44 protein-coding genes and 1 tRNA gene are annotated in these 57,671 nt (G+C 66.9%); 17 read left to right on the top strand and 28 right to left on the bottom strand.

What is annotated here, in order from left to right; genetic code table 11:
• Positions 1–37: 37 nt before the first annotated feature.
• The 12 genes from AC5P66_RS05635 to AC5P66_RS05580 all read right to left on the bottom strand — a co-directional run bounded on the left by AC5P66_RS05635 (position 38) and on the right by AC5P66_RS05580 (position 13,660).
• Entirely contained in the window at positions 38–1,357 is a 1,320-nt protein-coding gene (locus AC5P66_RS05635) for a dicarboxylate/amino acid:cation symporter (RefSeq protein WP_005418900.1), read from the bottom strand.
• Between the two features lie 57 nt (positions 1,358–1,414).
• Positions 1,415–3,130, bottom strand: a complete 1,716-nt coding sequence (locus AC5P66_RS05630) for a BatD family protein (RefSeq protein ID WP_049411361.1) — start codon at positions 3,128–3,130, stop codon at positions 1,415–1,417.
• The gene (locus tag AC5P66_RS05625) at positions 3,127–4,965 is read right to left on the bottom strand and encodes a tetratricopeptide repeat protein (RefSeq protein WP_099494632.1); all 1,839 of its coding nucleotides are present in this window, start codon (positions 4,963–4,965) and stop codon (positions 3,127–3,129) included. The genes AC5P66_RS05630 and AC5P66_RS05625 overlap by 4 nt, the downstream gene beginning before the upstream one ends.
• Positions 4,962–5,966 carry a vWA domain-containing protein gene (locus tag AC5P66_RS05620; RefSeq protein WP_049438325.1) on the bottom strand — a complete coding sequence of 335 codons (1,005 nt, stop codon included), beginning with the start codon at positions 5,964–5,966 and terminating at the stop codon, positions 4,962–4,964. Before AC5P66_RS05620 ends, AC5P66_RS05625 begins: the two co-directional genes overlap by 4 nt.
• Positions 5,963–6,412 (bottom strand): DUF4381 family protein, encoded by a 450-nt coding sequence (locus AC5P66_RS05615; RefSeq protein WP_049411369.1) that lies wholly within the window; start codon positions 6,410–6,412, stop codon positions 5,963–5,965. The genes AC5P66_RS05620 and AC5P66_RS05615 overlap by 4 nt, the downstream gene beginning before the upstream one ends.
• On the bottom strand, positions 6,409–7,338 hold the full coding sequence (locus AC5P66_RS05610; protein ID WP_049411372.1) for a DUF58 domain-containing protein: 930 nt from the start codon (positions 7,336–7,338) through the stop codon (positions 6,409–6,411). The genes AC5P66_RS05615 and AC5P66_RS05610 overlap by 4 nt, the downstream gene beginning before the upstream one ends.
• 8 nt (positions 7,339–7,346) lie before the next feature.
• Positions 7,347–8,372 (bottom strand): AAA family ATPase, encoded by a 1,026-nt coding sequence (locus tag AC5P66_RS05605; protein WP_049411374.1) that lies wholly within the window; start codon positions 8,370–8,372, stop codon positions 7,347–7,349.
• A gap of 173 nt (positions 8,373–8,545) precedes the next feature.
• A complete protein-coding gene (locus AC5P66_RS05600) occupies positions 8,546–10,516 on the bottom strand; it encodes a type IV pilus secretin PilQ (protein ID WP_495216122.1) in 1,971 nt (656 codons plus the stop codon).
• Between the two features lie 21 nt (positions 10,517–10,537).
• On the bottom strand, positions 10,538–11,071 hold the full coding sequence (locus AC5P66_RS05595) for a pilus assembly protein PilP (protein ID WP_005418914.1): 534 nt from the start codon (positions 11,069–11,071) through the stop codon (positions 10,538–10,540).
• Entirely contained in the window at positions 11,071–11,727 is a 657-nt protein-coding gene (locus AC5P66_RS05590; protein ID WP_049411380.1) for a type IV pilus inner membrane component PilO, read from the bottom strand. Before AC5P66_RS05590 ends, AC5P66_RS05595 begins: the two co-directional genes overlap by 1 nt.
• A complete protein-coding gene (locus AC5P66_RS05585) occupies positions 11,724–12,602 on the bottom strand; it encodes a PilN domain-containing protein (RefSeq protein ID WP_049411383.1) in 879 nt (292 codons plus the stop codon). The genes AC5P66_RS05590 and AC5P66_RS05585 overlap by 4 nt, the downstream gene beginning before the upstream one ends.
• Positions 12,602–13,660 (bottom strand): pilus assembly protein PilM, encoded by a 1,059-nt coding sequence (locus tag AC5P66_RS05580; RefSeq protein ID WP_014038321.1) that lies wholly within the window; start codon positions 13,658–13,660, stop codon positions 12,602–12,604. Before AC5P66_RS05580 ends, AC5P66_RS05585 begins: the two co-directional genes overlap by 1 nt.
• 219 nt (positions 13,661–13,879) lie before the next feature.
• Here AC5P66_RS05580 and AC5P66_RS05575 point away from each other — a divergent pair, with 219 nt between their 5' ends.
• Together AC5P66_RS05575 and AC5P66_RS05570 are read left to right on the top strand one after the other, a co-directional pair.
• Positions 13,880–16,303, top strand: a complete 2,424-nt coding sequence (locus AC5P66_RS05575; protein ID WP_099494630.1) for a penicillin-binding protein 1A — start codon at positions 13,880–13,882, stop codon at positions 16,301–16,303.
• Between the two features lie 210 nt (positions 16,304–16,513).
• A complete protein-coding gene (locus AC5P66_RS05570; protein ID WP_049411389.1) occupies positions 16,514–17,158 on the top strand; it encodes a hypothetical protein in 645 nt (214 codons plus the stop codon).
• A 115-nt stretch (positions 17,159–17,273) separates the two neighbouring features.
• On the opposite strand, the gene AC5P66_RS05565 is transcribed toward AC5P66_RS05570, so the two are convergent.
• The 15 genes from AC5P66_RS05565 to gmk all read right to left on the bottom strand — a co-directional run bounded on the left by AC5P66_RS05565 (position 17,274) and on the right by gmk (position 37,995).
• Positions 17,274–18,020, bottom strand: coding sequence for a hypothetical protein (locus AC5P66_RS05565; RefSeq protein ID WP_049411390.1), 747 nt, complete (start codon positions 18,018–18,020; stop codon positions 17,274–17,276).
• Between the two features lie 69 nt (positions 18,021–18,089).
• A complete protein-coding gene (locus AC5P66_RS05560; RefSeq protein WP_495216121.1) occupies positions 18,090–22,616 on the bottom strand; it encodes an ESPR-type extended signal peptide-containing protein in 4,527 nt (1,508 codons plus the stop codon).
• A gap of 62 nt (positions 22,617–22,678) precedes the next feature.
• A complete protein-coding gene (locus AC5P66_RS05555; protein WP_495216120.1) occupies positions 22,679–23,386 on the bottom strand; it encodes a pilus assembly protein in 708 nt (235 codons plus the stop codon).
• A gap of 18 nt (positions 23,387–23,404) precedes the next feature.
• A complete protein-coding gene (locus AC5P66_RS05550; RefSeq protein ID WP_495216119.1) occupies positions 23,405–24,550 on the bottom strand; it encodes a CblD like pilus biogenesis initiator family protein in 1,146 nt (381 codons plus the stop codon).
• Positions 24,547–27,273, bottom strand: a complete 2,727-nt coding sequence (locus tag AC5P66_RS05545) for a TcfC E-set like domain-containing protein (RefSeq protein WP_495216118.1) — start codon at positions 27,271–27,273, stop codon at positions 24,547–24,549. Before AC5P66_RS05545 ends, AC5P66_RS05550 begins: the two co-directional genes overlap by 4 nt.
• A gap of 60 nt (positions 27,274–27,333) precedes the next feature.
• Positions 27,334–27,831, bottom strand: a complete 498-nt coding sequence (locus tag AC5P66_RS05540; protein WP_049411407.1) for a CS1 type fimbrial major subunit — start codon at positions 27,829–27,831, stop codon at positions 27,334–27,336.
• Between the two features lie 280 nt (positions 27,832–28,111).
• Positions 28,112–28,474 (bottom strand): NirD/YgiW/YdeI family stress tolerance protein, encoded by a 363-nt coding sequence (locus AC5P66_RS05535; protein WP_061480589.1) that lies wholly within the window; start codon positions 28,472–28,474, stop codon positions 28,112–28,114.
• 316 nt (positions 28,475–28,790) lie between these two features.
• Positions 28,791–30,068, bottom strand: a complete 1,278-nt coding sequence (locus tag AC5P66_RS05530; protein WP_014038331.1) for a citrate synthase — start codon at positions 30,066–30,068, stop codon at positions 28,791–28,793.
• Between the two features lie 296 nt (positions 30,069–30,364).
• The gene (locus tag AC5P66_RS05525) at positions 30,365–30,607 is read right to left on the bottom strand and encodes a type B 50S ribosomal protein L31 (protein WP_005410871.1); all 243 of its coding nucleotides are present in this window, start codon (positions 30,605–30,607) and stop codon (positions 30,365–30,367) included.
• Positions 30,608–30,695: 88 nt separating this feature from the next.
• On the bottom strand, positions 30,696–31,634 hold the full coding sequence (locus AC5P66_RS05520) for a nucleoside hydrolase (RefSeq protein WP_495216117.1): 939 nt from the start codon (positions 31,632–31,634) through the stop codon (positions 30,696–30,698).
• Between the two features lie 330 nt (positions 31,635–31,964).
• The gene (gene recG / locus AC5P66_RS05515) at positions 31,965–34,076 is read right to left on the bottom strand and encodes an ATP-dependent DNA helicase RecG (RefSeq protein ID WP_049412762.1); all 2,112 of its coding nucleotides are present in this window, start codon (positions 34,074–34,076) and stop codon (positions 31,965–31,967) included.
• 7 nt (positions 34,077–34,083) lie between these two features.
• Positions 34,084–34,470: a RidA family protein gene (locus tag AC5P66_RS05510; protein WP_099494622.1), complete on the bottom strand. Its 387-nt coding sequence runs from the start codon at positions 34,468–34,470 to the stop codon at positions 34,084–34,086.
• A 181-nt stretch (positions 34,471–34,651) separates the two neighbouring features.
• Positions 34,652–36,814, bottom strand: coding sequence for a RelA/SpoT family protein (locus AC5P66_RS05505; RefSeq protein WP_049412764.1), 2,163 nt, complete (start codon positions 36,812–36,814; stop codon positions 34,652–34,654).
• A 105-nt stretch (positions 36,815–36,919) separates the two neighbouring features.
• A complete protein-coding gene (rpoZ, locus tag AC5P66_RS05500) occupies positions 36,920–37,219 on the bottom strand; it encodes a DNA-directed RNA polymerase subunit omega (RefSeq protein ID WP_005410877.1) in 300 nt (99 codons plus the stop codon).
• Positions 37,220–37,329: 110 nt separating this feature from the next.
• Entirely contained in the window at positions 37,330–37,995 is a 666-nt protein-coding gene (gene gmk, locus AC5P66_RS05495) for a guanylate kinase (RefSeq protein WP_049412766.1), read from the bottom strand.
• A 291-nt stretch (positions 37,996–38,286) separates the two neighbouring features.
• Between gmk and fdnG the strand changes: the two genes are divergently transcribed.
• The 8 genes from fdnG (at position 38,287) to selD (ending at position 48,891) form a co-directional block, all read left to right on the top strand.
• Entirely contained in the window at positions 38,287–41,355 is a 3,069-nt protein-coding gene (gene fdnG, locus AC5P66_RS05490) for a formate dehydrogenase-N subunit alpha (protein ID WP_143566350.1), read from the top strand.
• A 10-nt stretch (positions 41,356–41,365) separates the two neighbouring features.
• Positions 41,366–42,283 (top strand): formate dehydrogenase subunit beta, encoded by a 918-nt coding sequence (gene fdxH / locus AC5P66_RS05485; RefSeq protein ID WP_049412770.1) that lies wholly within the window; start codon positions 41,366–41,368, stop codon positions 42,281–42,283.
• Complete coding sequence (locus AC5P66_RS05480; protein ID WP_099494621.1) at positions 42,280–42,927, top strand: formate dehydrogenase subunit gamma; 648 nt, start codon at positions 42,280–42,282, stop codon at positions 42,925–42,927. Before fdxH ends, AC5P66_RS05480 begins: the two co-directional genes overlap by 4 nt.
• A 398-nt stretch (positions 42,928–43,325) precedes the next feature.
• Positions 43,326–44,309, top strand: a complete 984-nt coding sequence (fdhE, locus tag AC5P66_RS05475; RefSeq protein ID WP_099494620.1) for a formate dehydrogenase accessory protein FdhE — start codon at positions 43,326–43,328, stop codon at positions 44,307–44,309.
• 3 nt (positions 44,310–44,312) lie between these two features.
• On the top strand, positions 44,313–45,737 hold the full coding sequence (gene selA, locus AC5P66_RS05470; RefSeq protein ID WP_099494619.1) for an L-seryl-tRNA(Sec) selenium transferase: 1,425 nt from the start codon (positions 44,313–44,315) through the stop codon (positions 45,735–45,737).
• The gene (gene selB / locus AC5P66_RS05465) at positions 45,734–47,665 is read left to right on the top strand and encodes a selenocysteine-specific translation elongation factor (RefSeq protein ID WP_495216116.1); all 1,932 of its coding nucleotides are present in this window, start codon (positions 45,734–45,736) and stop codon (positions 47,663–47,665) included. Before selA ends, selB begins: the two co-directional genes overlap by 4 nt.
• A 24-nt stretch (positions 47,666–47,689) precedes the next feature.
• Positions 47,690–47,785 (top strand) — tRNA-Sec (locus AC5P66_RS05460).
• 26 nt (positions 47,786–47,811) lie between these two features.
• Positions 47,812–48,891: a selenide, water dikinase SelD gene (selD, locus tag AC5P66_RS05455; protein WP_099494618.1), complete on the top strand. Its 1,080-nt coding sequence runs from the start codon at positions 47,812–47,814 to the stop codon at positions 48,889–48,891.
• Positions 48,892–48,948: 57 nt separating this feature from the next.
• Here the strand turns inward: selD and AC5P66_RS05450 are convergent, their stop codons facing one another.
• Positions 48,949–49,809 (bottom strand): YicC/YloC family endoribonuclease, encoded by an 861-nt coding sequence (locus tag AC5P66_RS05450; RefSeq protein ID WP_099494617.1) that lies wholly within the window; start codon positions 49,807–49,809, stop codon positions 48,949–48,951.
• A 124-nt stretch (positions 49,810–49,933) separates the two neighbouring features.
• On the opposite strand from AC5P66_RS05450, the gene rph reads away from it, so the two are divergent.
• The 7 genes from rph to pepQ all read left to right on the top strand — a co-directional run bounded on the left by rph (position 49,934) and on the right by pepQ (position 57,180).
• A complete protein-coding gene (rph, locus tag AC5P66_RS05445; protein ID WP_014648280.1) occupies positions 49,934–50,659 on the top strand; it encodes a ribonuclease PH in 726 nt (241 codons plus the stop codon).
• Positions 50,656–51,045, top strand: coding sequence for a VOC family protein (locus AC5P66_RS05440; RefSeq protein WP_032956062.1), 390 nt, complete (start codon positions 50,656–50,658; stop codon positions 51,043–51,045). Before rph ends, AC5P66_RS05440 begins: the two co-directional genes overlap by 4 nt.
• Entirely contained in the window at positions 51,042–51,638 is a 597-nt protein-coding gene (gene rdgB, locus AC5P66_RS05435) for an RdgB/HAM1 family non-canonical purine NTP pyrophosphatase (RefSeq protein ID WP_005410891.1), read from the top strand. Before AC5P66_RS05440 ends, rdgB begins: the two co-directional genes overlap by 4 nt.
• A 56-nt stretch (positions 51,639–51,694) precedes the next feature.
• Positions 51,695–52,921: a radical SAM family heme chaperone HemW gene (gene hemW / locus AC5P66_RS05430; protein ID WP_241896268.1), complete on the top strand. Its 1,227-nt coding sequence runs from the start codon at positions 51,695–51,697 to the stop codon at positions 52,919–52,921.
• Between the two features lie 201 nt (positions 52,922–53,122).
• Positions 53,123–55,402, top strand: a complete 2,280-nt coding sequence (locus tag AC5P66_RS05425; RefSeq protein ID WP_049416814.1) for a DUF1631 family protein — start codon at positions 53,123–53,125, stop codon at positions 55,400–55,402.
• The gene (locus AC5P66_RS05420; protein ID WP_005418979.1) at positions 55,399–55,773 is read left to right on the top strand and encodes a PilZ domain-containing protein; all 375 of its coding nucleotides are present in this window, start codon (positions 55,399–55,401) and stop codon (positions 55,771–55,773) included. The genes AC5P66_RS05425 and AC5P66_RS05420 overlap by 4 nt, the downstream gene beginning before the upstream one ends.
• A 75-nt stretch (positions 55,774–55,848) precedes the next feature.
• Positions 55,849–57,180: a Xaa-Pro dipeptidase gene (pepQ, locus tag AC5P66_RS05415; protein WP_099494616.1), complete on the top strand. Its 1,332-nt coding sequence runs from the start codon at positions 55,849–55,851 to the stop codon at positions 57,178–57,180.
• Positions 57,181–57,671: the final 491 nt, after the last annotated feature.

Here is a 57,671-nt window from a genome sequence, read left to right as displayed (position 1 = left end):
ATGCGTCGGAATAGTATCCATGGCATTCAGGGCGCGTTCAATCGAGGGGCGTGCCCAGCGCCGGTCCGTCATGGGACTCGCCCTTGGCCACCAACGTGGTCAGGGCCAGGTCGCCGGTCACGTTCAGTGCGGTGCGGCACATGTCCAGGAAGTGGTTCACGCCCAGGATCAGGCCGATGCCCAGCGGGTTCACACCGACCATCGCGCAGATCATCGCCACCACCGGCAGCGAGCCCGACGGCACGCCCGCCGTGCCGATGCCGCCGAGGATGCAGACCGCCATCACCATGATCTGCTGGCCAATGCTCAGGTCCACGCCAAAGAACTGGGCCAGGAAGATCACCGTCACGCCCTCGAACAGTGCGGTGCCGTTCTGGTTGGCGGTGGCGCCCACGGTCAGCACGAAGCGCGACACGCGCTGCGGCAGGCCCATCTGGTCCGCCACGCGCAGCGCGGTCGGCAGGGTCGCGTTGCTGGAGGCGGTGGAGAACGCCATCACCGTCGCTTCCTGGGTATCGCGGAAGAACGACAGCGGCGAGCGGCCGGACAGCCATACGGCAGTACCGTAGGTCACCACCATGTGCAGGCCGAGTGCCAGCACCACCACGCCCACGTACGCGCCAAGGCGGATGATCAGCTCGAAGCCGAACAGCGCGGCCAGGTTGAACATGAAGCAGGCCACTGCGTACGGGGCCAGCCGGATGACCAGGTTGATCAGGGTCATCGAGATTTCGAACACGCCTTCGATGGCGCGGCGCAACGGGGCGACCTTCTCATTGTCGGTCAGCACCATGCCGATGCCGAACATCAGCGCGAAGAACATCAGCGACAGGATCGCGCCGTTGTCCGACGCGGCCTGCAGCACATTGCTCGGCACGATCGACAGCAGCATGTCCATGCCCTTCGGCGTGCCATGGATGCCAGCGACGATTTCCTTGCTGCGCTCGGCGTTCTCCGACAGCATCATCGCGGCGACCTGCGGATCCACGCCGGCGCCCGGCTTGAGCAGGTTGACCAGCACCAGGCCGATGCCCACGGCAATGCCGGACAGCAGCACGGTATAGGCCAGGGTCTTCCAGCCGATGCGGCCCAGGGCGCGGATGTCGCCCATCTCCGACACGCCCATGATCAGCGCCGAGAAGATCAGCGGCACGATCAGCATGAAGATCAGGTTGAGGAACAGGCCCGACGCCGGGGTGGTGACGTAGTCCATGACCCACTTGGCACCGGCCTGCAGACCATCGACGCTGCCGCCCAGGGCGTGCACGATCAGTCCCAGGACCAGGCCGATCGCAAAGCCGATGCCCATCTTCCAATGCAGGGGCAACTTCTTCTTGTCGGCAGCAGCTGCTGTCATACGCGGGTTTCCTCGAAAAATGAATGCACTCTAACAAAGCGCGCAAGCGGCGCCGGTTCAGGTTCGCCGTGGCGGATAAAGCGGCGCCAGGCCAGTTTCTGCGGCACCCGTAGCCGCCGACCAGTGCGGTCCGTCACGGAAGACCTCACGCAGGCGCGTGCGCAACGGGGCCAGTTCGCCCTGCCCGCCCCAGCGCGCCTGCTGCAGGTCCAGCAACACCTGGCGTTGGGCCGGGTCATCCAGCCGGGCGATCACCTGCTCGATGCGCTCCACGCCCGCCATCGCACACAGACGCGCCTCCACCTGATCGAAACCCTCACCATCCAGCGCGCGGCGCAGTTCGGCCAAGCCGGCACGCCCGCTCACCACGGTCGTCACAGAGGGCTTGCCGGCTGCAGGCGCCGCCGCACGCGGGCGTCGGCCTCGCTGCCAGCCCCACAACAGGGTCAACAGCCACAGCAGTGCCAGGCCGATGGCCGCCGCCATCCATGGCCACGGTCGCTCGGACAGGCCGCTGGCGCGTGGATCGGTCGCGGCGATACGCGCATCCTGTCCATCACTGCCGGGCAGCGCGGCAGCGGTGTCGATCGGTGGCAGCGCTGCCGGCGAGGCAGTGGCGGCGCCGGTACCGGCCGCAACGGCCAGCGTCAGGTCCGGCAGCTTGGCTTCCTGTGCCTTGCCGTTGCGCACATCCCACCAGGGCAGGCGTGGTCCCGGCACCACCAGCGAACCCGGCTGGCGCGGCACGATCGAATAGCGGCGGGTGATCTTCAGGCGTGGCGTGCTGCCGTTGAAGGTCTCTTCGTACTGTGCCGGTTCGGCGAACACCTGCGCGGCGTTACCGACATCGGGGACCGGCAGGTCGGTGAACTGTGCTCGGGTTGCGCCTTCGGCAACCGCTTCGACCACCACGTTGGCTGCCTCGCCGGTACGGGCACGGGTGGGCGCGCTGGTGTAGCGCAGCTGCAGGCTCTGCAGGGGCAACCACGGCTGCGGCGCCTGTGCCGGCTGTGCCTGCACCTGCAACGTGCGGTCTGCGCCGGTGGCATTCATGCGGCCGTCGCCGCCGCCGAAGAAGTCATCGAAGAAGCCACCGGCGCTGCGGCCACTGAAACGTGCACCGGACAGCCGCAACGCGCCGCTGCGCTCGGGGATCAGCAGGAAACGCCGTTCGACCACGTTGTAGCGGCGCCCGTTGACCTGGCGCACATCGGTGCGATCGTCGCCCACGCGCTGCAACGACGCGCCCGCCGGGGTGTCCAGCACCAGTTCGCCAGAGGCCAGCTGCGAGGCGAAATACAAGCGCACCACCACGCCCACGCTCTGCTGCACATACGGCGTATCGTCATCGACGACGGTTTCGATGAAGGCCATCGCATTGCTGTCCGGCCCGGCCACGGCGGCCGCATCGACCTGCAGCGTCAGCGGCGCGGTTCGCACACTGCCCACCTGCAGGCCCGGTACCACCAGCGCACCACTACGTCGCGGCGTCAGCGCCACCCCATACAGGTTGCGCTGCTGCATGCTGCCATTGCTCCATTCCACCTGGCGGCTGCTGGTCTGGCCGCTCAGGTCGAAGTCGGTGCGCAATGGCGTGAAGTCGGGAGCGCCCTGATCGCTCTCGACATTGAGGGTGACCGTATCACCCATCGCGATGCGGTCGCGATCCAGCCAGGCGCGCGGCTGCGCCCAGGCCAGCAGCGGCAGCCACAGCAACAGTGCCGCCAGTACCGGCAGTGACCAGCGCCCGTGCATGTTGATCGCCCGCGTCATCGCCCTTCCCTCTTCCTGCGTTCGTTTTCCAGCTGGAACTTGGCCCGCAGCAACGCGCCCGGATCATCCGGCACACGCCGCATCCACGCCTCCACCGCCTGTTGCTCCTCGCGCTCGCGCGGCGTGCGGCCCTCACCACCCGGTACGGGTCTGCCGTCCTTGCCGGCCTCGCCCTCGCGTGCCTGCTGCATCGCCTGCTGCATGCGCTGGCGTTGCTGTTCGTCGGCCTGCGCCTGCGCCTTGGCATCCTCTACCTGCGGTGGTGCCTGCTGGCCATCGCGGCCGCGCTCGCCGGGCTGCGGGCTCGACGGGTTCTTGTCGTCACCCGCCCTGGGCTGCCCCTGCTGGCCCAACTGCGGCTGGCCCTGGCCGGGATTCTGCTGGCCCTGCTGCGGCTTCTGGCCCTGCGGGTTCTGCTGGCCCGGGGAATCGTTCTGCTGCTTCTGCTGCCCGTTCTGCGGTGGCTTCTGCTGATCCTGGCCTTTGCCACCCGACTGCCTGCGCTTGCGTGCGGCATCGACCACGGCACGGTTGGCGACCGCATCGGCCATGCCGGGATGCAACGCCAGCGCGCGGTCGTAGGCGGCGATCGCTTCGTCATAGTTGCCTTCGCGTGCCAGCGTGTTGCCCAGGTTGTACCAACCGGCATCGTTGTCGATGCCTTCGAACTGTTTGCGTGCAGTGGCGAAGTCGCCGTTGCGATAAGCCTGGACCCCCTCAGCCAGGCGCTGATGCTGCACCTGGTCGCCACGCTTCCACAGCGTGCCCTGCGCGGCCGGCGAAGCGTGCGTCGCAGGCACCTGCGCCTGTGCGTCATTCATCCACGGCATCATGCCGACCGCAAGCACCGCTGCCAGCACCGCACGACGACGGAAGGCCAGCAATGCCAGCAGCATCACCGGCGGCAGCAACCAGAAGCCTTCGTCACGCCACTGCTTGCCTTCGCCCGGCCGCTGCGCCGCCGTGCCTTCGCGCGCGTCGAGTACACCGAGCGCACGCAGATCGCTGTCATCGGCGGAGATGCGTGCATAGCGGCCGCCTCCGGCAGTGGCGACTGCGCGCAGGCTGCTCTCGTCCAGGGCGGCCTGGCGGATCTGTCCGCTGCCATCGCGGTAGGCCGCACCGGCAGGCGTGCCCAGGCCCAGCACCGACACCTGCAGGCCCAGGCTGTGCGCCTGCGCTGCCGCCAGTGCAGCTTCACCATCCGCCTGGTCGCTGACCAGCAGGATCTGCCCCTGCAGCGCACCGATCTGCCGCATCAGCCGTGTTGCCCAGTCGATGCCGCGGTCGGCACGCTGGCCATCGCGTGGCATCACGTCCGGCGACAGCGCATCCAGATACAGCGCAACATTGCTGCCGTCATCAGTCAGCGGCGCCACCGTGTAGGCATCATCGGCATACACCACCAGGCCCACCTGCCCGCCCTGGCGGGCGCGCAGCAGCTCGCCCACTTTCGCGCGCGCCTGCAGCAGGCGCGACGGTGGCAGATCGGTTGCACTGATCCGGCTGGACAGGTCCAGTACCACCAGCAGCGGTGCGCTGGCCTGGAACATCGGCTGCGCCTGCTGCCGCCAGCTCGGCCCGGCCATCGCCAGCGATGCCAGTGTCCAGCCCAGCAGCAGCGCCCATGGCAGGCGCACGCGACGCTCCGCACCCGCGGCCAGCAGATGTGGCAACAGGTGTGCGTCCACCGCCTGCCGCCACGCATCACTGCGTCGCTGCCGGTACAGCGACAGCGCGAGGATGAGGGGAAGCGCCAGCAGCGCCCACAACCACTCCGGTCGCAGGAAGTGCAATGCGCTCCAATCGGGGAGATTCGAAGCAAACGCGATCATCGGCGACGCTCCGGCCACAGCCAGGCCAGCACGCCCAGCAGCAACGCCAGCCCCAACGGCCAGGCATAGCGTTCTTCGCGCGGACGCAGGCTCGGCCCCTTCGCGGCGACCGGCTCCAGGCGATCGAGCTCGGCGTAGATCCCGGCCAGCTGCGCGGTGTCACGCGCGCGGAAGAACTGGCCACCGGTCATGCTGGCGATCTTCTTCAGGGTGGCCTCATCGACCGGATCCTGGTCGGTGGAAATCGGGATACCAAACAAGCGCATGCTGCCATCGCCGCCAAATGCGACCGTGTGGATGCGCACGCCCTCGGCGCGCGCCACTTCCGCGGCGCGCAGCGGCTCCAGCACACCGGCATTGCTGACACCATCGGTCAGCAGGATCAGCACGCGCTGTCCCTCCGGCTGGCTGCGCAGGCGCTTGACCGCCAGGCCGATGGCATCACCGATGGCGGTCTCGCGCCCGGCCAGGCCGACCACACTGTCGCGCAGCTGGTCGCGCACGCTGGCCAGATCCGCAGTCAGCGGCGTGAGGGTGTAGGCGCGGTCGCCGAAGATCAGCAGGCCGACGCGGTCACCCGCACGACGATCAAGGAAGTCGGCAAGCACGGCCTTGGCTGCGGTCAGGCGATCGACCGCCTGGCCGCCCAGCACCATGTCGCCCTCGCCCATGCTGCCGGACACGTCCATCGCCAGCATCATCTGCCGCCCCTGCTGCGGAGGCGTGATGGCTTCGCCCAGCTGCTGCGGTCGCGCCAGCGCGATGCACAGTGCACACCACCCCAGCCAAAGCAACAGCGTGCGCAGCCACGACACGTCGACGCGGCCACCACCGGACAGCGCTTCCAGCTCGGCGGCAGCGTAGGGGACGCGTAGTGCAGCACCCGGCGCTGCACGGCGCTTCCACCAGCGCATCAGCAGCGGCATCGGGAGGACCAGCAGGGCCAGCGGCCACGCCAGTTGCAGGTCCGGCCATGGCCAGTAACTTGCCAGCAGGTTCATCGGCGGCGCTCCAGCAGCATCGCTAGGTAGCGTTCGCGGGCCCAGCTGCGTACGGCCGCCACGTCGCGGTTGTCGACGCGCGGGCGATAGGCGCCTTCGGCCAACAGGCTGCGGTGGTCATCGGCCAACGTGCGCTGCGGGTCGAGGCGTTGCCACCAGGCGTCATCACGCAGCGATTCGCTGCCCGGCCGTGCATGGCGTGCGGCACGGCGCAGCAGTCCGGCGATGGCCGCCAGCTCAGCCGCAGCGTCGGGAGCGGTTGCCAGTTCCTGATCGAACAGCTGCAACCAGCGCTGGCGACGGCGGCGACGCCGCCACATCAGTACGGCGATCACCAGCAGCACCAGCACGACCGCCGCGCCGATCATCAGGTAACCGGGGGCCGGCGGCCACCAGGAAGGTGCCGGTGGCAACTGCACATCGCGCAGCGGCAGCGCGGCGCTCACGCCGGTACCTCGGTCGGTGACGGCGCCAGCCAGGCGTCGCTGGGCGCATCGGTGGAAAGCACCTGTACGTCGACACGGCGTGCGCCGAGCTGGCGCCGCAGCTCCTGCAGCGGCTCGACGAAGTGTGCCTGCCAGTGCGCCTGCACGTCGCTGCGGCGCAGGTCGAGGCCGATGCGCTGCTGTGCGGTCTGGAACTGCAGCGCCGCCGAGGGGGGCTGCAGTTCCAGCGGATCGACCAGCAGCACCAGGCTGAGGTCGTGATGCTGGGCCAGCGCGCTCCAGCGCGCGGGCGGAATGCGGATGGCCTGCTGCGGATCGGCCAGCACCAGCATGCGCGCGCCTGGGCGCAGCACGCGGCCGGCATGATCCAGCGCGCGCTCCAGGCCCAGATCATCGGCCGGCGGCTGTGCGTACCAGCGGGTCAGCGCGTCGAGCACGCGCAGCACGCCGCGTGGCCCACCCGCGGGGGCGATCGGCGCTTCGCGGTCGCTGCCACGCAGCGCGCCCACGCGGTCGCCACGGCGCTGCGCTGACCACGCGGCAACAGCACCGGCGCGCGCGGCCTGCACCGATTTGAAGCGCACGCGGGTACCGAAGTACAGCGCCGGCGACGTATCGGCCACGATCAGGCTGATCCGCTCGCGCTCGGCCTGGAACAACTTGGTATGGGCGCGGCCAGTGCGCGCGGTCACGCGCCAATCGATGTGGCGCGCGTCGTCGCCGGCGACATAGTCGCGCGACTCGGCGTACTCCATGCCGCGGCCGCGCAGCGGGGATGGCGCCTGGCCGGCGTTGCCGGTGCGGCCACGGCGCGGCGGCGGCGGACGCTGTGCCAGCCGGCGCAGCGCGACCAGTTCGGCCAGCTGCGGGCGCAGGCCGTCACCTCCGAGCGCAGACGGTGCCTGTTCCAGGGATGGATCGGTCATGCGCAGGCTCAGGGTGCCGGCACCCGGGCCAGCAGCTCCTGCACCAAGCGCTCGCCATCCCAGCCCTCGGCGGTGGCTTCATAGCTGGGCAGCACGCGATGGCGCAGCACGTCGGCGGCGACCGCACGCACGTCGTCGGGCGTGACGAAATCACGACCGGCCAGCCAGGCGCGCGCACGGGCACAGCGCTCCAGTGCGATGGAGCCGCGCGGGCTTGCCCCCCAGGCGATGCGGCGGCCCAGGCCGGCGTCGTAGCGCGAGGGGTCGCGCGACGCCAGCACCAGCTCGATCAGGTAGCGCTCCAAGGCCGGTGCCATGTGCAGGTCCAGCACTTCACGGCGGGCATCGAACACGTCCTGCATCGGCATCTTGTCCGGCGCCGGCGCGGCCTCGCCCAATGCACCACGGGCACGCTCACGGGCCAGCCGCAGGATTTCCGATTCGGCCGCCTGGTCCGGGTAGCCGATGCGCACATGCATCAGGAAGCGGTCCAGCTGCGCTTCCGGCAGCGGGAACGTGCCTTCCTGTTCGATCGGATTCTGCGTGGCCATCACCAGGAACAGCGGCGGCAGCGCATAGGTATGGCGGCCAACCGTGACCTGGCGCTCGCCCATGGCTTCCAGCAGCGCCGACTGCACCTTGGCCGGCGCGCGGTTGATCTCGTCGGCGAGCAGGATCGGGTGGAAGATCGGGCCAGGCACGAACTCGAACCGGCCTTCCTGCGGGCGCCAGATCTCGGTGCCGGTGAGGTCGGCCGGCAGCAGGTCGGGGGTGAACTGCACGCGGGCAAAGTCCGCTTCCAGGCGCGAAGCCAGCGCACGGATCGCCGTGGTCTTGGCCAGGCCCGGCGCCCCCTCCACCAGCAGATGGCCGTCGGCCAGCAGCGCGATCAGCAGGCGTTCGACCAGTGCCGCCTGGCCGACGATCTCGGCCGACAGCGCGTCGCGCAGTCCGGTGAATGCCGCATGCAGGCGGGAGATGGCCGGCGCGGGCGGCGGCGAGATGGTTTCGGGCATCGGCGGTGGCAGGTTCATGGGGGCCTTTGACCGGCGCAGGACGGCACGGGTTCCCGACATCATCGCAGGGTGCCTTGCGATTGGCATCAAGAACGGCTGAACGGCGCATCCGCGCACGGCGTGGATCTACTGGCGACAACGAGGAAGGGCCGCACAGGGCGGCCCTTCTTCGAAGACTTCGGAGCGATGGCTCAGTTCTGCTTGGCCACGCGCAGCACCTTCGGGGTGACGAACACCAGCAGCTCGGCCTTGTCCTTGCTGCGGCCGCGCTTCTTGAACAGGTTGCCCAGGAACGGCACGTCGCCCAGGAACGGAACCTTGCTGATGCTGCTGCGATCGGTGAATTCGTAGACGCCGCCGATGACCACGGTCTGCCCATCCTCGACCAGCACCGCGGTGTTGACTTCGCGGCGGTTGATCGACGGCACGGTGCCGTAGCCTTCCAGCTGGATCAGCTGGTCGACTTCGTCCTTCTTCACCTGCATGTTGAGGAACACGCGGTTGTCGTTGGTGATGGTCGGAGTGACCTTCAGTTCCAGCACCACTTCCTTGAACTGGACGTTCGGGGTCGCCACGCCACCAGCGCCACCACCGCTGATGGTGACGTAGCCGATTTCCTTGCCCTGCTTGATCAGCGCCTCGCGCTGGTTGGTGGTGACCACGCGCGGGTTGGAGATCACTTCGCCCCGGGACTCTTCCTGCATGGCCGACAGTTCCACGTCCAGCAGGTAGCCGGCATTGAGGATGGACAGCGCCAGCGAACCCGGGTTGCTGGCCGCGGCAACCGGCAGGCTCCAGTTCAAACCACGCGTGATGGTCGAGCCCACCGGTACGGGCGGCGGGCCGACGCGGCCACCTGCGATCCAGTCACGTTCGGCCTTGGCGTTGTCCTGCGCGGACTTGACCTGCGATTCCCGGGTCAAGCGGTTGGCTTCGAGATTGCCACTGAAGTACACATTGTCACGGCTGCCGCTGACACCGAACTTCGCGCCCAGTTCGCGGGCGAAGGTATCGGTGGCGATGACGATGCGGCTTTCGATCAGCACCTGGTCGACCGGGCGGTCGATCACGTTGATCAGCTCGCGCATGCGCGCGATCTTCTTCGGGATGTCGCTGATCATCAGCGTGTTGGTGCGCTCGTCGGCCACGATGCGGCCGCGCGAGGACAGGAAGCCACTGTCTTCCTGCGAAGAGCTGCCCGAACCACCGCCGCTGCCACCGCCACCGCTGCCGCCGATGCCCTTGGCCTCGGTCAGCGCTTTGAAGATCTGCGTGGCGCTGTGGTAGTTGATCTGGATGTAGTCGGTCTGCAGGTCTTCGCGGTTCTCGATGGCGATGCGCGCGTCTTCCTTCTCCTGCTCGAACTTGGCCAGTTCAGCCTGCGGCGCCACCCAGATCACGCTGCCATCGCGACGCTTGTCCAGGCCCTTCGCGCGCAGGACGATGTCCAGCGCCTGGTCCCACGGCACATTGACCAGGCGCAGGGTCACATTGCCCTGCACCGAGTCGGACGCAACCACGTTCAGGTTGGACTCCTCGGCGATCAACTGCAGCACGGTGCGCACCGGCACGTCCTGGAAGTTGAAGGTCACCGGCTTGCCGGTGAAACCACGCTGGCCGACGGCCTTGGCCGCCTGGGTGACGCTGCCGGCGGTGACCGCGCCGACGGCGGTCGGGGCCTGCCGCGGGCTGATCTCGACCACGTACTCATTGCCGCTCTGGTAGGCCAGCGACTCCACGGCACCCCCGGTGCTCAGCACCAGCTGGGTACCGGCACCGGACGGCTTGGCGTCGATGCGCTGTACCGGCGTGGCGAAGTCGGTGACGTTCATCGGCTTCTGCAGGTTGGCCGGCAGTCGGGCATTGCCGACGTCGACCACGACGCTGTTGCCCTGCGTGCGCAGGTCAGGGATCGCGCCCTGCCCGTCGAACTGCACGATCAGGCGCCCGGCGCCGTCATCGCCACGCTTGAAATCGATCTTGGCCACCGACAGGCCTGCCGGCGCAGCGGCCGGTGCCACGGTGGCGTCCACCGGCTTTTCCGCCGGTGCGGCAGCCAGCGCCGGAGCGCAGGCCAGCATCAGCGCGACTCCCAGCGCGCTGACACGGTTCAAGGTAGAGCGCCGGATGGGACGCAGCCCCTTGGCTTGGTGAAAGGTCATCGTGCTATCCCCAGTAAACGATCATTGATCTTCAAGCGAGAGCGTTGCCGGCCGTTCCAGCCAGCCACCCGCGCCATCCGGCACCAGTTCGATCAGCTCCACGCGGTCTTCGAAGACCGCCGTGACCCGCCCGTCGCTCTGCCCCAGGTAACCGCCCGGGCGAACCCGGTAGGTGACCTTGTCCGGCCCCATCACCAGCGCCACGGTGCCTGCACCAGTACCGATGGTGCCGACCATGTCCAGCGCATCCAGCGGGAAGCCTTCCAGCGGCTCCTTGCGCCGGTTCGGGTCCGGTCGCAATCCGCCGTTCCCCTGCTGCGGATTGGTCCAGGCATCGGTGAACGGATCGCGCATGCCTTGCGCGGAATATTCGAAGGTCTCGAACTGCTGCATCACCGGCAGCGGCTCCAGCGGTTGCGCCGGTCGCGCACGCTCGCCTTCCACCCACTTTTCAAGGTTCGGTGCGTCGCCGGGCGTGCTGGTCACGCCACGGCCGCAACCGGCCAGCAGCAGTACAGCCAGCACCATCGCACCACGTACGGTCTGCGCGCGCATCACTTCTTGCCCTCCTTGCCAGCGTCAGCCGCCTGCTGCGCCTGCACTTCGGTCTCGTCCAGGTAACGGTAGGTCTTGACCGTACCGGACAGTTCCAGTGCACCGCTGCGGACGTTGCCGCCGGTCTTTTCCTTGGGCTTGAGGTTGATGTCATGCATGGTCAGGATCACTACCCGCGGCAACGAGGCCACGCCACTGACGAATGCGCCGAACTGGTGGTAACTGCCGACCATGCGCAGTTTGATCGGCTTCTCGGCGTAGAACTCCTTGATCTGCTCCTGCTCCGGTTCGAACAGCTCGTTGGTCAGGCCGCTGGACAGCGCGGTCTGCGAGATGTCGATGATCAGGTCGGGCATTTCGGTCTTGCTCGGCAGCTGCCGCAGCATCTGCTGCAGCACCTGCTCCATCTGCGCCAGCTGCTGCTTCAGCGGCTCCAGGTTCACCGCGCGTTCCTGCTGCTTGGTGAACTCGGTGCGCAGCTCGACTTCCTTCGATTCCAGGCCGGCCAGCTCCTCGCGCTTGCCGCTGATCAGCAGCATCCACGCCACGAACATGATGACCAGTGCCAGCAACGAGCAGAAGACGATCTTGGCCTTCTGCGGCCAGTTGCCGATGTCGTTGAAATCCAGGTTCTTGATGTCGATCTTCTGGCTCATGCGCGATCCCCCTGCAGCAGCGCATTGAAGGCCTGCGGCGGCTGCGCCAGGCGGCTGCCCTCAGGCTTCGGGGCAGGTGCCGGGGCCGGCGCGGCCGGTTGGTTCGGCTTGGCCGGAGCAGCCGGAGCGGCCGACGGTGCAGCAGCAGGTGTGGCAGGTGCCGGCGGCTGCCCAGCTGCCGGAGCCGCAGGCGTCGCGGCATCCGGACCTGCGGCCAACGGAGCCACCGGTGCCGGCGCCGACGTCGCCACCGAGCCATCGGCGTTCAGGCCCGGCGTCGCCGAGACCTCTTCGCTCTGTGCCGGCAGTTTCACCTTGACCACGAACACATAGGGCAGCGCCTTGATGTCTGCCAGCGGACCGACCTTGCCATCCTTGTCCTTCTCCGGGTCACGCGCTTCGATGATCGACAGCTCCGGATTGGTCATCCAGCCGGAGGTCTCCAGGTTGCGCATGTAGGCCGAAACGCGGGCATTGGACTGGGTGCGTCCTTCCAGCGTCAGCACATCCCCTTCCTGCTTCAGTGCGGTCAGCACCACGCCGTCGGGGATGGTGCGCACCAGTGCGTCGAACAGGTGGACCATCTGCGAGCGCTTGGCCTGCAGTTCCTCGATCACCTTCTTGCGGGCCAGCAGCCGTTCCTTCTGCGCGTCGAGGCGATCGATCTCCTTGTTCTGTTCCTTGACCTTCTCGATCTCGGCTTCCAGATAGGCGTTGCGGTCCATCTGGCCGCTCACCTGGCGGTCGTAATAGAACCAGATCATCAGCGACAACAGCAGGCCACCGACAGCGGCCATGCCCAGCATTGCGTAGAACTCGCGCTGGCGTTGCTTGCGCCGCTCGGCGCGCCAGGGCAATAGATTGATGCGTGCCATCAGTCGAAGCTCCTCAGCGCCAGACCGGTCGCGATCATCAGCGCGGGGGCATCCTGGGCCAACGCATGCGCGTTCACCTTCGGCCCCAGGGTCATCTGCGCCAGCGGGTTGGCGACCACGGTCGGCACGCCCAGCTGCTCCTCGACCATCTCCGGCAGGCCACCGAGCACGGCGCAGCCGCCGGCCAGCACGATGTGATCGACGCGGTTGAATTCGCTGCCCGCATAGAAGAACTGCAGCAGGCGGCTGATCTGCTGGACCGTGGCTTCCTTGAACGGCTCCAGCACTTCCATTTCGTAGCTTTCCGGCAGGCCACCCTGGCGCTTGGCCAGCCCGGCTTCCTCGTAGCTCAGGCCATAGCGGCGCATGATCTCGTCGGTCAGCTGCTTGCCACCGAACACCTGCTCGCGGCTGTAAAGGCTACGGCCGCCGCGCAGGACATTGAGGGTGGTCATGGTGGCGCCGATGTCGACCAGCGCAACCACGCCGTCGATGGACACCGGCAGCTCGCTGGCGACCAGGGCGTAGGCGTTCTCGACCGCAAAGGCCTCCACGTCCATCACCTTGGCCTGCAGGCCACCGAGCTCCAGTGCGGACTGGCGCAGCTCGACATTCTCCGAACGCGACGCGGCCAGCAGGACCTGGACCATCTCCGGGTTGTTCGGGATCGACCCGATCACCTCGAAGTCCAGGTTCACTTCCTCGATCGGATACGGAATGTAATTGACCGCTTCCAGCTCGATCTGCGCTTCCATGTCGTTTTCGTCGAGATCGGCCGGCATCGGGATCACCTTGGTGATCACCGCCGACCCCGCGACGGCGGCAGCGGCCAACTTGGCCTTGCTGCCTGAACGGTTCATCGCCCGGCGGATGGCCTCACCGACGGCCTCCACTTCAACGATGTTCTTCTCCACCACCGCATTCGGTGGAAGAGGTTCCACAGCGTAATGTTCCACGCGGAAACGATTGCCGCTGCGGGACAGCTGCAAAAGCTTTACCGCAGTCGAACTGATGTCGACGCCTACAAGCGGCGACTGACTTTTTGGGATGAGCCCCACGGTTTCTCCCCTGCCGACGGGCACTTGGACGCAAGACCTGCGTCCGAGCATTAATAACGTATTCTTAGCAAATGGCAACGGCCCTGCTGTGAAATCCCTCACGGATTCACCACGCAGCCCCTGACTGTTCCCCTTGCGCTCCCCGGTGCCGACCCCAGCCGCCACCTTGCGTAATCTATACTCTGCGACCACGAAATTCGCAATCGGAATCTGAACCCGATGACTCGACTCCGCCGCTGGCTGCGCTGGATCTTCCTGATTGTCCTGGTCCTGGCGCTGATCGGCGCGGCCGCCGTGGGCGGTCTGTACTATGCCGTTTCCTCCAAGCTTCCCGACGTGCAGACCCTGCGCGACGTGGAAATGCAGGAGCCGATGTACGTCTACGCTGCCGATGGCAAGCTGATGGCGGTGTTCGGCGAGACCCGGCGCACCCCGGTCACCATGAAGGACGTGCCCGAGCGGCTGAAGCAGGCCTTCCTGGCCACCGAGGACGCCCGCTTCTACGAGCATGGCGGCGTGGACTACATGGGCATCGGCCGTGCGGTCTGGCTGCTGGCCACCACCAACGACAAGCGCGTGCCGGGTGGCTCCACCATCACCCAGCAGGTCGCCCGCCAGTTCTTCCTCAGCTCCGAGTACAGCTATACCCGCAAGCTGGCCGAGATCCTGCTGGCGCGGAAGATCGAGTCCGAGCTGAGCAAGGACGAGATCTTCGAGCTGTACCTGAACAAGAGTTTCTTCGGCAACCGCGCCTACGGCGTGGCCGCCGCCGCCGAGTTCTACTACGGCAAGACGCTGAACGAGCTGGACCTGGACGAGATGGCCTCGCTGGCCGGCATCCCCAAGTTCCCGTCCTCGGGCAACCCGATCTCCAACCCGGAACGTGCCCGCCAGCGCCGCGACAACTACGTGCTGCAGCGCATGGCCGACCTGAAGTTCGTCAGCCAGGCGGAGGCCGACGCGGCCAAGGCCGTGCCGATGCACGCCACCGCGCATGAGCCGCCGGTACAGGTCGATGCGCCCTACGTGGCCGAGCTGGTGCGCCAGGAAATGATCGCCCGCTTCGGCGGCGACGTGGTCAACAAGGGTTACCACGTCACCACCACGATCGATTCCACCCTGCAGACTGCGGCCAACCTGGCCGTGCGTGATGGCCTGCTGCTGTACGACCACCGCCACGGTTGGCACGGCGTGGAGAAGCAGGTGCAGCTGGGCGCCGGCGACGATGCCGCCGCCCTGGCCGAGCACCTGCGCGGCATGTACGGCCAGGCCGGCCTGCTGCCGGCAATCGTCGCCAGCACCGCTGCCGATGGCAGCGCCACGGTGGTGCTGGCCAACCGCACCGAGATCGTGCTGCCGGCCGGTGCCGCCAAGTGGACCAACAAGACCCCGGGCAAGCTGGTGCAGCGCGGCGACATCGTGCGCGTGCGCGCCGGGGCCAAGGAGGGCGAGTGGCTGCTGGACCAGATCCCGCGCGGCCAGTCCGCGCTGGTCTCGCTGGATGCCCACAGCGGTGCGCTGAAGGCGCTGGTCGGTGGCTTCAGCTTCTCCGGCAACAAGTTCAACCGCGCCACCCAGGCCCGCCGCCAGCCGGGTTCCAGCTTCAAGCCGTTCATCTATGCCGCAGCGTTCGACAAGGGCTACAACCCGGCCTCGATTGTGCTCGACGCGCCGGTCGTGTTCCGCGACCGCCGCGGCAAGACCTGGGCCCCGCAGAACGACGGCGGCGGCTTCCGCGGCCCGATGCGCCTGCGTGAAGCGCTGGTGCAGTCGCGCAACCTGGTCTCGGTGCGCCTGCTCGATGGCATGGGCGTGGACTATGCGCGCAAGTACATCAGCGAATTTGGCTTCGCCGAATCGGAGCTTCCGCCGAACCTGTCGATGTCGCTGGGTACTGCCTCGCTGACCCCGCTGTCGGTGGCGCGTGGCTACGCGGTGTTCGCCAATGGCGGCTCGCGCGTGGATACCTGGCTGATCGACCAGGTCAATGACCGCGACGGCAACCTGGTGTTCAAGGAAAACCCGGCACTGGCCTGCCGCGACTGTGCGGGCAGCAGCGATCAGCCGGTCAACCAGGTGGTGGATGGCTTCAACTTCGGCGCCCCGGCCCCGAAGGTGGACCCGGCCGCTGCGGCCAAGGCCGAAGCCAAGACCGAAACTGCCGCCGCTCCGGCCAATCCGGACGCCCGCACTGCCCCGCGCGCGATCGACGCCCGTACCGCCTACCAGCTGGTGTCGATGATGCGCGACGTGGTCCAGCGCGGTACCGGTGTGCAGGCCAAGGTGCTCGGCCGCGAGGACGTGGGCGGCAAGACCGGCTCCACCAACGACCATCGTGACGCCTGGTTCTCCGGCTTCGGCGGCCCGTACGTGACCACCGTGTGGGTGGGCCGCGACGACTTCCGCTCGCTGGGTTACCGCGAATACGGTGGCAAGGCGGCGCTGCCGATCTGGATCGACTACATGCGCACCGCGCTGAAGGACACCCCGATCGCGCAGAACGAGCCGCCCAGCGGCATGGTCCAGGCCACCCTCAACGGCGCAACCGAGTGGGTGAAGGTGGAAGACATGGACCGCCTGACCGACTACGACCTGAACCTCAATACGCCGCAGGCCGACGCCGCCGCGTTCGATATCTTCTGAGGAAGGGTCAGGTGGGTGCCAACCGTGGGTTGGCACCGACGCGCCTGTAGAGCCGAGCCCGTGCTCGGCTCAGGGCGTGCGGTAGAGCAGCCGAGCATGGGCTCGGCTCTACACCATCAACGGCATCCGCGTGCTCGTCTCGGTGAAATACCCACGCGGATGTCACATCCGTGCGCTAGTCTGTAGCCAGGTCGCAACAGGAGTTATCGCATGCACCGCGCCCGTCAGCATGCTGCCAGCCAGACCCGCGAGCGGCGCCACCGCCTCGCCCACGAAGCCGCCCGCCTGATGGCTGAAGGCGGCATCCGCGACTACCACCAGGCCAAGTTGAAGGCTGCCAGCCGGCTTGGCATCCACGACGATGCCTCCCTGCCGCGCAACACCGAGATCGAAGACGCCCTGCGCGAATACCAGCGGCTGTTCGCCGGGCCCCAGCACGGCAACGAACTGCAGCGCCGCCGCGAGGCCGCGATGCGCGCGCTGGAGTTCCTGCACGGCTTCGCCCCACGGCTGGCCGGCCCGGTGCTGGAAGGTACCGCCGATGCCAACAGCCCGGTGCAGCTGCACCTGCACAGCGACGACCCGGAAGCCGTACATCGTTTCCTGGACGAACACGGCATTCCCGCCGAGTCGCGGACGCGCCGGCTGCGCATGGACCGCGAGCGCAGCCTGGATGTGCCAGTGTGGGTGTTCAGTGCCGAGGAGCTGACCTTCGACCTGGCCGTACTGCCGTACGATGCACTGCGCCAGGCGCCGCTGTCCCCGGTGGATGAGAAGCCGATGCGGCGCGCGTCTGTCGCACAGTTGCGGCAGCTGCTGGCCGAAGCGGAGATCACCGCGTACATCGGCGGGTGACGGTTCCGCAGGTTCTGGTAGGTGCGGACCGTTGGTCCGCACTGTGCATCAGGCATCCGGATAGCTGACCGAAGAGCAGCCGAGCATGGCTCGGCTCTACAGAAGGTGCGTTGCCCTACCAGACATCATGGTGCTGCTCCTCCGTCTCATCGCCAAGCAGGCGCATCAACCAGGGAGCTCCCACGCGCTGCGGGTACGCCATCATCATCCGCGCGTGCATGTTCTGCAGATCGCCCAGCAACCAGGTCTGGTTGTAGACATCGCCGAACGGGTCCGACCACGCCGTCTGTATCCGCACGCGCTCACCGCCGTTGAGGTTGGGCATCCTGTCCAACGGGATCTCCAGTACCGGCTCCAGTGCCCGGTTGATGGCCGCGTTCTCCGCCTCCGCCGCACGCATGAGCTCCAGCCGATGGCTCACCTGCCAGCACGGGAAAGGGAAGCAGCTTCCCGTCGCATCGATGTACGCCGCCATGTCGGCCAGCATGTGGGCCTTCAGCTGCCACACCATCGCACTGTCCAGCAGCTGCCGCACCCGCAGTGTGCGCAGCGTGCCGGCACGGACATCCTCCGGGGTGGTGAACGGCTCACCCGGGGTTGGGCCGCCATGCCGCACCAGCACGATGCGATGGATCGCCTCCTGGGTGATGTTCTCCACGCGCAGCGCGGCCGCCTCCGGATGCACGCGCGGCGGCGGCACGCTCGATACCCGCCAGGTGTACCAGGCCGCCAAGCCCGTGCCCGCCACGCACAGCAGGGCGAACAGCAGCCAGCGGTCCAGATTGCGGGTGTAGTAGTAATACCGCGCCCGCCACAGATAGAACGTGCGATAGCTGATGAATCGGCTTACCCAACGGTACATGGCCATTTCCTCGGCAAGGGCCCCGGCGCGGCGGGGCGGATTACGCGCGTCACGCCAGGGCTCCATCGCTTACCAGCCGATGCCGACGCCGACGCCCATGCTGCGCTCACCGCTGTTGGTGAACGCGCCATTGAGGCTGAAGGTGGCCGAACCCTTCTCGTTCAGCACGCGCTGGTAGCCCACCGCCATCGCCGATTCACCCTCGCTGTAACCCACGCCCGCACCCAGGCGGTTGTAGGTGGCCAGGCCGGCGGTGTTCATCGCCATCGCGGTCTGTGCGCTGCTCATCGCCGCCATGCGGTTGAAGCGCTTGTCCATCTTGTCCAGGCGGCGCTCGAAATTGCTGATCGCGCCATCGGTGTACTCGTTGGCACGGGCCAGCATCTTTTCCAGGTCGGCGGTATCGACCTGCGGCTTGGGCGTGTCGTCCTGCTTCGACTTCGGTTGCGGCGTCGGCTTGTCACCTTCACCGGTCGAGGCGATCTGCGGCGGACCGCTGGTTTCCGGCGTCGGCGCGGTTTCTTCGGTGGACGGCGAAGGCGTGGACGCCGTCGCCATGGCGCGGGCCTGCGGCTGATCGTCGATGCGCTGCTCCAGCCCATCCATGCGGCCGTTGAGCTGCTGCTGCATCGAATGCAGCTGGCCGCCGTTGACCGCATCGCGGCTGCCGGCCGCGATCAGGCCGTTGGCCACGTTGGAGATGACCATGCCGTTGGCACCGGCCAGGGTGAGCTGGGCGGTACCGTCTGCGCGTACCGAGGGAGTTTCCTGGAACACGGAGCGGAGCTGGGATTCGACCTGGTTCACGCGCGAGGTGGTGCTGACGACTGCGCCGTCGAGCGCTTCCAATGCACCGTTGAGCGTGGATTGGGACTGGCCTTGAACGTTGAAGCTGGGGCCGACGATGTTGCCGTTGGCATCGACTTCGCCGCCGAGGGCGGAGAGCGCGCCGCGCAGCTGGCCGACGGTGGCGGCGTTGTGGTTGGCGGTGCCATTGGCGATGTTTATGAGGCGGCGCCGCGCGGTCGCGTTGCCGAAGGAAGCAACTCCGACTTCTGTTGCCGCAGAGTTGGCGCCCAAAGCCAGAGATCCTGCTGCATCTGAGTCAACTACCGAGCCACTGCCGATCGCAATGCCTCGTGCGGAGTGCACTTGAGATCCAGTGCCGACCGCAAAACCGTAAGGAGCGTCAGCAGAAACGCCCGAGCCACGACCAAGAGCGACAGAGTTAACACCAAGCGCTCTCGCATAGGCCCCCAGTGCCGTCCCCCCCTCACCCTGCGTACGAGCCGAGTCACCAATGGCAACACCCAAGAATCCTGCGAAGGCATCTTCGCTCAGCTGATCCGTGTCAATTTTGAGGAAGCGACCCTGATGCTCGATCTTGGATACCCGATCACTGACGCCGAACAACTGGCGACCGGTGACTACGTCGTGACTATCCGCAGAAACCGAACCATCGGCCACGCCAGTCAAACGCGCACCCCCAAAATCGATCGAGCCGCTCACATCCAATCCACGCATTACCTGCTCGCCCATCTCCCGCTCCTTGCGTATCGCCTCCAGATCATTCCGATTCTGCGAGATCTTCTGCTCGGCGGCGTACAACTGACTGCCGGTTACAGCATCACGGCTTCCCGGCGCAACTCGGCCGTCAGCCAGGTTGGTCAGCACCATGCCATTCACGCCATTCAGCGCGATCTGGTTCATGCCGTCGGCACGGGCGGAAGGTGAGTCCTGGAAGATGGAGCTGAGTTGGCCTTCCACCTTGTCCGTGCGACGGCCTGCGGTGATGACGGCGCCATCGAGTGCCATCAGCGCGTCCTCGACGCTGCTCTGCGTTCCGCCCTGCACCGCGTAGGTCGGAGCGATGATGTTGCCATTGGCATCCATGCCTGCGCCGCCGCCGAGGGTGGCGAGGGAATCCTTAAGCTGAGAGACAGTGGTGGCGTTGTGGTCGGCAGCGCCACGGGCGATGTTTACAAGGCGGCGCTGGATGCCGACACTCCCGAATGACGCAACCCCAACTTCATCAGCTTGGGAACCCATTCCAAGTGCTAGCGAGTTGAGAGCTCCACCTTCAACGCTTGCGCCAGCACCAATCGCCACACCTCCACGTGCACCGCCAGTGTCTCCGCCTACCTGTGCACCGACTCCCAATGCGAACCCATTCTCGGAATCCACAGAGACAGTTGCCGCTCTACCAATTGCGGTGGAGTTCTTCCCCATTGCCTCCGCAAACGTGCCTACCGCAGTTCCTCCCTCCATTCCCGTCTTTGCTGAATTTCCCACCGCAACGCCTGCCACACCTGCTTCGGCGCGTTCACTGAAGGGCGCAGAGCCGATACTCACAAACTGCGCAAGATCCTCAAGATCTGAGACGCGTGAATTGGTTGAATAGAGCTGCCTACCCGACACAGCATCAGCACTGCTGGCACTCAAGATTCCATCTGCCACACCAGTGATCTTCCGATTGGCATTGGCGCTGTTGCGCACATCCAACGTCGTACCGCTGTTCTTCTCACCAAGGCGCACATCGCCAGACGCAGATACCTGCGCCACCAGCCCGCCCAGTGCTGCGGTTTCGACCAACGCCTTGGCTGCATCGGTCTTTGCCACGGCAGCGTCTGCACCCGCAGACCTGGCCACACCCTCCACAGTCGTCACCTTGTCATTGGTGGCGTTGAGCTGCCTGCCGTTGACGGCCTCGTAGCTGCTGGCGCTGACCACGCCATCGGCCACGCCGGTCAGCTTCCGGTTCGCATTCGCGCTATTGCGCACATCCAGTACGGTGCCGCTGTTCTTCTCACCGATGCGGACATCACCGCTAGCTCCGTCCTGGCTGAGCAACCCTTTGAGCGTACCCACTTCGGTCAGCGCGGTATTCGCATTGGCCTTGGCCAAACTGGCGTCACTCAGCGCCGTACTGACGTTGGTGTTTGTTGCGTTGAGCTGCCGGCCGGTCACCGCCTCAGTACTACTGGAGTTCAGTGTCGCGTCGGCCACGTTGATGATCTTGCGTTTGATTGACGTGCTACCCACCGACACCTGGTCTTGTGCGGTAGTCACCGATCCCGAACCCAGCGCGACCGAGCGAAGGTGACCAGCCGCACTGTTCGCGCCCAGCGCCATGGCTCCGACCCCACCGGACGCAGTCGCATTGCGTCCGATCGCCATCAGGTCTTCCTGTACTCCGGTGGTAGCGGTCGTGCCGATGGCGATACTGTTCTTGGACGTGCCGTTGCCCACACTGGCACGATCGCCGAGGGCAATCGCACCATCCGCCTTGGCCTTGGCCGTGCGCCCCACAGCCATCGCCGCCGTGCCGTTGGCCTCAGTGTAGATGCCGGTCGCCAGAGCGCCCGTACCAGTGGCCTGCGCACGCATGGCAACGGTGGGTGTATTGCCATTGGCAAGCAGATAGGAAGCTGTCGTCGACTGTGCCAACGCACTGTCGGCAGCCGCCTTCGCGGCCTTTGCGGTCTGATCCGTGGCATACAGCTGCGAACCGTTCACGGCGTCGGCACTTGCGGCGTTTACGGTGCCAGCCGCAATACCGGCGATCTTCCGGTTCACATTCGCGCTGTTCCGGATATCAAGCGTCGTGCCGCTGTTGCTTGCACCTATGCGAACATTTCCCGAAACGGACGCCTGGTTGAGAAGCCCTTCCCGAATGTTGGCCTTGGCCAGAGCATTGTCCGCATTCGACTTTGCGGTGTTGGCGGTGCTCAGCGCGGTGTTGGCGTTCGAACTGGCGGTGCCAGCCAGGCTCCGAGCAGCGCTGACGTCCTGGTTCGTTTCGTATAGTTGCCCGCCCGTCACGGCATCGGTGCTTCCGTAGGACGTACTACCGCGACCAACGTTGACGATTCTCCGTTTGTTGCTGGAGTTTCCGACCGAAACGACATTATCCTGGTAGGCAGTGGAAGAGTTTCCCAGTGCAACCGAATTACTGGTCAGAGCGTTGGCTCGATACCCCAGCGCCACCCCATCGTATCGAGCCACCGCCTGATTGCCGATTGACACGGCGCCCGTGAACCCGCTCGTCCCGGCACGGGCGTCAGCACCCACTGCAATAGCGCCTACGCCGCCATTGGTGGTGACCTGCGCACCACTTCCCACCGCCACACTGTTGACACCACTTGCCCAGGAATTGTTGCCCAGCGCCGTCGAGCCCAGACCATGCGCACGCGCATTCGAACCCACCGCGGTGTTGTAACCACCGGTCACCTCGACGCGGTAGCCAAAGGCAGTGTTGTGATCGCCGTTGCGCTTGATGCCGTCACCCCAGAGCGTCTCACCTACGGCCAGGAGACCAGCACGGGAAAGATCGTCTGTTGCCTTGAACAATGAGTTCATGCGCACGATGTTCGTCGCAGCAACCTCCGACGAACACTCGGTCTGTTCGGGCTCGCAGTGCGCAGGCTCCATCGCCTGCGCCAGCGGCAGGAAGAAGAAGCAAGCAGCCAATGCAGCGCAGTTTCCCGACAAGCGTGCTCCGCCACCGTGCGGTTTCCCACGCAACGCACTCAACTCACTGCCAACCACCCAGCACTGCTTGGCGGTACTCCAGATACGACGATAGATGTGGTTCATGCTCTCTCCCTTAACAGGACATCGAAAATGAGGCCCCGCGAACAGCGCGGGGCCAGGAACGATCAGGCGCTTGGCGCCAGGGTGGTTACGTGCTCGCGGTAGCCGTCCTTGGACAGGCGGTAATGCAGCTGCAGGGTGTTGCCCGGCTGAGGCTGGAACGGCAGCTTCAGCTCCGCGTCCGGGTACAGGCTTTTGGCAAAGTCGTGGGTCGTACAGGCACCACTGGCACTGCACTCGGCCAGCGCGGTGATGCCGACCCGCAGGGTCCCCACGTTGCGCAGGGTGTCGCCCTGCAGTTGCAGATCCACGCTGCCATTGGCGGGCAACACGTTCACCAGCGCGCCCCAGACCAGGCTGACGCCGACGTTGGCCTGTGCCGCCTGTTCGTCACCCTCAAGCAGGGTCCCGTCCGGTCCCCTGACACCCTCGAAGTAAACGCGGTAGGCCACTTCCTTCTCCACGCTGCGTAGCGGAATCACCCGGATCAGGCGATTGCCTCCGCCACTGAGTGCGAACTTTCCAGGGGTGATGGCGATCGCGGCGTCGGCCGCCTCCATTTCCACCTCTTCCTCGCCAGCCTGGGCGGGATTCGATATGCGCAACAGGCGTGCCTGCACGTACTGCGGCTGGGTGGATTGGGAGTAGACGCGGATCTGCGTACCGCGCTTGCCATCGACGGCGGCGCGCATCGGATGGATCGAGAGGTTGGCATGTACCGGCGGCGCCAGCAGCGCGCTCAACGGCAGCAGACAGAACAGCAGCTTCTTCATGATGAGGGTCCGTGGGGATCAGGGTTTGGCGGTCGGCACGCGCAGTTCCACCGTCAGCTCGCCGTCATAGAGACCGGGCCGTTTGCTGGCGATGGGCGTAGGCGGCGTTTCCAGTACCAGCGGGGTGGGCACGCAGTACACGGGTTGATTGATGCCCGGCAGCATCACCAGGCGCAGCTGTGCGCTGTCGATGCCGCGCAGCAGCTGTTCCTCGCCGTGTTTCATTGCCAGCAGGTTTCCGCCGTATTTCAGGCCGACCTGGTAGTCCAGGCGCTGGGTGTCGTCACTGCCGCCATCCGCGTGCCAGACCGCGAAGTCCCGTCCCGGCGGTGGTCGCGGCCCACTGTCGCGCACGGTGACGCCGAGGAACTCGCTCTGCGAGCCCACGCCGTCGTACAGGCACATGTCCACTTCCTTGTAGCCGCCTACAACTTTGCGGATGGGGTCGTAGCGCAGGTCCATGTTGACCAGCGGCGCGATGCCGTCGAAGCCGGGGAAGTAGATCGAGATCGCGTCGTAATCGGTGACGGTGAAATCGAAGTTGAAGGTGGCTGTGGCGACGGGTGCTGCAGCGGGATCGGCCTTGATGTTCAGGCGCATCGTGGCCTTCCAATGGCCTGCGACGAGTCGCGAAATTTCGCGTTGAGGCAGGATCATCTCGACGCCGGTTCCGAGCGGCTGATCTGCCCCACTCCCTATGCCGCATGTGTACCAGAATGCTGAATTCAGAACACGCGGTACTGAGTCCCAGTAATCTAAAGTGCAGCGGTACCCCGACATGGCTCGCTGTAGGTTTCCTACTGCACGAATCTCGGTACGCAGGCCAGTTCTGAGTTCAACGAGACGCAACGTTATCTCTGTTGTCCCCCCTGATGAGCTCAGATCAGCGTCTATCGGGCACCGCCCAAATTCACTATCAGAAGCAGACCCGCAAACCACATGGATCTGCCCATACTTGAACGCCAGATCGTGACTGAACCCCAGCACCGTCCGCGGCGCCCACAGCACCACATCACCCGGCACCGCCGAGCGATCCCAGCTCATCACGATGTCCCGGCTCTGGTCCGTCGGATGGGTCTCCGGCGGCCACTGCGCCCACGCCCGTGGCATCACCAGCACCAGCGCACACACCAGCATCAACACACACATCCAACGCCGGCTCATGGCGTACCTCCTGCAGCAGCGGTCTGGGGCGTGGCGGCAATCAACGCGCGTTCCTGCAGCAGGCGGGTGACGCGGGCCTGCTGGCGGATCTCGGGCGGCAGCTGGGCCACGGCCAGCGGCTCGCAGTGCACGGCGCCGACCAGCAGCACCACCTGGCGGCGCTCGCGCACCTGCAGCGGGCAGTGCAGCAGGCGGTCGTCCTGCAGCAGGTACAGCGTTGTTTCGCGGCGCGGGAAATCGGCAACGAAGCTGCCGTTGGCGCTGGTGCCGGGCACCGGCGCATTGAGGATGCGGGCGCCGCCCAGCGGCGACCCGGCAAGGTCCTTGGCGTTGCCGATGAAGGTGTAGGTCACTTCAATCGGCACCGGCATGCGCATCAGCTTGCCGGGGGTGAGGAACATCGGCCGTGCTCCGCCCACGCCGGTCACGCGGATCGCGGCGATGCTGTCCAGCGTGCTGGCGTCCTGCACTTCGGCGCGCTGCGACTGATAGGCCTGCAGCGGCAGCAGCCGGCGCTCGCCGATCTGCAAACGCTGTCGGCGCAGCCCACCCACCTGCAATTCTGCGGCCACGCCATGCAGGTCGGCATCGTCGAAACCGTCCACCTGCACGGCCAGGCCGGCCTCGGCGCCGTTGGCACCGCTCCAGTAGAACCCGCGGCGGCCCAGGGCAAAACCGGAGCTGTGGGCAGCGCTGTAGCCGGTCTCACCACGCCCGCGCTGCTGATAGTGCGCGATGCTGGCAGTGGTGTTGCCGATGCCGTTCTGCAGCTGGCCGCTCAGCGAGGCGCTGTAGCGGTCAGTGTTGTTGCCGCGCAGTTCGGCGTTCAGCTCCCGATAGTGCGTGTCCCGGTCCTGGCGCAGGCTCTGGCCTACACTGTAATCGATGGCCGGGCGCTGATGCTGCGGCTGGCGCACGTCCACCGCGTAGCGGCGCTGGCCGCTGCTGTCATGGCTGCGCTGCAGGCGGGTCAGGCTGAGGTTGAAGTAGATGCCACGGTCACGCTCGTTGCTGCCGCGCACGCTGTCGGTGCTGCGCTGCTGCCACAGGCCCACGCGCGTGGACACGCTGAAGTCCTGCCAGCGATGGCTGCGGCTGAAGCTGGCCTGCCAGGTGCGGCTCAGCACCGGTTCGCGGCGCGGCTCCAGCGGGCCGGGCGGCAGCAATGGATCCAGCCCGAACAACGGGTCCTGCTCGAACCCGGGGCGATGCCAGCCGGTGCGCCAGGTCTGGCGCCGCGTATAGCCCACGTAGACATTGCCACCGGCCACCGGCAGCGACATCGAGCCGCTGAGCGAATTGGTGCAACCCAGCTGGTCGCGCGCATCGGCCTCGAACTGGCAGGCCTTGCCGCGCATGCGCTGCTGGTAGAGATTCCACGACGCCTTGCGCCGGTACGACAGCTGGTGCTGCTGGCCGTTGCTGCCGTCGCTGCCCCGCATGCCGCTGAGCGTGGCGCGCATCTCATGCGTGGCCAGCACGTGGCGCAGGTCCAGGCGCAGCTCACCGTAGCTGTGTCCGCCGAGATTGGCGACACCGGCGGTAAGCGCGGCGTCGCGGCCAAGCGGCACGCGCAGGCCGGCCATCGCCACGCGTTCGCCATCGAAGCGGTCGCTGCGGCGCTCGTTGCGGCGTCCGCCCTGCACGAACCACTGCCACTGGCTGTTGGTCCAGTCGCCGCCCGTGTCGAACGGCGCCTCCTCGGTGCGCACCAGCACACCGTCCTCGTAGATGCGCATGCGCACCAGGTAGTTGCCGAACGGGAAATTGCGGGTGTCGATCTGGTTGATGCCGGCCTGCAGGTAGAAGGTCTGCAGCAGCCGCTCGCCATCGAACACATCGACGCGAGCGTCGCGCGCCAGCAGCACCGTCAGCGGCGTGGCCTGCACGGCGGCATCGGTGTCCACATAGGCCTGGGTGGTGCCCACGCGCGCGCCCTGGAAACGGTCCAGCGGCAGCATGCTGAAACTGAAGGTGCCGCCCTGCGGGCTGGACAGGTTGCGGCGGTCCATACGCCCGGCCTGCAGGTAGTGCGCCTGGCCCAGGTCATGGCGGTAATAGACGTTGTCGAACTGGAAGTCGTCGTCGCTTCGGCTGCGGTAGCGCTGCTGGGTGTAATACCAGTCGGCGGACAGGTGAGCGCGATCAAACAGTCCCAACGTGCCTACGCCGCGCGCGGACAGCGCCTGATGGTCGCGGCCGCCGCTGACGTTGAGCGTCTGCTGGTGCAGGAAGGCGTTCTCGGCATTGGCCGTGACCGTGTGGTAGCGCTCGGCGGCCGGCTCGCCGGGAATCCATTGCCGCGCCACGAACAGGCGCACCGCGCCCTCGCCTTCGTCGTACAGCGCGCGCGCGACGGCGGGGTCTTCGGGTGGATCGAGATAGCCGCAGCCGGCCGTGGCGCCACCGAAGCGGCAGGCCAGGTGGCTGTTGCGCGGCAGCGGTTGCGACAACGCCGGTAGCAACGCTGCCTGTGCTTCGGCAGGCAGGCCCAACGCCTGCAGCACGCGCGCGGGGTCTTCCAACTGCACGTGCTCCAGGGTCACGCGCACCGGTGACAGTCCGGCCGAGCGGCCGAACAGCTGGATGTCGAGTTGTTCGGTCTGGCCTTCGACCAGATCCTCAAAGCCGGCGGGGACGCCGCGGGCTGCGGCCAGGGGAGCAGCCAGTGCCAGGGCGAGCGCGACCGCCAACCGGGTAACGGCGGGGGCATGTGGGGTCATGGGGGGTACCGCTGGAGTAGCGGCCGGCCCGGAGTGCGGGCCGGCGCGGGAAGCCGTGGATCAGGGCTTCTGGTTCATGACGATGTAGACCATGCCTTCGTAGCGGCCGTTGACCGTAAGCGGGCCACCGGCACCCGCCTGGGCGATGGTCAGGGGCATCGAGATGGAGGCACCCGGCGTCGAGCTGGCACCGTTGAACAGGTCAGCCGCCTTGAACTCGGTGACCGCAGTGGTCAGCGCCTCGGTATTCAGGCTGACGGCCAGCGGCACGCGCGTGGCGCCATTGATCAGCACCGGATCGTGGCCGAGGCGCACCTCGATGTCCGCGGCTTCGTCGTTGGAGTGGATGCGCACCTGCTGCGTGGACGGCAGCAGGCCGCGCAGCGGATCGTGGGTCAGCTGCACGGTGTCCGGCAGCGGGGTGCCGTCGTCGCGCAGCAGCGCCAGCGTCGGGTCGACGTCGGCGTAGACGGTGATCTTGGTTTCCAGCGCGTGCGCGGACAGCGAAGCAGTGGCCAGCGCTGCAGCGAGCGCGGCCTTCTTGATAATGGCTTGCATGGTTGTCTCTCTCGGACAAGGGGGAATTTGAAAGCTCCCCTCCCCAAGGAGAAAAGGGAGGGAAGCGCCGCCCGCGGGGATGGGTGCGGGCGACGGAGAGAATGTTAGAAATCCATTGCCATGCAGGCCATTCAAGCATTCCTAAAACGTTGAACGTTAAGGAGAATTTTTGAAGGCGTTCAATGTTTGAGGGTTATGCAATTTTCCTCACTGATTGAATGCAATAAACCTCATTGCATTGAATTTGTAGAGCCGAGCCGATGCTCGGCTGCCGTTCGCTTCAACCTGCAGGCACGACGGTGACGTGATCAACATCGATGTCGGTCGGCTTGAAGCGATGCGTGTCGACCTTGCCACGCAGTTCGACCACGGTGTCGGCGCCGATGGCCTGCGGCGGCAGATCTTCGTCATCGATCTCAACGTCGATCTGGCCGCTGGCATCACGGAACTGGTAGCGCTCGTCACCGATCTTGGCGATGAGGGTGCCGCGCAGCACCACCGGATGGTCATCACGTTGCGCGCGTGCGTCGGCGACAGTGCTGGCAGCAGCCCCTGCCCCCGGCCCGGTGTACTGCGCGACGGCCTGCGGGCTCAGCAGGGCCAGCGGCGTGGCGATGAAAGCGATGGCGATCAGCCGGTTCATGGCGTTCTCCATAGAGGGATGAGTACGCACAGGTTCTATCGCCTTCGATGTGATCCCCATGCAATAAATCCGAAAAGATATGAGCGACATTCATTGTCAGAAAGCACTTAGACCCGAAAGCGGGCTCTTGTAGAGCCGAGCCACGCTCGGCTGCGCGGTATGGACGGGCGCCAGCCGAGCGTGGGCTCGGCTCTACAGCGACCATCCGGGAATCGTGCGACCAACGGTCCGCACCCACCCTCCGTCGAACACGATCAGGGCACAAAAAAAACGCCCCGCGGATGCGGGGCGTTTCATCACGAACTACGGCAGGCGATCAGCCCTGGTAGTCGCGCACGTCGCTGCCGGTGTAGACCTGGCGCGGACGGCCGATCTTCATTTCCGGATCGACCTGCTGTTCCAGCCAATGCGAGACCCAGCCGGAGGTACGGCCCAGGGCGAACATGACGGTGAACATTTCGGTCGGGATCTGCAGCGCCTTGTAGATGATGCCGCTGTAGAAATCGACGTTCGGGTACAGCTTGCGCGCGACGAAGTACTCGTCCTGCAGCGCGGCCTGTTCCAGCTTCACGGCCACGTCCAGCAGCGGATCCTGCACGCCCAGCTGCTTGAGCACCTTGCTGGTCATCTCGCCGATGACCTTGGCGCGCGGGTCGAAGTTCTTGTAGACGCGGTGGCCGAAGCCCATCAGGCGGAAGCCGGAAGTCTTGTCCTTGGCCTTGACCACGGCGGACTCGACATTGTCGGCGCTGCCGATCTCTTCCAGCATCTTCAGCACGGCTTCGTTGGCACCACCGTGGGCCGGACCCCACAGCGCGGTGACGCCAGCGGCGACCGATGCGTACGGGTTGGCACCGGTCGAACCGACCAGGCGCACGGTCGAGGTCGAGGCGTTCTGCTCGTGGTCGGCGTGCAGGATGAACAGCAGGTCCAGCGCCTTGACCACGTCCGGGTTCAGATCGTACTGGCCGTCAGCCGACTCGAAGGTCTGCTTCAGGAAGCGGCTGACGTAGTCCAGCGAGGTGTCCGGCTTGTTGGCCGGCAGGCCCTTGCCATGGCGGTAGATCAGCGCCGACAGGGTCGGCACCTTGGCGATCAGGCGCACGGCGGCCTGGCGGCGCTGTTCGGCGTCGGACAGGTCCAGCGAGTCGTGGTAGATGGCCGACAGCTGCGCGATCGCAGCAGCCAGGATGGCCATCGGGTGGGCGTCCTTGGCGAAGCTGCCGATCAGGGTGTTGATCGAGTCGTCGACATTGGCTTCGGCAGTCAGCTCATCGGTGAAGGCCTTCAGCTGCTCGGCGCTCGGGCGCTCGCCGTTGATCAGCAGGTAGGCCACTTCGACGTAGCTCGACTTTTCCGACAGCTGCTCGATCGGGTAGCCGCGATACAGCAGCACGCCCTTGTCGCCGTCGATGTAAGTGATGGCGGACTTGCAGCTGGCCGTCGCGGTGAAGCCGGAATCGTAGGTGAAGAACCCCGTTTCCTTGGTCAGCTTCGCGATGTCGACGCAGTCGTTGCCAAGGGTGGGTTTGATGACGGGCAGAACGACGGACTTATCGCCGGCGTTGAGCGTGACCTGATCAAGATCGGACACTGTGTGCGCTCCTTCATGGGAAGGCGCCTGCCCAAGCGCATTGGTCAGGCACGTGAATGACGTCCTCGGCCTGTGCCGGGGATCATGCCATTATCGCACAGCAGCATTTGTCGGGTGCTAGACGGAAGTCGTAGACGGCAGGCGGCCAGAACCCGGCCAGCAAGCGGCCCGGATCGGCAAAAGCGTTGTCACACGAACGCAGTGTTCTGTCCATCCAAACGCCCGTTGGGTTGGCGTTGGGGAAAAACAAACGGCCGCGCAGAGCGCGGCCGTCGGTTCGAAGCTGGATCGACAGATCAGCGCGCGTAGCGCTTCTGGAACTTGTCGATGCGGCCCGAGGTGTCGATGACCTTGTGCTTGCCCGTGTAGAACGGGTGCGAAGCCGAGGAAATTTCAACCTTGACCAGCGGGTATTCGTTGCCGTCTTCCCACTGGATGGTTTCCTTCGTCGCCATGGTGGAGCGGGTCAGGATCTTGAAATCGGAGGTGACGTCATGGAAGACGACGTCGCGGTAGTTCGGATGGATATCGGCCTTCATGGGCTCACACCGTAAATGGGCTGGTGGTCAAGAGCGGCATTATAAGCACCGGTTGCCGCTCGGGGCAACCGGTGCCGGGCAACGGACGTCAGTCCGCGCCCAGGGCCTGGCGCACCAGGGCCTCGAAACGCCCCTGGTCGTAGGCCATCAGCAGATCGCAGTTGTCCGGCTGGCCGGTCTGGCGGTTCCAGTCGACGATGGTGGCGCCGCGGCTGAACGTGCCATTCAGCTCCACGTTCAGCGGCCGCGACTCGACCTGCAGCTGCCCTTCCGGGTTCAGCGCCCACGCCATGGCCACCGCATCGGCGGTATACCAGCGGCCGCCCTTGGCATCTTCCGACAGCGCGCGGGTCTTGCGCGAGATCAGTTCGTAGAAGCGGGCGCGATCGGAATCGGCCTGCAGCCATTTCTCGGCATCCTCCAGCGGCAGACCGTGGGCCACAGTGGCCTCCCAGTCCGACACCAGCAGGTGCTTGAACGAGGTGAACACCACGTGCGCGGCTTCCGGATCGAAGGCGATGTTGAATTCGGCTGCCGGGGTGATGTTGCCGTGGCAGGTGACCGCACCGCCCATCACCACGATGCGCTTGATGCGCTGGGGCAGGGTCGGGTCCAGCTTCAGCGCCAGTGCCAGGTTGGTCAGCGGGCCCAGCATCACCAGCATCAGTTCGCCGGCATGCACGTGTGACAGGCGCAGGATCGCCAGTGCGGCGTGCTCGGCTTCGGCCTGGCGGCTGGGCGGCGGCAGGTCCACGTCGCCATAGCCGTCACGGCCATGCACGTGGGCAGCATCAACGGAAGGATGCAGCAGCGGATCCGGGCTGCCGGCAAACACCGGCACGTCGGTGCGGCCGACGATGTCGCAGAGCTTGAGGGCGTTGCGGACCGTGTACTGCAGGCCGACATTGCCGGCGGCGATGGTCAGGGCGACCACGTCATGCCGTTCATCGGCAAAGGCCATCAGCAGGGCCAGGGCGTCGTCCACACCGGGATCGGTGTCGATCAACAGGGGGATCTTGTGGGTCATCGTTGCCGTCTTCAGATCGGCAACGAAGTGTGGACCGGGATGATGACCGTTGCAAGTATGGGGGGCGGCAGGGCTGCGCCCTGCACCCGCGGTAGTGCCGGCCGCTGGCCGGCAACTTCAACAGCAACGTCAAAAACGGGTTTCCCGCGGATGGCGGGGAAGAGCTCTCTGTAGAGTCGAGCCATGCTCGACTCCCGCGCGCAGCGCGCACAGCGCGCACAGCAGCCGAGCGTGGGCTCGGCTCTACAGTGGATCCACGCCGTGCGTGGATGTGCGTCCCCGAAATGGGGTCAAAGCCCTTTGCTGTGCGAAGGGATCCGCCCCCGGCACTTACGCCGAGGCGTAACGCACGGCGGTGCCGATCCAGCGCTGCACCACGCGGTCGGCCAGCGCGGGCTGCTGGTCCAGCAGGCGCTCGGCCAACTCGTGCACGCCGGGCAGCAGGCCGGCGTCGCGGGCCAGGTCGGCGATGCGGAAGCCGGCCAGGCCGGTCTGGCGCGTACCCAGCAATTCGCCGGGACCACGCAGTTCCAGATCCTTCTCGGCGATGACGAAACCATCGTTGGTTTCGCGCATGGTCTGCAGGCGCTCGCGTGCCATCTGCGAGAGCGGCGCCTGGTACAGCAGCACGCAGCGCGATACCGCCGAACCACGACCCACACGGCCACGCAGCTGGTGCAGCTGGGCCAGGCCGAGGCGCTCGGCGTTCTCGATCACCATCAATGAGGCGTTCGGTACGTCCACGCCCACTTCGATGACCGTGGTCGCCACCAGCAGGTCGATCTCGCCGGCCTTGAAGGCCACCATCGTCGCCAGCTTCTCGGCGGCCTTGAGGCGGCCATGCACCAGCCCGACGCGAACGCCGGGCAGCAGCGCCTGCAGTGATTCGTAGGTGGCCTGCGCCGGGGTGGCATCCAGCTCTTCGCTTTCCTCGATGAGCGTGCACACCCAGTACACCTGCCGCCCTTCCTGGCAGGCCAGCGCAATGCGCTCGATCAGCTCCGGGCGACGGTCATTGTTCAGTGCGACGGTCTGCACCGGCGTGCGGCCCGGCGGCAGTTCGTCGATGGCCGACACGTCCAGGTCTGCGTACTCGGACATCGCCAGCGTGCGTGGAATCGGCGTGGCGGTCATTACCAGCTGGTGCGGCACGCTGTTGCCGCCCGCGCCCTTGTCGCGCAGGGCCAAGCGCTGGTGCACGCCGAAGCGGTGCTGCTCGTCGACGATGGCCAGCGCCAGGTCCTGGAACACCACCGCCTCCTGCATCAGCGCATGGGTACCGACGACCACCTGCGCTTCGCCGTTGGCCACCTGCTCCATCACCTTGGCACGTGCCTTGCCGGTGACCTTGCCGGCCAGCCAGGCGATGCGCACACCGAGCGGTTCCAGCCAGCCGCGCAGGTTGTTGAGGTGCTGCTCGGCCAGCAACTCGGTGGGGGCGGCCAATGCGACCTGCTTGCCCTGCTCCACCGCCAGCATGGCGGCCAGCGCGGCCACCACGGTCTTGCCGGAGCCGACGTCGCCCTGCACCAGCCGCAGCATCGGGCTGGGCCGCGCGAGGTCTTCACGGATCTGCTTGAACACGCGTGCCTGCGCGCCGGTCAGCGCGAACGGCAGCTGCTTCAGCAGCGCCTTGGCCAGCTTGCCAGGACCGGCCAGCGGCGGTGCATGGTGTGCCTGCAAGGCAATGCGCTGGCGACGCAGGCTGAGGTGGTGGGCCAGCAGCTCTTCCATCGCCAGGCGACGCTGCGCCGGGTGGGTGCCGGCGGCCAGCGCGGCCAGGTCGGCATCCGGTGGTGGCCGGTGCACGGTCAGCAGCGCGCTGCGCAGCGACGGCAGGCCCAGGCCATCGAGCCAGCCGCCGGGCAACAGTTCCAGCGCACTTTCCTCGGGCAGGCGGTCCAGCGCCTGGCCGATCAGCTTGCGCATGGTCATCGGGCCGACGCCTTCGACGGTGGGGTACACCGGGTCGAGGCGGTCGCCGAGTTCGGGATCGTCGTTGCGGCCCAGCACCTGGTAGCTGGGATGGACGATTTCCAGGCCGAGGTGGCCGGGCTTGGGCGTGCCGAAGCAGCGCAGCCGGTTGCCGACCGCGAACTGCCCGACCTGCTGCTGGCGGAAGTGGAAGAAGCGCAGCACCAGGGTGCCCTGCCCTTCGTCTTCCACCGCCACTTTCAGCATCGGCCGGTAGCGCATGCCACGCTCGACCGCGACCACCCGCCCTTCCACCTGCGCCGGCACGCCGTTGCGCAGGTCTTCGATGCGGGTCAGCCGGGTCCGGTCTTCATAGCGCAGCGGCAGGTGAAGCCAGAGATCCTGCAGGGTGGCCAGGCCACGCGCCTGCAGCTTGGCGGCCACGGCCGGACCGACGCCGGCGAGCATCGCCAGGGATGCTTCGCCGGACGGTGACAGGACCGGAGTGACCGCCGCCTTGCGTGCCACGTGGCGGTCAGTCGATGACCATCACCGCGTCGACCTCGAAGCTGGCGCCCTTCGGCAGGCCGGACACTTCGATGGTGGAACGGGCCGGGTACGGGGCCTGGAAGTAGTCCTGCATGACCGCGTTGACCTTGGCGAACTCGCCCAGGTCGGTCAGGTACAGGCCCAGGCGCACGACCTTGTCGAGCGAGCCGCCCGCGGCTTCGGCCACGGCCTTGAGGTTGTCGAAGGCGCGACGGGCCTGCGCTTCGACGTCACCGGCGCCGACGATGTCGCCGGTGGCCGGGTCGAGCGGGATCTGGCCGGAGAAATACACGGTGTTGCCGGCGCGCACGGCCTGCGAGTACGGGCCGATGGCGGCAGGGGCCTCTTCGGTGTTGATGATCTGGCGGGACATGGGTCGCTCCGGTGCTTTGGGGGAAAACAGAGCGGTGATTGTACCGGCTGGGGGTGCATCCACGCATGGCGTGGATCTACCGCGCCGCTTCGGTAATGCCGGCCGCTGGCCGGCCAGCGCGATGCCGTCGAGGATCCATGGGTTGCCGGCCAGCGGCCGGCGCTACCGGTACGCGCAGGACCTACTGGCGGCGTACCGCTTGCACGACCGACAGGCGGCGCAGGCGGCGCATCACCTCGGCCAGGTGGTTGCGGTCGCGCACCTGGATGTTGAACGCCAGCACCGCAGCGTTGAAGTCGCGGTCCAGGTAGTCCACGCGCTCGATGTTGGAGTGGCTCTGCGCGATGGCGGCGGCCAGCTGCGCCAGCACGCCGGTGCCGTTCTCCACTTCCACCACCAGCGAGGTGTCGTAGTCGCCGGAGACGGTGGTGTCCCAGCCGATCGGCACCCAGCGCTCGGGCGACTTGCGCAGCTCGGCCAGGTTCGGGCAGTCCATGCGGTGCACCACGATGCCCTTGCCGGCGGTGTGGTAGCCCATGATCTCGTCGCCGGGAATCGGCTGGCAGCAGCCGGCGAAGGTGACCACGCCGCGCTCGCTGCCGTTGATCAGGATCTTCTCCTGCGAGTGGTGGCGCGAATGCGGGCCGCCACGCAGTTCGGCGTAGGCCATCAGCGCCTGCGCGGCCTGGGTCGGCATCCAGTTGCCCAGTGCGACCTCGGCCAGCAGCGCCTCCAGGCGCGGGAAACGGTGCTCGGCCAGGAACGCGTCCAGGCGCCCCTTCGGCAGCCGTTCCAGCGACGAATCCATCGCTTCCAGCGCACGGTCGAGCATGCGATGGCCGAGCTGCACGGCATCTTCGTGCTCCAGCTGCTTGAGCTGGTGGCGGATGGCGGTGCGTGCCTTGCTGGTGACCACGAATTCCAGCCACTGCGGTTTCGGCGTGGCCGAGCGTGCGGTGATGATCTCCACCGACTGGCCCGACACCAGCTTGGTGCGCAGTGGCACCAGTTTCTTGTCCACGCGCGAGGCCACGGCCATGTTGCCCACGTCGGTGTGCACGGCGTAGGCGAAATCGAGCGCGGTGGAATTGCGCGGCAGGGCCAGGATCTTGCCCTTCGGGGTGAACAGGTAGACCTCGTCCGGGAACAGGTCGACCTTGACGTTGTCGAGGAACTCCAGCGAGGACCCGGCGGCGCGCTGCGAGTCGATCAGCTCGACGATCCAGGCGTGGGCACGGCTCTGCGCGCTGTTGGGCGAGTCACCACCGAACTTGTAGGTCCAGTGCGCGGCCACGCCGCGTTCGGCGATCAGGTCCATTTCCTCGGTACGGATCTGCACTTCGATCGGCGAGCCATACGGCCCGAACAGCACGGTGTGCAGCGACTGGTAACCGTTGGCCTTGGGAATGGCGATGAAATCGCGGAAGCGGCCATCGAGCGGCTTGAAGGTGGCGTGCACCGAACCCAGCGCGTGGTAGCAGCTGGGCACGCTGCGCACGACCAGGCGGAAGCCGAACACATCCATCACCTGGTCGAAAGATTTGTTCTCGTCGCGCATCTTGTTGTAGATGCTCCACGGGGTCTTGATGCGGCTGATCAGCCGATGCTCGATCCCCTCCTTGGCCAGGCGCTGCGACAGCTGCACTTCCACCTGCGCCATCGCTTCGCGACGCACCACCGGCTGGCTGCGGATGTGTTTTTCGATGATGGCGTGGCGCCACGGGTAGAGCGCCTTGAACCCCAGGTTCTGCAGCTCGCTCTTGACCAGGCTCATGCCCAGGCGCTGGGCGATGGGCGCGTAGATCTCCAGCGTCTCGCGGGCGATGCGGCCACGCGCTTCGCGGCTCTGCGCGCCCAGCGTGCGCATGTTGTGCAGGCGGTCGGCCAGCTTGATCATGATCACGCGCAGGTCGCGCGACATCGCCAGCAGCATCTTGCGGAAGCTCTCGGCGGCCGCTTCCTGGCGGTCGCGGAACTTCAGCTTGTCCAGCTTGGTGACGCCGTCGACCAGTTCGGCCACGGCTTCGCCGAACTCGGCGGCCAGCGCCTCGCGGGTCAGCGGGGTGTCTTCGATGGTGTCGTGCAGGATCGCGGCGATCAGCGCTTCCACGTCCAGGCCGAGCTCGGCCAGCACCTGGGCCACGGCCACCGGATGGGTGATGTAGGGCTCGCCCGACTTGCGCGTCTGCCCAGCGTGCGCGGAGGCTCCGACTTCCCAGGCACGGCGCAACAGCGGCAGCTGTTCCGGCGGCAGGTAGTGGGCGGCGCGTTCAAGCTGGAGGACGTAGTCGGGTACGGCGGCAGCGGGGGCTGCGGCGACCTTGGCAGTGGGGCCTGGGTTCATGCCCGAAGCCTATTCCAGCGCGACGTTTACGGCAAATCCTGAATGCGAAACAGCCCGCACGGGGCGGGCTGTTCGGCGATCCAGCAATGACGTTGATCGATGCGATCAATCGTCGTTCTTGGACATGTCTTCGTCGGCGACCACTTCGGCGGCAGCCCACTCCAGCGCTTCGCGCTCGGCGCGCTCACGCTCGGCCTTCTCGACTTCGTCGATCAGCGCGTTGTCGATCTTGCGGGCGGCGATTTCGCGCAGCGCCAGCACGGTCGGCTTGTCCTCGGTCTCGCTGTTGTCCAGCGTGGCCTGCACGCCGTTGGCGAGCTGACGGGCACGCTTGGACGCCATCATGACCAGTTCGAAACGGTTGTTAACGACTTCCAGGCAATCTTCTACGGTGATGCGGGCCATACGGGCTCCCGGCGACCGATCGGCCGCTCAGTCGAATGAGGGAAAGGGGACGGAGTGTACTGGCAGGGGCTGGACAAAATCAAGCCAACCCCAACCCGATTCTTTTGGAATCAGTCAGTTGCACCCGCATCGGGGGTCAGCAGGGCCTGGATCAGGGCGGCGTGGCGCACCTTCTGGGCCTCCCGGCGCAGGCGGCTGGCAGTGAAGATGGCGCACAGCTCGTCCACGGCAGTGTCGAACACCTCGTTGACGATGACGTAGTCGAACTCGTTGAAGTGCAGCATTTCATCGCGGGCTGCGCCCAGCCGCTGGGCGATGACCGCCTCGCTGTCCTGGCCGCGCTTGCGCATGCGGTCCTGCAACGCCTGCTTGGACGGCGGCAGGATGAACACGGTGACCGTGCCCGGCACCAGCTGCCGCACCTGCTGCGCGCCCTGCCAATCGATCTCCAGCAGCACGTCCTGGCCAGCGGCCAGCTGCGGCTCCACCGACTGCCGGGCCGTGCCCTTCCAGTCGCCGTGCACCCAGGCGTGTTCGAAGAAGTCGCCGGCGGCGATCATCTGCTCGAACTTCTCGGCACTGACGAAGTGGTAGTGCTGGCCGTTCACCTCACCCGGGCGCATCGCGCGCGAGGTGAAGGAAATCGACAGGGCGATCTGCGGGTCACGCGCCAGGGTGGCGTTGACGATGCTGCTCTTGCCGGCGCCGGACGGGGCGGCCACGATGTACAGCGTGCCGCGCGCAACGGTGTCCGACGGTTTCGACGGGGCGCTCATGCGGGGGATCCAACGGGTTGATTTCGCAAACTTTTTTCCTCGGTGTTCCAGGTCCGGCGCGGCGGATCGCGCCAGGACGGCGGGGGCTGCGCGGAACATCCTGGAACCAGGCCCGGCAGACGCTTCCCCGGGGTGCGGGCACGCAACTTTACCAGAGGCGCCCGTTTGCGCGCCCGCCCGGCAGGCGCCGGGCCTTGTGCCACATGGGCATCCGGGGGCCTGTGCTATAACCGGGCCGTACCCAACGACAGCCCGGAGGCCCGTGCCTCCCCGCCATCCCAGGAGAACGGCATGCCATCGATGAGCCGCCGCCAGTTCCTGAAAGTGACCGGGACAACCCTGGTCGGCTCCAGCCTGGCACTGATGGGCTTCGCGCCCGGCATCGCGCTCGCGGAGGTCAGGCAATACAAGCTGACCCGCGCGACCGAGACCCGCAACACCTGTACCTACTGTTCGGTGGCCTGCGGCATCCTGATGTACAGCCTCGGCGATGGCGCCAAGAACGCCGAGCCGAGCATTTTCCACATCGAGGGCGACCCGGACCATCCGGTCAACCGCGGCACGCTGTGCCCGAAGGGTGCCGGCCTGGCCGACATCATCCACAGCAAGTCGCGCCTGCTCTACCCCGAGTACCGCGCGCCGGGCTCCAACGAGTGGAAGCGGCTGAGCTGGGACGATGCGCTGGACCGCATCGCGCGGCTGATGAAGGAAGACCGCGACGCCAACTTCGTGCAGAAGAACGAGGCCGGGCAGACGGTCAACCGCTGGCTGACCACCGGCATGCTGGCGGCCTCGGCCACCAGCAACGAGACCGCGGTGCTGACCCACAAGGTCGTCCGCTCCCTGGGCATGCTGGCATTCGACAACCAGGCACGTGTCTGACACGGCCCGACGGTGGCAGGTCTTGCCCCGACGCTAGGCCGTGGTGCGATGACGAATCACTGGGTCGACATCAAGAATGCCGACCTGATCCTGATCATGGGTGGCAATGCCGCCGAGGCGCATCCGTGCGGGTTCAAATGGGTGACCGAGGCCAAGGCCCACAACAAGGCCCGGCTGATCGTGGTCGATCCGCGCTTCAACCGCTCGGCTGCGGTGGCCGACGTGTACGCGCCGATCCGCACCGGCACCGACATCGTGTTCCTGGGCGGCCTGATCAACTACCTGTTGACCGAGGACCGCATCCAGCACGAGTACGTGCTGAACTACACCGACATGTCGTTCCTGGTGAAGGACGAATTCGCCTTCAAGGACGGCCTGTACTCGGGCTACAACGAGGAGAAGCGCAGCTACGACCGCTCCAGCTGGGACTACGCCTACGGTGACGATGGCTTCGTGCGCAGCGACCCGACGCTGAAGGACCCGCGCTGCGTCTACAACCTGCTGAAACAACACTACGCGCGCTACACCGTGGAGATGGTCGAGCGCATCTGCGGCACGCCGGCCGACAGCATCCGCCAGGTGTGGGACATGATCGCGTCCACCGCCGGCAAGGACAAGGCGATGACCATCCTGTACGCGCTGGGCTGGACGCAGCACTCGATCGGCGCGCAGAACGTGCGTGCCGGCACCATGGTGCAGCTGCTGCTGGGCAACATCGGCGTGGCCGGTGGTGGCATGAACGCGCTGCGCGGGCACTCCAACATCCAGGGCCTGACCGACATCGGCCTGATGTCCGACCTGCTGCCCGGCTACCTGACGCTGCCTAAACAGGATGAGCAGGACTACAACGCGTACATCGCCAAGCGCACGCAGAAGCCCCTGCGCGCCAACCAGATGTCGTTCTGGCAGAACTACCCGAAGTTCCACGTCAGCCTGATGAAATCGTGGTGGGGCGATGCTGCCACCGCCGACAACAACTGGTGCTTCGATTACCTGCCCAAGCTCGACAAGCCGTACGACATGCTGCAGGCGTACGAGCTGATGAACGAGGGCAAGATCCATGGCTACATCTGCCAGGGCTTCAACCCCCTGGCCTCGGCGCCGAACAAGGGCAAGCTGATCAGCGCGTTCTCCAAGCTGAAGTTCATGGTCAGCATGGATCCGCTGGAAACCGAGACCATCGCCTTCTGGCAGAACCACGGCGCACTGAACGACGTCGACCCGAGCACGATCCAGACCGAGGTGTTCCGCCTGCCGACCACGTCCTTCGCCGAGGAGAACGGTGCGGTGGTGAATTCCTCGCGCTGGCTGCAGTGGCACTGGAAGGGGGCCAATCCGCCAGGCGAAGCGCGCAGCGACATCGAGATCATGTCCGAGCTGTTCCATCGCATCAAGGCGATGTACGAGAAGGACGGCGGTGCGTGGTGGGAGCCGGTGCGCGACCTGGCCTGGAACTATGCCAATCCTGAAGTGCCGACGCCTGAAGAGCTGGCGATGGAGTACAACGGCAAGGCGCTGACGGACGTGTTCGATCCGAAGGATCCGACCAGGCTGGTGCGCAAGGCCGGCGAGCAGCTGGCGACGTTCGGCGACCTGCGCGACGACGGCAGCACCGCCTCCGGCTGCTGGATCTACATCGGCGCCTGGGGCCCGACCGGCAACATGATGGCGCGGCGTGACAACAGTGACCCGACCGGCATCGGCAACACCCTGGGCTGGGCCTGGGCGTGGCCGGCCAACCGCCGCGTGATGTACAACCGCGCCTCGTGCGACGTGGCCGGCCAGCCGTTCGATCCGCGCCGCACGCTGCTGGCCTGGAACGGGAAGAACTGGGGCAATGTGGATGTGCCGGACTTCAAGGCCGACGAAGATCCCGCCGGTGGCATGGGTCCGTTCATCATGAACCCGGAGGGCATCGCCCGCTTCTTCGCCAAGGCCGGCATGGCCGAGGGGCCGTTCCCGGAGCACTACGAACCGTTCGATACCCCGCTGCGCAGCAACCCGCTCAGCCCCGGCCAAGCCCTGACGCTGAACAACCCGGCGGCACGCGTGTTCGCCAGCGACCGTGCCCAGATCGGTTCGCCGGACGAGTTCCCGCATGTGGCCACCACCTACCGCCTGACCGAGCATTTCCACTTCTGGACCAAGCACGGCAAGCTCAACGCCATCATCCAGCCCGAGCAGTTCGTCGAGATCGGCGCTGCCTTGGCCGACGAGCTGGGCATCAACAACGGCAGCCGCGTGCGCGTGAGTTCCAAGCGCGGGCACATCGAAGCCGTTGCGATGGTGACCAAGCGGATCAAGGCCCTGCAGATCGATGGAAAGACCGTGCACCAGGTGGGCGTGCCGATCCACTGGGGCTTCCTCGGTGCGGCCAAGCCTGGATACATCGCCAATACGCTGACCAATGCCATCGGTGACGGCAACTCGCAGACGCCCGAGTCGAAGTGCATCCTGGTCAAGGTCGAGAAGGTGTAGGAGACACGCCATGTCACTGCAATCGCTGGACATCATCCGCCGCTCGGCTACCACCACGCCCTCGCCGGAGGCGCGCGGTGCGCACACCGGCCAGGTCGCCAAATTGATCGATGTGAGCAAGTGCATCGGCTGCAAGGCCTGCCAGGTCGCCTGCATGGAGTGGAACGACCTGCGCGACGAGGTCGGCAGCTGCGTCGGCAGCTATGACAACCCGCCCGACCTGAGTGACCAGTCGTGGACGGTGATGAAGTTCCGCGAGTACGAGGACGAGAAGGGCAAGCTGGAGTGGCTGATCCGAAAGGAGGGCTGCATGCACTGCAGCGACCCGGGCTGCCTGAAGGCCTGCCCGTCGCCGGGCGCAATCATCCAGTATGCAAACGGCATCGTCGACTTCCAGGAAGAGAACTGCATCGGCTGCGGCTACTGCGTGACCGGCTGCCCGTTCGATGTACCGCGCATCTCCAAGAAGGACCACAAGGCGTACAAGTGCACGTTGTGTTCGGACCGGGTGGCGGTCGGCCAGGAGCCGGCCTGCGTGAAGACCTGCCCGACCGGGGCGATCACCTTCGGCAGCAAGCAGGCGATGACCGAGCATGCCGCCGGCCGCGTCGAAGACCTGAAGTCGCGCGGCTACGAGAACGCCGGCCTGTACGACCCGCAGGGCGTCGGCGGTACCCATGTGATGTACGTGCTGCAGCATGTGGACAAGCCCGAGCTCTACGCCGACCTGCCCAAGGACCCGCGCATCAGCCCGATGGTGGAAGTCTGGAAGGGCGTCGCCAAGCCGCTGGGCGTGCTGGCGATCGCCGCCACGGCCTTTGCTGGGTTCCTGCATTACATCGGCATCGGCCGCAACACGGTCAATGACGAGGAAGAAGAGGCCGCCGAACACGAAGCGAAGAAGATCGAAGAGGAGCAGCGGCCATGAAGTACGCCCCGCACCCGCGGCAGATCATCCGTTACCGCGCGCCGACCCGCATCAATCACTGGATCGTGGCGATCTGCTTCGTGCTGACCGCGCTGTCCGGGCTGGCGCTGTTCCACCCTGCCCTGTTCCCGTTGACCCAGCTGTTTGGTGGCGGCCCGTGGACGCGCATCCTGCATCCGTTCATCGGGCTGGCCATGGTGGTGGGTTTCACATTGCTGGCGTTCCGCATGTGGCGCGACAACCTGCCGACCGCCGACGATCGCGCATGGATGCGCGGCATGCGCGATGTACTGCGCAACGAAGATGAGAAGCTGCCGCCGGTGGGCCGCTTCAATGCCGGCCAGAAACTGCTGTTCTGGGCCATCATCGGCTGCCTGTCGGCGCTGCTGCTGACCGGCTTCGTGATCTGGCGGCAGTATTTCAGCCACTTCTTCCCGATCGGAGTGATCCGCTTCTCGGTCCTCGCCCATGCGCTGTTCGGCTGGGTACTGGTGTGTGCGATCGTGGTGCACATCTATGCGGCGCTCTGGATCAAGGGATCGGTGCGGGCGATGACCCAGGGCAAGGTGACCTATGGCTGGGCGTACAAGCACCACCGGCAGTGGTTCCGCGACATCCTGCGCGGGCGCCGGGAGGAGGGTTAGCGGCAGGGCCTGCGGCCCTGCACCCGCAGAGGCAACGTCAACGTCAACGTCAACGTCAACGTCAAGAGCGGGCTTCCTGAGGGGTGGCGGGGTGGGTCCGGTTGCGGGGGACGCCGTAAACCCGTCCTTGGGGGCTTGGCCGCGGCATCCATGCCGCAGACACCCCCGCAACCGGACCCACTCCGCCTTCGACAGTTTCCCGCTGCTGTCGGAATGGCATGAGCTGCTCTTGGTGGGTGTCGACCTTGGTCGACACGATGAACATGGCAACGACAGAAACCGGATTTTGTAGAGTCGAGCCATGCTCGACTGTTTTGCTCGACTGCGTTGTTTGAACACGCTGGACGCGAGCGCCGACAACGGCGAGGATGGAGGCTGGTTCTTCTGGCTGGCCCTGCATGGCGCAACGCATCCTTGAACCCGGTGAGATCGAAACGCTGGCCTCGCGCGATGTACCGCGCATCATCCTGCCCGATATCACGTCGCTGTTCGCCGAGCGCGCCAAGCGCCTGCGCAGCCTGGCCGCGCATAGTGCCATCGGCGGCTACCTGCAGCTGCTGGCGGCGCTCGCTGATGCCCAGCAGGCGCTGCTGGATGAACTGACACCGCAGCAGCGCGAAGCTCTGCAGTCGCAGGCGCGTGCGCAGCAGTCGAGTGCGGCGGCCGGTGCCGGCATGCCGTTGCGGCCGGCCAACACACTGCAGCTGGATGGACGCTGGCGCGACTGGCTGCGCACGCTGTGCCAGCACTGTGCCGACGAAACGGGCCTACCGGCGGAAACCCGGCAGGAGCTGCAACGCGTCGCGGCTGCTGATGATGCGTGGTTGGATGCACAGGCGCATGCGGTGCTGGAACGCGATGACGCGCCCTCGGTCGACGCCGTCGCCGCGCTGCTGGTGATGAACGCGCTGCAGGTGTACTGGGCGGTGCTCGCCGCCAGCTTCCATCCGACCGACCTGAAGCCGCTGGCCGATGCGCCAGGCCTGTGCCCGCTCTGTGGCACGCTGCCAGTGGCCAGCGTGGTGCAGGCGCGCCCGCCCTACGCCGCCTATCGCTACCTGTCGTGCTCGCTGTGTGCCTGCCAGTGGCATTACGTGCGCGTGCAGTGCAGCCAGTGCGGCGCCGCCGGCAAGGACATTGCCTATCGCGCCCTGGCCGAGGTGGACGGCGACAGCGGCGAGGCGGTGCGCGAAAGTGCGGTGCGCGCCGAGACCTGCGACCACTGCCGCAGCTATCGCAAGATCCTGTACCTGGAGAAGGATCCGTCACTGGAGCCGGTGGCCGATGACCTCGGCACGCTGGCGCTGGACCTGCTGCTGGCCGAGGAAGGCTATGCGCGCGCCAGCCAGAACCCGCTGCTGTGGCAATCCGACGGCGACTGACCGATGCCACGCACGCACGCCACGCCGGTATCGGCCGCCGCCCTGCCTTCGCTGGACCGGCTGCTGCGCCTGCCTGCACTGGCGCCACTGATCGAAGGCCACGGTCGAAGCCGCATCACCCAGCTGCTGCGTTCGCACCTGCAGCTGCTGCGTGAGGGCGTCAGCGGCGGCCAGTTGTCGACCGCGCAGCTGCAGGAAGCGGTCGACGGCCCGGCGCTGGTGGCAGCGGTCGAAGCCGCACTGGCAGCCGATGCACGGCTGGACCTGCTGCCGATGTTCAACCTGACCGGCACCGTGCTGCACACCAACCTGGGCCGCGCCCTGTTGCCCGATGTCGCCGTGCAGGCGGTCACCCGCGCGATGACCGCGCCGGTTGACCTGGAATTCGACATCACCCGCGGCCGCCGGGGCGACCGCGATGCACGCGCGCAGGCGCTGGTCTGCGAGCTGACCGGCGCCGAAGCCGCCACCGTGGTCAACAACAATGCAGCGGCGGTCCTGCTGCTGCTCAACAGCCTGGCCAACCGCCGCGAGGTGGTCGTCTCGCGCGGCGAACTGGTGGAGATCGGCGGCGCCTTCCGCATTCCCGATGTGATGCGCAGCGCCGGCGCGCGGCTGCTGGAAGTGGGCACCACCAACCGCACCCACCCGGCCGACTTCGCCCATGCCATCGGCGCACGTACCGCGTTGCTGATGGAAGTGCATGCCAGCAACTACGCGATTACCGGCTTCACTGCCAAGGTCGACACTGCGGCAATGGCTGCGATCGCGCACGAGCACGGCCTGCCGCTGGTGGTGGACCTGGGCAGTGGCAGCCTGTGCGATCTGGCGGCCTTCGGCCTGCCGCACGAGCCCACCGTGCAGGAAGCACTGGCGGCCGGCGCCGATCTGGTCTCGTTCAGTGGCGACAAACTGCTGGGCGGCCCCCAGGCCGGGATCATCGCCGGCCGCGCCGACCTGATCGCGCGGATCAACCGCAACCCGCTCAAGCGTGCGCTGCGCATGGACAAGATGGGCCTGGCCGCACTGGAAGCCGTGCTGGCCCTGTACCGCGAACCGGAACTGCTGGCATTGCGGCTGCCGACCCTGCGCAGCCTTTCGCGCCTGCGGGATGACATCGACGAGCAGGCACAACGCCTGCTGCAGCCGATGCGCGCGTCGCTGGCGTCCGACTACGCGCTTGAACCGGCCTTGATGTACAGCCAGATCGGCAGCGGTGCCCAGCCGCAGGCGCAGCTGGGCAGTGCCGGCCTGCGCATCACCTCAGCGCGTCGCGGCGGGCTGGATCGCTTGGCCAAGCGCTTGCGCCAGCTGCCGCGGCCGGTGCTGGGCCGCATTGCCGATGACGCGCTTTGGCTGGACCTGCGCTGCCTGGAACCCACCGACGAAGCCGCCTTCCTCGCGCAATGGAGCACGCTGCAGGCATGATCGTCGGCACCGCCGGGCATATCGACCATGGCAAGACCAGCCTGGTGCGCGCACTGACCGGCATCGAAACCGATCGCCTGCAGGAAGAACGCACGCGCGGCATCTCCATCGAGCTGGGCTATGCCTATGTCCAGGTGGAGAACACAGGCGGCGGGAATGCCGAGTCGACGCTGGGCTTCGTCGACGTGCCGGGCCATGAACGCTTCGTGCATACGATGGTGGCTGGCGCCACCGGCATCGATGTCGCCCTGCTGGTGATCGCCGCCGACGACGGTGTAATGCCGCAGACCCTCGAGCACCTGGCGATCCTGCAGCTGCTGGGCGTGGACCGCGGCGTAGTGGCCTTGACCAAGATCGACCGCGTGGAAGCTGCACGCATCGCCCGGGTCGAGATCGAGATCGCCGCGCTGCTGGCCGGCACGCCGCTGCAGGATTCCCCCGTATTCGCCTGCAACAGTACGGCGCCCGATGATGCCGGCATCAACGCGTTGCGTACCCAGCTGCACGCGTGGGCGTCGGACGACGCCAGCATGCGCCAGGCCGAACTGCGCAGCGAGCTGTTCCGCATGCCGGTGGACCGCGTGTTCTCGCTGGCCGGCCACGGCACGCTGGTGACCGGCGCAGTGCACGGCGGCACCGCTGCCGCGGGTGAGCATCTGCAGCTGATGCCGACCGCCACGGACGTGCGCGTACGCAGCATCCACGCGCAGAACCAGCCCAGCGAACTCGCCATGGCCGGGCAGCGCTGCGCGTTGAACCTGGCCGCCATCGCCCGCGACGACATCCACCGCGGCGACTGGATCGCCGATCCACGTGCGCTACGGGCGACCCGTCGCGTCGACGTACGCCTGCGGCTTTCCCCACTGGCCGCACCGTTGCGCGACTGGGCGCCGCTGCACATCCACTGGGGCACGATGCATCGGCAGGCCCATGTGGTGCTGCTGGAGGACGACGATCACGGCGATGGACAGTTGGTGCAGCTGGTGTTCGATGCCCCGGTCTGCGCGATGTGTGGTGATCGCTTCATCGCCCGTGATTCAGCGGCGATCCGCACGCTGGGCGGTGGCATCGTGCTCGATCCGGACCCGCCACAGCGGCGCCGGCGCAGCCCGGCACGGCTCGCCTGGCTGGGCGCACTGGAGCAGCTGGCGGCAGGGGCGGGAACCGGCCCGCTGTTGCAGCAGGCTTCCTTCGGCATAGCCATGGCCGCCCTGCAACGCTACTGCCGGCGCGCGGCCGACCGGATCGATCTTCCTGCAGACACACGACGCATCGTCACCCGCGAAGACACGGTGGTCATCCTCGCCTCGCACTGGCAGGCGCTGCGCGAGCAGGTAACTGCCTCACTGCGCAACTGGCACGAGCGACGACCGGACGAACCTGGTGTCGACAGCGGGCGCCTGCAACGCAGCACCCTGCCCACGCTTGCGACGGGGCTCTGGAATGCGCTGCTGCAGGACCTGCTGGCCGACGGCACGCTGCAGCGCGTGGGCGCGTGGTGGCGCCTGCCCGGTCACGACCACGCGCCGCCGGAGCGTGAACGCCTGCTGCTGGAACGCGCGCTCCCGCACCTGCACGCCAGTGGTTTCGATCCGCCGTGGGTGCGTACCCTGGCCACCGACTTCGGCCTGGCCGAAGACGAGGTCCGCGCCGTCCTGCGCCGCGCCACCGCGCGTGGCGAACTGTTCCAGGTGGTGCCGGACCTGTTCTATGCACCGGCCCGCATTGCCGAGCTGGCCGCGATCGTCGCGCAGCTGTCGCAGGCCACCGGCACGGTGGATGCGGCCACCTTCCGCGATGCCATCGGCCTAGGCCGCAAGCGCAGCATCCAGATCTTGGAGTTCTTCAACCGCGTTGGCTACACTCGACGCGTCGGTGACCAGCATCGGCCGCGCGGCGACCTGCAGTGGAACGCGGCCCGCGACTGAGCCCACCGGTGCCGCCGTACTTTCGGAAGGCATGCGCATCCGGGCATGCGGCTGGGCTTCAAACCCAGTAGGGGGCGTCGATCGTTCCCTGGTAGGTTCGACTCCTGCTGCCTTCCGCCATTGGTGTTTCCGCAGGAGATGTCGGCATGGCCACGCACGTGCAGTCCCCCGCCCCTTCAACGGCCGATGCCCCGCAACGACTGACCTCGCTGGCGCATGGCGGCGGCTGCGGCTGCAAGATCGCGCCGGGCGTGCTGAGCGAACTGCTGCGCGGCGTTCCCGCGCTTGCTGCGCCGGCCGAACTGCTGGTCGGCCGCGAGACCAGCGACGACGCCGCGGTGTACCGCCTCGATGATCGCCAGGCAATCGTCGCGACCACCGATTTCTTCATGCCGATTGTGGACGACCCGTTCGACTTCGGCCGCATCGCCGCCACCAACGCGCTGTCGGACCTGTACGCGATGGGCGCGCGACCATTGTTCGCGCTGGCCATCGTCGGCATGCCGATCAACACGCTGCCGCAGGAGACCATCCGCGGCATCCTGCAGGGCGGCGAGCGTGCCTGCGCCGATGCCGGCATCGTGGTCGCTGGAGGCCACAGCATCGATTCGGTGGAACCCATCTATGGCCTGGCCGCGATCGGCGTGCTCGACCCGCAGCGGCTCAGGCGCAATGCCGATGCCCGCGCCGGTGATGTGCTGGTGCTGGGCAAGCCCCTGGGCGTGGGCGTGTATTCATCGGCGCTGAAGAAAGAAGTGCTGGATGCCGAGGGCTACCAGCAGATGATCGCGTCGACCACCCGCCTGAATACCGTGGGCGTGCCGCTGGCCGCGCTGGACGGTGTGCACGCGATGACCGACGTCACCGGTTTCGGCCTGCTCGGCCACCTGCTGGAAGTGTGTCGCGCCAGTGGCGTTGCCGCCGAAGTGGACAGCGCGCAGATCCCGCTGCTGCCGCAGTCCCTGGACCTGCTGCAACGCGGCTGCGTAACCGGCGCCTCCAATCGCAACTGGGCCTCGTATGGCGCCGAAGTTCACTTCGCCGAGGGCTTGGCCGCCCACTGGCAGCCACTGCTGACCGATCCGCAGACCAGTGGCGGGCTCTTGGTGTCCTGTGCCCCGGAGGCAGTGGATGCGGTGCTGGCCTGCTTCCAAGACGCCGGGTTCGGCCAGGCGACCGTGGTGGGACGGTTGGCCGAAGGCGCGCCGGGCGTCAGCGTGCGCTGATGCGTTGAAGCGACAAGGGCGCCCGGAGGCGCCCCTGCGCTGTTGCCGGATGCAACATCACTCGATGTTCTGCACCTGTTCGCGGATCTGGTCGATCAGCACCTTCAGCTCGACCGCCGCATTGGACGTACGGCTGTCCACCGACTTCGAGCCCAGCGTATTGGCTTCGCGGTTGAACTCCTGCAGCAGGAAGTCCAGGCGGCGGCCGACCGGCTCGCGCTGCTTGAGCACGCGTCGGATCTCGACGATGTGGCTGCCGAGGCGGTCCAGCTCCTCATCCACGTCCAGCTTCTGCAGCCACAGCACCAGCTCCTGTTCGGCACGACCAGGGTCGACCGGGTGCGGCAGGTCAGCCAGGCGGGCGGCCAGCTTGGCGCGCTGGCCGTCGCGAATGGCCGGAATCAAGGTGTGCACTTCGGTGGCAATGCGTTCGATGCCGTCCACGCGCTCACTGATGGCCGCCGACAACTTGCCGCCTTCGCGTTCACGCGCCTCGACGAAGCCGTCCAGTACCTGGTCGAGCAGGGCCAGCGCCTCGACCTGCAGGGCGGCGGCATCGGTGGCCTCGCCACGGGTCACGCCGGGCAGCTGCAGCAGCTCGGTGAAACTGACCTGCAGATTGGGGAAATCGGAGGTCAGGCGGTGCGCCAAGCGGCCCAGCTGGCCCAGCAGGGCCTCGTCCACCTGCAGGTTGGCGGCGGCTTCCGGCGCACGCAGGCGCATCACCAGATCCAGCTTGCCACGGCTCAGGCGCGCGGCGATGCGCTCGCGCAGCTGCGGTTCCAGCGCCCGCAGTTCCTCGGGCAGGCGGGTGCCGACCTCCAGGAAGCGGTGGTTGACCGAGCGCAGCTCGCAGCCCAGCGTGCCCCACGGGGTGACCCGCTCGCCGCCGGCATAGGCGGTCATGCTTCGAATCATGGAATGTGTCCGGTGCGTGCAAAGGGGGAATGGTACCCTAGCGCCCTCACCAGAGCCCCCTTGCCCGCCCCGTGAAGGCCGCGGGCGTGGCGGCGTACTCCCTTGCCATTACGGAACCCGCACCATGTCCGATTCCCGCCCCAGCGGCCGCCAGCCCGACCAGCTCCGCCCGGTCGTCATCCAACGCGGCTTCACCCGCCACGCCGAAGGTTCGGTGCTGGTGTGCTTCGGTGAAACCCGCGTGCTGTGCACCGCCAGCGTCGAGAACCGCGTGCCGGGCTTCCTGCGCGGCAAGGGCGAAGGCTGGGTCACCGCCGAGTACGGCATGCTGCCGCGCGCCACCCATACCCGCAGCGACCGCGAAGCGGCCCGTGGCAAGCAGGGCGGTCGCACGCTGGAGATCCAGCGCCTGATCGGCCGCAGCCTGCGTGCCTGCGTGGACCGCAATGCGCTGGGCGAACGCACCATCACCCTGGACTGCGACGTGCTGCAGGCCGACGGTGGCACCCGCACCGCCGCCATCACCGGCGCCTATGTGGCCCTGGTCGATGCGGTGAACGTGCTGATGAAGCGTGGCGACATCAAGCGCAACCCGGTCCTGGGCGCAGTTGCAGCAGTGTCGGTAGGCGTGTACCGCGGCACCCCGGTGCTGGACCTGGACTACGCCGAAGACAGCGACTGCGACACCGACATGAACGTGGTGATGAACGACGGTGGCGGCTTCATCGAGCTGCAGGGCACCGCCGAAGGCCACGCCTTCCGTCGCGATGAACTGGACGCGCTGCTGGGCCTGGCCGAGAAGGGCGTGGCCGAGCTGCTGGCCGCACAGCAGGCGGCGCTGTCAGCATGAACCGGCGCATCGCCCTGACCACCCTGGTGGTTGCCGACTATGACGAAGCCATTGCCTGGTACACCGGCAAGCTCGGCTTCGCATTGCTCGAAGACATCGACCAGGGGCACAAGCGCTGGGTAGTGGTCGGCCCGACCGACGGCAGCGCCGCCGCCCTGCTGCTGGCACGCGCCAGCGACGAGGAACAGCGCAGCCGCATCGGCAACCAGACCGGTGGCCGCGTCGCCTTCTTCCTCAACACCGATGACTTCCACCGCGACCACGCGGCGATGCTGGCCGCCGGCGTCGAGTTCCTGGAAGCACCGCGCGAAGAACCCTATGCAACGGTCGCAGTGTTCCGCGACCTGTATGGCAACACCTGGGACCTGCTGGAGCCCCGTCAATGAAGAAACTGGTACTGGCCAGCCACAACGCCGGCAAGCTGGTGGAGATGCAGGAGATCCTCGCCGACCTGCCGCTGCAGATCACCTCGGCCGCCGAACTGGGCCTGGGCGACGTGGAAGAGACCGGCCTGACCTTCGTCGAGAATGCGCTGCTGAAGGCACGCGCGGCCTGCGAAGCGACCGGCCTGCCGGCACTGGCCGATGATTCGGGCCTGATCGTCGACGCACTCGGCGGCGCGCCCGGCCTGTACAGCGCGCGCTATGCCGGCCACCCGACCAATGCGGCGGCCAACAACGCCAAGCTGCTGGACGCGATGGCCGACATTCCCGACGGCCAGCGCAGCGCCCGCTTCTACGCGGTGATCGTGCTGCTGCGCCACGCCACCGATCCGCAGCCGCTGATCTGCGAAGGCCGCTGGGAAGGACAGATCATCCGCGAACTGCGTGGCACGAACGGTTTTGGCTACAACCCGGTATTTCTGGATACCACCCACGGCCTGACCGCTGCGGAAATGGAGCCGGCACTGAAGAATGCCATCAGTCACCGTGCCATTGCCCTGCAGCAGCTCAAGCAGCAGCTGGCGACGCTGTACTGACGCCACCCGATCGAACCAGGGAAGCCGGCCAGCGGCCGGCACTACCGAAGAAGCCCATGCCGCACGACCACGACCACTGCAACCACCTGCCGGGCGAAGCCTGCTCCGCTGGCCACGCCAGTCCGCCGCGACTGGTGCCACCACCGCTGTCGTTGTACGTGCACCTGCCGTGGTGCGTGCGCAAGTGCCCGTACTGCGATTTCAACTCGCACCAAGCCAAGGGTGAGCTGCCGTTCGATGCCTACATCGATGCGCTGCTGCGCGATCTCGACCAGGATCTGCCGCTGGTCTGGGGCCGGGTGGTGCACAGCGTGTTCTTCGGCGGCGGTACGCCCAGCCTGTTCCCGCCGGAAGCGATCGATCGTTTCCTGCAGCAGGCCAGCGCGCGCCTGCGCTTCGCACCCAATGCCGAGATCACCCTGGAGACCAACCCGGGCACCGCCGAGCATGGCCGCTTCGACCGCTACCGCGCAGCCGGCGTGAACCGCCTCAGCTTCGGCATCCAGAGTTTCGACGATGCAATGCTCAAGCGCCTGGGCCGCATCCACGACAGTGGCGAAGCCGAGCGCGCGGTGAAGATGGCGCAGGACGCGGGCTACGACAACGTCAACATCGACCTGATGTACGCGCTTCCGGAACAGACCCTGGCCGGTGCCGAGGCCGATCTGGAACGTGCATTTGCACTGCAACCGGCCCATATCTCGCACTACCAGCTGACCCTGGAACCGAATACGGTGTTCTTCGCGCGTCCGCCGCAGGGCATTCCCGATGAAGACAACGCTTGGGACATGCAGGAGCACTGCCAGGTGCTGCTGGCGCAGGCCGGTTTCGGCCAGTACGAGGTCAGCGCCTACGCGCGCCCCGGCCGGCAGAGTGCGCACAACCTGAACTACTGGCGCTTCGGCGATTACCTGGGCATCGGTGCCGGTGCGCACGGCAAGATCAGCTCGGGCGCCGAAGAACACGTGCTGCGCCGCTGGAAACTGAAGCACCCGCAGGCCTACCTGGACAGCGCCGGCACGCCGGCCTCGTTCGGTGGTGACGATGTGATCGCAGCCGAGCGCCTGCCGTTCGAGTACATGCTCAACCTGCTGCGCCTGCACGAAGGTTTCGGCCTGCGCGATTTCGAGTCGCGCACCGGGCTGCCGCGCAGCGTGCTGGACGCGCCGCTGGCCGAGGCCGTGCAGCGCGGCTGGCTGGACGTGGCGGAGGGCCACGTGCAGCCGACCGAGCTGGGCCGCCGGTTCACCAACGACGTGGTGAGCCTGTTCCTGGAGGACTAAACCTTCCGCCGTAGCGGGTAGCGCCGGCCGCTGGCCGGTACTCCGGTGGAGACAGCGCTGCCGGCCAGCGACCGGCACCACCGTTCATCCGTCGTCCCTCCCCAGCGGACGTGAGACACGTTCACCCTAAAGTAGCGCCGACTGCGGCCGACACGGTAGATTCACAAGATCGATCCGCGGGAATCCGGGTACCGCTCGCCGATGTCAGCTGTCTTTTCCATTACCTCTGCCGACAAAACCCGCCTGGCCGCCAGCGACCTGCCACCGCGGGTGCGTGAGCTGCTGGGCGCGTTGATCGGCCTGTGCCGGCAAACGCTGGCCGCGCCGCTGATCCTGACCGTCGAAGCGTTGGAGCAGACGCTGCTGCACGACGCGGATCGCGCGCGCAATCCGCAGCTGCAGGCGGAGTTGATGGCCCAGCGCGGCCAGTTGCATGCCTTTTCCGGTCATTTCGCTGACCGCATGCTTGATGCCGTGGCCGATGCGCTGATACGGCTGCGCGAACCCACGGCCCACTTCAGCACCGGTTCCACGCCGCCTCCGCTTCCCGGAATGCTCGGGCTGTCGCTGGTCGATGAACATGAAGTGGACCGCGACCTGCTGCTGACCGAGATGGTGCGGCGGGAGACGCTGCGTTCGACCAACACGCTGAACCTGCTGGGCCAACGCCTGGGCGTACTGGCGGCAGCACCGGCCTTCGAGGCCGACACCCTGCCGCTGGCACCGCAGGCACTGTGCGCCATGCTGCGCCGGATTGCCGAACAGGATTCGCTCGCTGTCGACGTTCAGCTGGCGCTGTACCGCAGCTTCGAACGCCAGGTGCTGGAACGCCTGGGCGACATCCTCGACCGTGCCAATGCCCTGTTGGCCCAGCACGGCGTGCTGCCCGGTCTGGTCTACACCCCCTATCTGGCGCGTTCATCGAGCACCCGGCGGATCATCACCCAGTCGGTGGGCGGTGGTCGCACCACGCAGCCGGCAAAGCGTGCCGCCGCGCCACTGACCGGCTGGAACGGATCGGCACCGGCCGGCTCCTGGTCGAGCCTGGTGCAGGACGCTTTCCAGGATGACAGCACGGCCGGCGCGGCCTTGCCGGGCCTGACCACCTCCACGGGCAGCGCGCTGCATGCGCTGCTGCAGCAGGCACGCCATGCCAGCGCAGCACCTGCGGATCGCGATGCTGTGCCGAGCGCGGCCGTGGATGCGGTCCTCGCACGCCTGCAGGCGCAGTCCAGCGCCGCCACCGGCGTAGCCGACCTGCAGGCGGCCGTGGTGGCGCAACTGCGCAGCGAGCATGGCACGCAGGCCCAGCTGGGCAGCCACGACCGCGACAGCCTCGACCTGCTGCGCATGCTGATGCAGCAGGTGCAGCAGCAGCAGCGTCCGGACCCGGTGCCGGCCGCCCTGCTGGCGCGCCTGCAGGTACCGCTGGCACGTGCGGCAATGGCCGACCCCGGCTTCTTCGTGCGCGACGAGCACCCCGCGCGCGAACTGCTCAACCAGATTGCCGAAGTCGGCGCCAACTGGCTGGGCGACGATGATGTCGACCCGCAGTTGCTGCAGCGCATGGCACAGAGCGTGCAGGGCCTGCTGGGCCAGGATGCGCGGGCGCCGGAGGCCTTCGCCAGCGCGAACGAGGACGTGCAGCAGCATCAGCGCGCCGCAGCGCATCGCGCCGAGCTGGCCGAGCGCCGCCATGTGGAAGCCGCCCGCGGCAAGGAGCGGCTGGAACTGGCCCGGCGCCAGGCCAGCGCACAGATCGACCAGTGCTGCGACGCGCAGGAGCCGCCCCGCTTCGTGCAGACCCTGCTGCGCCAGGCCTGGGCCGATGCCCTCACCCTGACCCGCCTGCGCCACGGCGACGATTCACCGCAGTGGCAGGAACGCCTGCAGCAGACCCAACGCATTGCCACCATCACCGCGCAACCCGTTGATGCGCCCGGCGGCACCGATGCAACGCTTGCTGCCGAAGTCGAGGCCGCCCTGCTGCAGGTCGGCTACCACGCCGAGGAAGCCGCCGCCGTCGCACGCAGGCTGGCCACGCCTGGCGGCGAGGACGAGAGCACCTCGCGTACCGAACTCAGTGCCCGCCTGAAGGCACGCGCGCGCCTGGGCGAGCACGCCGGTACGGCCGCCGGCACGACGCCCGCCACACCGCGCAGCAGTGCCGAGGAAGCCGCTTACCAGCAGCTGTCCTCCCTGCCCTTCGGCAGCTGGTTCGACATCGATACCGGCGATGGCACACTGCGCCGCCAGCGCCTGTCCTGGTACAGCCTGCTGACCGGCCACGCCCTGCTGGTCAATCCGCGCGGGCAGAAGATCGCCGATACCGACCTGGATACGCTGGCCCGGCAGATCAGTGCCGGCCAGGCGCAGCTGGTCACTGAGGACAAGGCCCGGCTGGTTGACCGTGCCTGGGAGGCCAGCCTTGGCGCATTGCGTGCACTGGCGGCCGGCCATACCCAGGAGACTTCCGCATGATCACCCAACCGCCGCAGGACACCCGCCGCGCGCCGCGCCGCCAGGTCTCGGACCTGGTACCGGTCACCGACCAGATGCGCGAAAGCGTGGTGGGCCGGCTCGGCAATATCTCCGAAACCGGCATGCTGATGCTGGCCAGCGCACCGTTGCGCGAGGATGCGCTGTACCAGTTGCGCTTCCCCCTGCCGCTGGGCGACGGCCGCCACCAGGACATCGACGTGGGCGTGCACCTGCTGTGGAGCGAACCCGCACACGCCCCCGGACAGAGCTGGACCGGCTTCCGCTTCCTGACCCTGTCGCGCGAGCATCGGCAGCTGCTGCGCCAGTGGGTGGGCGAAGACAGCGACGAGGGGCCGGTTTCGACGGCCTGAGTGCCGGTTCCAGCACAGCGGTTTTTCCCGGTATGCGGCAGAATCTAGGGCCGTTTTCCGTGTCGAGCCACCGCAATGATCCAGCAAGACCCCGGCGCCCTGTATTCCGACCACCTGGCCGTGCTGTGCCGACGTGCCGAACAGGCGCTGGCCCGCGGCGGCTTCGATCACCTGGTGGTGCCCAGTGGCACCCTGCACTACCAGGTGTTCGATGATCGCGACTACCCGTACGCGGTCAATCCGCAGTTCAAGGCCTGGTTGCCGCTGACCCGCGTGCCCAACAGCTGGATCGTGTTCACCCCCGGCACGCGCCCGGCGGTGATCTTCCACCAGCCCTTCGACTACTGGCACGTGGTGCCGGATGCCCCCAGCGGCTGGTGGGTGGATCACTTCGACATCCACATCATCCGCAAGCCGGAAGACGCGCTGGCGCTGCTGCCGGCCGATCCATCGCGCTGCGCGATCCTCGGCGAGCCGCAGAGCGCGCTGGGCAGCTACGTGCCGAACAACCCGGCCCCGGTGGTGAACTATCTGGAATGGCACCGCGGCAGCAAGACACCGTATGAGATCGCCCTGATGCGCCAGGCCCAGGTGCTGGGCGTGCGCGGCCACCGCGCTGCCGAAGCCGCATTCCGCAATGGCGCCGACGAGTTCAGCATCCACATGGCGTACTGCCAGGCGGTCGGCCAGGATGCCAACGAGCTGCCGTACGGCAACATCGTGGCGCTGAATGAACATGCCGCCGTGCTGCACTACACCGAGCTGGGTCGCAAGGCACCGCAGCCGCTGCGCAGCTTCCTGATCGATGCCGGCGCCAGTGCCCACGGCTACGCCAGCGACATCACCCGTACCTACGCCGCGCAGGGCCACGACGAGTTTGCGGCGATGATCGCCGCCGTCGACGCTGCCCAGCAGCGGATGTGCGCAGCGGTGCGGCCGGGCTTTGACTACAAGCAGCTGCACGTGGATGCGCACCTTTCGCTGATGGGCGTGCTGAAGGAGTTCGGCGTGATCAAGGTGTCGCCGCAGACCGCGCTGGAGACCGGCGTCAGCGCCGCGTTCTTCCCGCATGGTATCGGCCACCTGATCGGCCTGCAGGTGCACGACGTGGCCGGTTTCGCGGCCAGCGACGAAGGCGGCCGCATCGAGCGCCCGGCCGGCCACCCGTACCTGCGCCTGACCCGCGTGCTGGAGCCGGGCATGGTGGTGACCGTCGAACCGGGCCTGTACTTCATCGACATGCTGTTGAATGAAGTGAAGGACGCTGGCCACGGTGATGCGATCAACTGGGACCGCGTGGACTTCTTCCGTCCGTATGGCGGCATCCGCATCGAAGACGAAGTGCTGTGCACCGAGGGCGAGGCGGACAACCTGACGCGGCCGGAGTTTGCGGCAGCGAACGGCTGAGCCCCTCGTGGTTGGCTGCTTGGAGCAATAGCCGCGCTTGGCGGGGCGGGTGGGCCATGCAGGAGACGCTGCAAGTACGTCCCTGTAAGCTCGATGGCGCCATCCATGGCGCCAACGCCCCTGCATGGCCCACCCGCCCCACCTTTGACAGTTTCCTGCGCGCGTCCAACCACGGAAAAGAAAAAAGAAAAGCAAAAGCGGGTCGCTTGCTGCGCTCGCTCTGTGTCGACCAAGGTCGACACCTACCAACAGCCGCGCGAACCAACAACCGCCGTTACCAACAGCCGCGTGAACCTGTCGAAGGCGGGGCACTGTGGGTTTGCGGGGTGTGAGCCGCATGGATGCGGCGACCAAGCCTTATCTGATCGGAATCTGGCAGCGTAGGTGTCGAGAGCCGGCGTGGGCCGCCGTGTAAGCCTGGATCTCGACGATCGCCATGTAGCTTGGCGCCCACGCCGGAATCTCCCTTGATCCGCCCGAACAGTTGCTGG

The organism is Stenotrophomonas sp. YJH_SMC_122 (assembly GCF_059369535.1).
Note: the sequence above shows the minus strand (reverse complement) of the source record. Positions and strands in the feature narration are given on the sequence as shown.

Coding starts and splice junctions, on each gene's coding strand:
- AC5P66_RS05635 (WP_005418900.1), bottom strand. CDS start 1,357: ATGACAGCAGCTGCTGCCGACAAGAAGAAGTTGCCCCTGCATTGGAAG.
- AC5P66_RS05630 (WP_049411361.1), bottom strand. CDS start 3,130: ATGACGCGGGCGATCAACATGCACGGGCGCTGGTCACTGCCGGTACTG.
- AC5P66_RS05625 (WP_099494632.1), bottom strand. CDS start 4,965: ATGATCGCGTTTGCTTCGAATCTCCCCGATTGGAGCGCATTGCACTTC.
- AC5P66_RS05620 (WP_049438325.1), bottom strand. CDS start 5,966: ATGAACCTGCTGGCAAGTTACTGGCCATGGCCGGACCTGCAACTGGCG.
- AC5P66_RS05610 (WP_049411372.1), bottom strand. CDS start 7,338: ATGACCGATCCATCCCTGGAACAGGCACCGTCTGCGCTCGGAGGTGAC.
- AC5P66_RS05605 (WP_049411374.1), bottom strand. CDS start 8,372: ATGAACCTGCCACCGCCGATGCCCGAAACCATCTCGCCGCCGCCCGCG.
- AC5P66_RS05600 (WP_495216122.1), bottom strand. CDS start 10,516: ATGACCTTTCACCAAGCCAAGGGGCTGCGTCCCATCCGGCGCTCTACC.
- AC5P66_RS05595 (WP_005418914.1), bottom strand. CDS start 11,071: ATGCGCGCGCAGACCGTACGTGGTGCGATGGTGCTGGCTGTACTGCTG.
- AC5P66_RS05590 (WP_049411380.1), bottom strand. CDS start 11,727: ATGAGCCAGAAGATCGACATCAAGAACCTGGATTTCAACGACATCGGC.
- AC5P66_RS05585 (WP_049411383.1), bottom strand. CDS start 12,602: ATGGCACGCATCAATCTATTGCCCTGGCGCGCCGAGCGGCGCAAGCAA.
- AC5P66_RS05575 (WP_099494630.1), top strand. CDS start 13,880: ATGACTCGACTCCGCCGCTGGCTGCGCTGGATCTTCCTGATTGTCCTG.
- AC5P66_RS05570 (WP_049411389.1), top strand. CDS start 16,514: ATGCACCGCGCCCGTCAGCATGCTGCCAGCCAGACCCGCGAGCGGCGC.
- AC5P66_RS05565 (WP_049411390.1), bottom strand. CDS start 18,020: ATGTACCGTTGGGTAAGCCGATTCATCAGCTATCGCACGTTCTATCTG.
- AC5P66_RS05560 (WP_495216121.1), bottom strand. CDS start 22,616: ATGAACCACATCTATCGTCGTATCTGGAGTACCGCCAAGCAGTGCTGG.
- AC5P66_RS05555 (WP_495216120.1), bottom strand. CDS start 23,386: ATGAAGAAGCTGCTGTTCTGTCTGCTGCCGTTGAGCGCGCTGCTGGCG.
- AC5P66_RS05550 (WP_495216119.1), bottom strand. CDS start 24,550: ATGAGCCGGCGTTGGATGTGTGTGTTGATGCTGGTGTGTGCGCTGGTG.
- AC5P66_RS05545 (WP_495216118.1), bottom strand. CDS start 27,273: ATGACCCCACATGCCCCCGCCGTTACCCGGTTGGCGGTCGCGCTCGCC.
- AC5P66_RS05540 (WP_049411407.1), bottom strand. CDS start 27,831: ATGCAAGCCATTATCAAGAAGGCCGCGCTCGCTGCAGCGCTGGCCACT.
- AC5P66_RS05535 (WP_061480589.1), bottom strand. CDS start 28,474: ATGAACCGGCTGATCGCCATCGCTTTCATCGCCACGCCGCTGGCCCTG.
- AC5P66_RS05525 (WP_005410871.1), bottom strand. CDS start 30,607: ATGAAGGCCGATATCCATCCGAACTACCGCGACGTCGTCTTCCATGAC.
- AC5P66_RS05520 (WP_495216117.1), bottom strand. CDS start 31,634: ATGACCCACAAGATCCCCCTGTTGATCGACACCGATCCCGGTGTGGAC.
- AC5P66_RS05510 (WP_099494622.1), bottom strand. CDS start 34,470: ATGTCCCGCCAGATCATCAACACCGAAGAGGCCCCTGCCGCCATCGGC.
- AC5P66_RS05505 (WP_049412764.1), bottom strand. CDS start 36,814: ATGAACCCAGGCCCCACTGCCAAGGTCGCCGCAGCCCCCGCTGCCGCC.
- rpoZ (WP_005410877.1), bottom strand. CDS start 37,219: ATGGCCCGCATCACCGTAGAAGATTGCCTGGAAGTCGTTAACAACCGT.
- gmk (WP_049412766.1), bottom strand. CDS start 37,995: ATGAGCGCCCCGTCGAAACCGTCGGACACCGTTGCGCGCGGCACGCTG.
- fdxH (WP_049412770.1), top strand. CDS start 41,366: ATGTCACTGCAATCGCTGGACATCATCCGCCGCTCGGCTACCACCACG.
- AC5P66_RS05480 (WP_099494621.1), top strand. CDS start 42,280: ATGAAGTACGCCCCGCACCCGCGGCAGATCATCCGTTACCGCGCGCCG.
- fdhE (WP_099494620.1), top strand. CDS start 43,326: ATGGCGCAACGCATCCTTGAACCCGGTGAGATCGAAACGCTGGCCTCG.
- selA (WP_099494619.1), top strand. CDS start 44,313: ATGCCACGCACGCACGCCACGCCGGTATCGGCCGCCGCCCTGCCTTCG.
- selB (WP_495216116.1), top strand. CDS start 45,734: ATGATCGTCGGCACCGCCGGGCATATCGACCATGGCAAGACCAGCCTG.
- selD (WP_099494618.1), top strand. CDS start 47,812: ATGGCCACGCACGTGCAGTCCCCCGCCCCTTCAACGGCCGATGCCCCG.
- AC5P66_RS05450 (WP_099494617.1), bottom strand. CDS start 49,809: ATGATTCGAAGCATGACCGCCTATGCCGGCGGCGAGCGGGTCACCCCG.
- rph (WP_014648280.1), top strand. CDS start 49,934: ATGTCCGATTCCCGCCCCAGCGGCCGCCAGCCCGACCAGCTCCGCCCG.
- AC5P66_RS05440 (WP_032956062.1), top strand. CDS start 50,656: ATGAACCGGCGCATCGCCCTGACCACCCTGGTGGTTGCCGACTATGAC.
- rdgB (WP_005410891.1), top strand. CDS start 51,042: ATGAAGAAACTGGTACTGGCCAGCCACAACGCCGGCAAGCTGGTGGAG.
- hemW (WP_241896268.1), top strand. CDS start 51,695: ATGCCGCACGACCACGACCACTGCAACCACCTGCCGGGCGAAGCCTGC.
- AC5P66_RS05425 (WP_049416814.1), top strand. CDS start 53,123: ATGTCAGCTGTCTTTTCCATTACCTCTGCCGACAAAACCCGCCTGGCC.
- AC5P66_RS05420 (WP_005418979.1), top strand. CDS start 55,399: ATGATCACCCAACCGCCGCAGGACACCCGCCGCGCGCCGCGCCGCCAG.
- pepQ (WP_099494616.1), top strand. CDS start 55,849: ATGATCCAGCAAGACCCCGGCGCCCTGTATTCCGACCACCTGGCCGTG.